Genomic DNA, 44,943 nt, shown 5'->3' on the forward strand with positions numbered 1-44,943 from the left:
CCCCCGGTAGGGGGAAGGAGAAGCGACACGAAGTGCGCGGAGCCTGGGGGCGAGCCTGCTTACGGCAGGAAGTCGAGGGTCACGTAGTCCTCAGGCTTGCCGCGCGTCGACGGATCCATGCCGCCGTACTGCACCAGCAGGTCGAGCGAGTCGTTCACGTTCTTCATCGCGACGCGGAATGGGCGCTGGTTGGCCGTTTCCTTCGTGTGATAGAGCGCCACGCTCTGCTTCATGCCCACGATCAGCGTGTCGCGCACGCCTGCTTTAGGGTTGGCCTTGAGCATCGCATCGACAGCGGCTTCGGGGCTCTTCTCGGCGGCTTCGGCGGCCTTGGTCGAGGCGCGCATGAAGCGCTTCACGAGGTCGGGGTTCTCGGTCAGAAGGTTCTTGTTGGCGATGATTCCGGAGCTGATCTGGTTCACGCCGGAGTCGGCAAAGCGGATCGGCGTCACGGGCTTGCCGGTGGCGTCCTGCAGCTTGATCGCCTGGTCCATCACGTAGCCCAGCAGCAGGTCGGCCTGGCCGTTGGTCACCGCATTGAGCTTGGTCTGGGCGTCCCCCGAGACGATCTTCACCTGGTCCGGCGAGATGTTGTTGACCTTGAGGAACAGCGGCCACATCTGGGACATCGAATCGCCGGGCGTGACGGCCACGGTCTTGCCGACGATGTCCTTCGGCACCCTGATGTTCTTCTCGGTGAAGCCCATGACCGACATCGGGCTCACCTGGAACAGCACGCCGGTCGACTTCAGCGGCGCGCCCTTGGCGGCGGCCTTGATCATGGTCGTGACGTCGATGTAGCCGAAGGTGGCCGACTTGGCGGCCACCGCCTGCGCGGTGACGGCGGAGCCGCGGCCCTCCTGGATCTCGAGGTCGATGCCTTCGTCGGCGTAGAAGCCCTTTTCCCTGCCGAGGAAGAAGGGCGCGTGCTCGCTGTAGAGGTACCAGTTGAGCATCAGCGTGACCTTGTCCTTGGGCTTGTCGGCCTGCGCGTGGGCGGGAGCGATAGCGAAGGTGACGAGCGCTGCGGCGGCGAGCAGCGAGGGAAGCAGCTTCTTCATGGTCTTGTCTCCGGGAGTTGTTGGCTTGGCGAAGGAACTCATTGGGCGTGGCGCTGCGAGGCGTGCCACGGAATCATCACGCGCTCGATGAGGTCGACGGCGACGAAAAGAATCACGCCGATGCTCGACAGCACGACCAGCGCGGCGAACATCAGCGGCAGGTCGAAGTTGCCGTTGGCCACCTGCAGCACGTAGCCGATGCCCGAGTTGGAGCCGACGAACTCGCCGACCACCGCACCCACCACGGCCAGCGTGACCGACACCTTCAGGCCGCTGAAGATCGCGGGCATGGCTTGCGGCAGGCTGATCTTGAAGAAGGTCTGCAGGCGGCTCGCGCCCATCGAGCGGGCCAGGTCGAGCATGTCGGGCTCGACCGACTTGAAGCCCATCACCGTGGACACCACCACCGGGAAGAAGCCCAGCAGGAAGGCGCTGATCACCTTCGGGAAGATGCCGAAGCCGAACCACACCACGAACAGCGGCGCGATCGCCACCTTGGGGATGCTCTGCGAGAACACCAGCAGCGGGTACACGTACGACTCGACGACGCGCGAGTAGGCGATGACCATCGCGATCGGAATGCCGATCAGGATCGTCAGGCCGAAGCCGCCGAGCGTGGCGAGTGTGGTCTTCCAGCTCTCGCCGAGCAGGCGCGGCCATTCGGCGACGAGCTGCTTCACGACCTCCCACGGCGGCGGGATCAGGTAGGCCGGAATCCTGAAGAGGCGGATCGCCAGGTCCCACAGCACCAGCAGCAACAGAATCAGGATGAAAGGACGCAGGGCCGGGGAGAGCAGGAGCTTGCGGAACATGGCGGGCATCGAGGCGTGCGTGCGTGTCTACTGCTGCACCGACAGGCCGGCAGCCTTCACGAGCTGCGCGTTGCTGGCGATTTCTTCCTTGATGTAGGCGTCGAACTGCTCGGGTTTGAGCGTCCATGCATCGGCGCCGAGCTTGGCGAAGCGCTCCTTCACCTCGGGCGAGGCCAGCGCCTTCGCCACTTCGGCGTTCAGCCGCTCGACGATGTCGCGCGGGGTCCTGGCGGGCGCCATCATTCCGATCCAGAAGTTGAATTCGGAGCCGGGCACGCCGGCTTCGGTGGTCGTGGGCACGTCGGGCAGGGCGGCGGCGCGCTTGGGCGAACCGACGGCCAGCGCCAGCAGCTGGCCTTCCTTGATCTGGCCGATGACCGGTGCGATGGGCGAGAAGTAATAGTCGACGCGGCCCGAGAGCACCTCGGTGACGGCCTCGCCCGATCCCTTGAAGGGGATGTTGGTGGCGTCAATCTTCGCGGCCATCTTGAATTTCTCGGCGTTCAGGTGCGTGGCGCTGCTTTGGCCGGCAGAGGCGAAGTTCATGCTGCCGGGCTTGGCGCGCGCGACGGCAAGCAGCTGCGGCAGCGTCTTGATGTTCTTCGTGGGCGAGATGACCAGCGCGTTGGGCAGCGACGAGATGGGCGTGACGCCTGCGAAGTCGTGCAGCGTGTCGAAGGGCAGCTTGGCGAAGGTCGAGGGGCTCACCGTATGCGACGACGAGTGGATCATCACTGTGTAGCCGTCGGGCGCGGCCGTGGCCACCGCCTGCTGGCCGATGGTGCCGCTCGCGCCGCCTCGGTTGTCAATGACCAGCGCCTGGCCCATGCTGAGGCTCATCTTGTCGGCGATGGCACGCGCAATGATGTCGGTGGTGCTGCCGGCCGCGAAGGGCACGACCACACGGATCGGCTTGCTGGGGTAGGCGCCCTGCGCGGAGGCCACGCACGGCAGCAGGGCAAGGACGCAGGTCAGCGAGGCAAGGAACTTCATGGAATGTCTCCGCGCGGTCGGGCCGTCTTCTCGAATCGATCAATTCACCATTGAGTGAATTATTCATTGTAGAAACGGCTGCGCCGCAGCGTCAACGGCTGCTGCCTAGTGAATACCCGGGGTGTGCGAAGGTGCGCTGAGGCTCAGTGCAGGACGTAGCCCAGCACGAGGTCGGTCATGTGCGAGAGGCGTTGCGCCATCGCCTTGGGTGCGCGCAAGTCGCGCCCGAAGATGGCCGACAGCGTGTGGTTGTTCGAGAGATAGAAGTAGCAGAGCGACGCGATGGAGATGTACAGCTGCACCGGGTCCACGCCGGCGCGGAACAGCTTGTCGCGGCGGCCGCGCTCGAGCACCGTGTCGAGCAGCTGCACCAGTGGCGAGTTCATTTCCTGGATGCGTTCGGAGCGTTTCAGGTGTGCCGCGCAGTGCAGGTTCTCGCTGTTGAGCAGCGTGATGAACTCGGGGTGCTCGAGGTAGTAGTGCCAGGTGAACGACACCAGCTGGCGGATGGCCTCGACCGGCTCGATCTCGTCGAGGTGCAGGCGCTGCTCGGCCGCGCGGATGTCGGCGTAGACGCGCTCCAGCACCGCGAGGAACAGATCGTCCTTGCTGCCGAAGTAGTAGTAGATGAGGCGCTTGTTGAGGCCTGCGCGCTCGGCGATGCTGTCCATGCGCGCACCGGCAAGGCCGCGCTCCGCGAACTCGTCACGTGCGGACGCGAGGATGGCGAGCTGCGAACGGTCTGCGTCGCGCGAGCGGGGCTCGAGCGCTTCGGGCGTGGGTTCCTTGGGGGCCTTCATGGCGAGAATTTAACCAATTGGTGAATTAACGCAAGGCGCCTGGAGTGGGCACAGAGAATTGCCGAAGACATTGCAGCTGAGGTTCTACTTCTCATGAGTACATCACAACCCGCGGGCCACCTGATCGTCGAGTGCCGGGTCGGATCCCGCGCTCGGCGAAGCAGCGGCACTCGCAGGGTCGAATGCGGCGCTGCAGGCGAAAAAAAAGCCCGCAGAGCGGGCTTTTTGATTCAGGAGCGCGAAGCCCCCGAGCGCTTACTTGACGTGCTTGCCGATCAGCGCGGCCAGCTCGAACATCGACACTTGCGGCTTGCCGAAGATTTCCTTCAGCTTGGCGTCGGCGTTGATGTTGCGCTTGTTGGCCTTGTCTTGCAGGTTGTTCTTCTTGATGTAGTCCCACAGCTTGCTCACCACAGCGGTGCGCGGCAGAGGCGTCGAACCGACCACAGCGGCCAGGGCCGGGCTGGGGGTCAGGGCCTTCATGAACGCAGCGTTGGGGGTGCGCTTCTTGGCGGGAGCGGCCTTCTTTGCAGGAGCCTTCTTCGCCGGAGCAGCCTTCTTTGCAGGAGCAGCCTTCTTGGCGGGTGCCGCTGCCTTCTTGGCCGGAGCGGCCTTCTTTGCAGGAGCCGCTGCCTTCTTCGCGGGAGCGGCCTTCTTTGCCGGAGCTTTCTTGGCCGGAGCCTTCTTTGCAGTTGCCATGGTTGATTTCCTTTTTTGGTTGAACGTTCACCAATGAAAAACTTGCGTCTCCAGTGGCAATGCGGATGCTAAATGAGAAGAAACGCGTTTCCAAGGGAAAAAGCGCTTTTTTCATTGGGAGCTGTTGTTTTTTCAGAGGGGAGAAGCGCGCTTTTTCACGTTCGGCGACCGGGCCACGTTGCAAGCACCACGCCCACGAGCGCGATCACGAACGCAACCAGCTGTGGCGAAGAGAGGCTTTCACCCAGTACGAGCACGCCCACGAGGGCCGCGCTCACGGGCAGCATCACGGCGAAAACGCCCGCCTGTGCGGCTGGTACGTGGCGAAGTCCGGTCATCCAGAGCCACACCGTCCAGATGCTCGCGGCAAGCGCGTAGGCCACGAGCAGCGCCCAGGTGCCGAAGCGCACCGAGGTGAAGTCGAACTGCAGCGCGAACCAGATACCGAAGGGCATCGAGAGCACGAAGCCCCAGAGATTGATGAGCGAGGCGATGCGCTTGGGCCCCAGCCGCCCCGTGAGCGACTTGCCGATCACCGCATACGCCGTCTCGCACAGCACCGCGCAGAACACCAGCAGGTTGCCGAGCCAGGGCATGGACGATTGCGTGGAGGCGGGCGATGCCTGCGCGTGCGCTGGCGACAACGCGAGCAGGCCGATGCCGAGCGCGGCGCAGCCGATGGCCAGGCCGATGCGCACGGTGATGCGTTCGCGCAGGAAGAGCCAGCTCGCGACGGCCACGCATGCGGGGATCGACGCCATGATCACGCCCGCGGACACAGCACTCGTCAGGCTTACGCCGAACAGCATGCAGATCGAGAACATGAAGTTGCCGAGGAAGGACTCGAGGAACACCAGCCAGCGCGTGCGCGCCGCCATCGGTGGCTCGTCGGTCGCGCGCTTGAGCCAATGCGGCATGGCCAGCGCGGCGATGCCGAAGCGCAGCCAAGCAAGCAGCAGCACCGGAAAGGCCGCAACAAGAGGTTTGGAAAGGGCGACGTAGCCGCCGACGAGCGACATGCTCAAGGCCAGGCAGCCGTAGGCCACGAGGCGGCCTGATGCAGGGGTAGCGGAGTTCAATAGACTGAAGCCATGTAATTGCGGAGAAAGCGATTTCGATGATGCCCCACGTTTTTGTCTACGGCACGCTGCGCCGCGGCGGGCGCAACGACATCGCGCGCTACCGGCCCGCGCCGGCGTGGATCGGCGAGGCGGGCATCGCCGGCACGCTGTACGACCTGGGCGCCTATCCGGGCGTCGTGCTGGGTGGGACGCGGCGTGTGAGGGGCGAGGTCTACGTCATCGAGCCCGCCGTCGAGGCGGCGCTCGATGTGCTCGAAGAGGTGGCTGCCGATGGCTCGGGTGAGTACATCAAACGACAGGTGCGGGTGGAGGTTGGCAGCCATTGGTTCGACTGCCTGGTCTACGAGATCCATCCAGCGCGCATCGCGGGCCGTCGTGTGATCGAAAGCGGCGACTGGATCGCACATGCGGCGCGCGGCGATGCCTGGTTTTCACAACCGAAAGACTGATTGCGCATAGCGAAATCCACGACTGTTGCGCTGCAATATTTTTTCTCAATATGAGAAAAATAATTTTGCATTGAGAAATATCTCCATAAGTTGTTGATTTTGTTTGATGAAAAATATGTCTTATATAAGACATAAGAGTCTGCGATTCGATTAAAGTAACTCCACGGCCGCAGCGCCAAACTTCAATCAACCTCACGGAGTGACCATGCCCCAGACCCTCACAGAACAACTGAGCCGCGAACAGCAGATCGCCGCCCTCGAAAAAGAATGGGCCACCGACCCCCGCTGGAAGGGTGTCAAGCGCGGCTACAGCGCGGCAGACGTCGTGCGCCTGCGCGGTTCCTTCCCCATCGAGCACACGCTGGCCAAGCGCGGTGCCGAGAAACTCTGGGACAAGATCAACGGCGGCGCCAAGAAGGGCTACGTGAACGCGTTCGGCGCTATCTCCGCCGGCCAGGCGATGCAGCAGGCCAAGGCCGGCCTGGAGGCCGTGTACCTGTCGGGCTGGCAGGTCGCCGCCGACGGCAACACGTCGGAGACGATGTACCCCGACCAGTCGCTCTATGCGTACGACTCGGTGCCGACGATGGTCCGTCGCATCAACAACACCTTCCGCCGCGCGGACGAAATCCAGTGGGGCCGCGGCATCAACCCCGGCGACAAGGAATTCATCGACTACTTCCTGCCCATCGTTGCCGACGCGGAAGCCGGTTTCGGCGGTGTGCTCAACGCCTTCGAACTCATGAAGAACATGATTGCCTCGGGCGCGGCCGGCGTGCACTTCGAAGACCAGCTGGCCGCCGTGAAGAAGTGCGGCCACATGGGTGGCAAGGTGCTCGTGCCGACACAGGAAGCCTGCGAGAAGCTGATCTCGGCACGCTTTGCCGCCGACGTCATGGGCGTGCCCACCATCGTGCTGGCCCGCACCGACGCGGAAGCCGCGAACCTGATCACCTCCGACCACGACGCCAACGACAAGCCCTTCCTGACGGGCGAGCGCACGCAGGAAGGCTTCTACCGCGTGAAGAACGGCCTGGAGCAAGCCATCAGCCGCGGCGTGGCCTACGCGCCCTACGCCGACCTGGTGTGGTGCGAAACCGGCGTGCCGGACATCGGCTTCGCCCGCGAATTCGCACAGGCGGTGCACGCTGCCTGCCCCGGCAAGCTGCTGTCGTACAACTGCTCGCCTTCCTTCAACTGGAAGAAGAACCTCGACGACAAGCAAATCGCCTCGTTCCAGGAAGACCTGTCGGAGCTGGGCTACAAGTACCAGTTCATCACGCTGGCCGGCATCCACGTCAACTGGTTCAACACCTTCCAGTTCGCCCACGCCTATGCCCGCGGCGAAGGCATGAAGCACTACGTCAACATGGTGCAGGAACCCGAGTTCGCCGCGCGCGACAAGGGCTACACCTTCGTGTCGCACCAGCAGGAAGTGGGCGCGGGTTACTTCGACGACGTGACCACCGTGATCCAGGGCGGCTCGTCCAGCGTGAAGGCGCTGTCGGGTTCGACCGAGGAAGAGCAGTTCCACTGATCCGCGGACGCGGTTTTCGCTGTCACTCTCGAGCCCGGCCACGCGCCGGGCTTTTTTATGGGCAACCCGACGAGGCGCCGGGGCTCCACGGCGCCGCGGCCGCAGCTTGAACGGGCAGAAGTTAGAATCCGCGCCTCTGCACTCAACAAGAGCGAGAAAGGCATCTTGGTTATGACACCGCGAACTACTCCGCAAGGATTCAGCGGCTTTTTCTTCTTCGAAGGAAAAGGCCGGTAGCCCCGCGCTCGCTGGTTTCCGCCAGCTCTTCAACCAGGCAAAGCGCGGCATCCACCGCGCTTTTTGTTTTTCTCCCGAGGTTTCCACATGATCCAGATCACGCTCCCCGACAACTCGCGCCGCGAGTTCCCCGGCCCGGTTTCGGTGGCCGAAGTCGCCCAGTCCATCGGCGCCGGGCTCGCCAAGATGACGGTGGCCGGCAAGATCGACGGCCGGCTGGTCGATGCCAGCGACGTCATCGACCACGACGCCAGGCTGCAGATCATCACGCCCAAGGACGACGAGGGCCTGGAGATCATCCGCCACTCGACGGCCCACCTGGTCGGCCACGCGGTGAAGCAGCTCTATCCGACGGCCAAGATGGTGATCGGGCCCGTGATCGACGAGGGCTTCTACTACGACATCTCCTACGAGCGCCCCTTCACGCCCGAGGACATGGCCGCCATCGAGGCGCGCATGCGCGAGCTGATCGCGCAGGACTACGACGTGATCAAGAAGATGACGCCCCGCGCCGAAGTCATCGAGGTCTTCAAGTCGCGCGGCGAAGACTACAAGCTGCGCCTCGTCGAGGACATGCCCGACGAGCAGGCCATGGGCCTGTACTACCACCAGGAATACGTCGACATGTGCCGCGGCCCGCACGTGCCGAACACGCGCTTCCTGAAGGTCTTCAAGCTCACGAAGCTGGCCGGCGCCTACTGGCGCGGTGACGCCAAAAACGAGCAGCTGCAGCGCATCTACGGCACGGCCTGGGCCGACAAGAAGCAGCTCGACCAGTACATCCAGCGCATCGAGGAAGCCGAGAAGCGCGACCACCGCAAGCTTGGCAAGGAACTCGACCTGTTCCACATCGACGAAGTAGCGCCGGGCGTGGTGTTCTGGCACCCCAAGGGCTGGGCCGTGTGGCAGCAGGTCGAGCAGTACATGCGCGGCATCTACCGCGACACGGGCTACTGGGAAGTGAAGGGTCCGCAGATCCTCGACAAGAGCCTGTGGGAGAAAACGGGCCACTGGCAGAACTACCGCGACAACATGTTCACGACGGAGTCGGAAAAGCGCGAATACGCGCTCAAGCCGATGAACTGCCCGGGCCACGTGCTGATCTTCAAGAGCGACCTGCGCAGCTACCGCGACCTGCCGCTGCGCTACGGCGAGTTTGGCCAGTGCCACCGTAACGAGCCCAGCGGCGCGCTGCACGGCATCATGCGCGTGCGCGGCTTCACGCAGGACGACGGCCACATCTTCTGCACGGAAGACCAGATCCTCGACGAGTGCATCGCGTACACGGAGCAGCTGCAGAAGGTCTATGCCGACTTCGGCTTCACGGACATCCTCTACAAGGTGGCCACGCGGCCCGACAACCGCGTGGGCTCCGACGAGCTGTGGGACAAGGCCGAGCATGCAGTGATGGAGGCGCTGCGCCGTTCGGGCGTCGACTTCATCATCTCGCCGGGCGATGGTGCCTTCTACGGCCCGAAGATCGAATACACGTTGAAGGACGCGCTGGGTCGCCAGTGGCAGTGCGGCACGATGCAGGTCGACTTCAACACGGCCGAGCGCCTGGGCGGCGAGTACGTGACGGAATCGAGCGGCCGCGCGCACCCCGTGATGCTGCATCGCGCCATCGTCGGCAGCCTTGAGCGCTTCATCGGCATGCTGATCGAACACCATGCCGGCGCACTGCCCGCATGGCTCGCTCCGGTGCAGGTGGCGGTGCTCAACATCAGCGAAGGGCAGGCCGACTACGCTGCTTCAGTGGCGAAAACGCTGCAGAATCAAGGGCTTAGGGTCCAGCTGGATCTGCACAACGAGAAGATTACGTATAAAATACGGAAGCATTCGTTGCAAAAGCTCCCTTACATCCTCGTCGTGGGCGACAAGGAAAAGGAAGCAGGTGCCGTCGCAGTGCGCGCCCGGGGCAATCAAGACCTCGGAGCAATGTCCCTCGAATCGTTCGTGCAACGGCTCGTCCAGGACGTTGCCGACAAGCGTTGATTTGCCTCTGAAACACCCCATATGTTTCCTAGCCAGATCGTCCCGCTTGTCCGCGAGGACTGACCGGCGTTCGCTACAGATTTTGTAGCAATTTTTGAAGGATTCTGACCATCGCTACTGCATTTCGCGACCGCCGCCACCGCGAGGAACGCCAACACCGCCTGAACCGGGAAATCATGGCCCCGGAAGTCCGCCTTGTAGGCCCGGAAAACGAGCCATTGGGTGTTATGAGCCTCTCGGAGGCCTTGCGCCTCGCCGGCGAGGCCGATGTGGATCTGGTGGAGGTCGTCGCGGCGGCCAACCCGCCGGTATGTCGCCTGATCGAGTACGGCAAGTTCAAGTACCACGAGCAGAAGAAGGCGGCCGAGGCGAAGTCGAAGCAGAAGGTCATCGAGGTCAAGGAAATCAAGTTCCGGCCCGGTACCGACGATGGCGACTACAACATCAAGATGCGCAACATCAAGCGCTTTCTTGAGGACGGCGACAAATGCAAGATCACGCTGCGCTTCCGCGGCCGCGAGATCACGCACCAGGAGCTGGGTCTGGCATTGCTGCAGCGCATTCGCGACGAACTGGGCGACCTGATCATGGTCGAGCAGTTCCCGAAGCTCGAAGGCCGGCAGATGATCATGATGATCGCGCCGGGCCGCAAGAAGGCCGGCGGCGGGGTTTCCAAGCCGGCAGCAGACGCTGCGCCGGCAACGGCGCCGGCTGCAACTGCCTGAGGCGTTTGCAGCAGTCAGGGTTTTGAAGGGATTTCGCCGTTGCCGGCACTTTGAAAGAAGAGCGGGCAGGGGCGAGATAAAGAAGTGTCTCGGGGCCAACAAGTCCGTGGAGCATCCATGGCGCCTCACGAGCACAAACTAAAGGAGCATTCACATGCCCAAAATGAAGACCAAGAGCAGCGCGAAAAAACGTTTCCGCGTTCGTCCCGGTGGCACCGTCAAGCGCGGTCAAGCCTTCAAGCGTCACATCTTGACGAAGAAGACCACCAAGAACAAGCGTCACCTCCGTGGTGCAGTCGCAGTGCATGAGACCAACATGGTTTCTGTCGCCGCCATGCTGCCCGGCCGTGGCATTTAACTCAGACGAACAAGGAGTACACACATGCCTCGCGTCAAACGTGGTGTAACGGCTCGCGCCCGCCACAAGAAAGTTCTCGCACTCGCCAAGGGTTTCCGCGGTCGCCGCGGCAATGTCTTCCGCGTCGCCAAACAGGCGGTGATGAAGGCAGGCCAATACGCCTACCGTGACCGTCGTACCAAGAAGCGCGTGTTCCGTCAGCTGTGGATCGCGCGTATCAACGCCGCCTCGCGTGAACTGGGCCTGACCTACAGCCAGTTCGCCAACGGCATCCGCAAGGCCGGTATCGAGATCGACCGCAAGATGCTTGCGGACATCGCCGTGCACGACAAGGCCGCTTTTGCCGGCATCGTGGAGCAGGTCAAGGCCAAGCTGGCTGCTTGATTTTGCACAGCAGGTTGCCGTCTCCGGACGGCTTCTTGCGCCCACGGCTCAAGGGCTGGCGCTTGAAAAGGCTCCAGCTCTTTTTTATTTCCCCTCGAAGATTTTTGTTGCTATGAACGAGTTGGACTCCCTGGTAGCCACCGCAGGCGCCGCCTTTGCCCAGGCGAAGACACCTGCAGAGCTCGAAAACGCCAAGGCGCAGTTCCTCGGCAAGTCGGGCCGCATCACCGAGCTGATGAAGGGCATGGCCGCGCTGAGTGTCGAAGAGAAGAAGTCCCGCGGCGCCGCGATCAACGTGGGCAAGCAGTCCATCGAGGCCGCGCTGACCGAGCGCCGCCAGCAATTGGCCGACGAAGAACTCTCGCTGCAACTGCGCGCCGAAGCGCTCGACGTGAGCCTGCCCGGCCGTCGCCGCATTTCCGGCGGACTGCATCCCGTGAGCCGCACCCTGGAGCGCATCGAGGAGATCTTCTCGAGCATGGGCTTCGACGTGGCCGACGGCCCCGAAATCGAGAGCGACTGGCACAGCTTCACTTCGCTCAACAACCCGCCGAATCATCCTGCACGTTCGATGCAGGACACCTTCTACGTCGACCTGAATGGCGACGACGGCATTCCCTACAACCTGCGTCCGCACACCAGCCCGATGCAGGTTCGCTACGCGCATCAGCACATCAAGAAGTACGCGGCCGAATTCGCCGCTGCTGCAGCCGACACCACCGGCACCGTGAAGGCGCCCGAGATCCGCGTGATCGCGCCGGGCCGCACCTATCGCGTCGACAGCGATGCCACCCACTCGCCCATGTTCCACCAGTGCGAAGGCCTGTGGCTCGGCGAGAACGTGAGCTTCAAGGACCTGAAGGTCGTCTTCACCGACTTCTGCCGCACCTTCTTCGAGCGCGATGACCTCGTGCTGCGCTTCCGCCCGAGCTTCTTCCCGTTCACCGAACCGAGCGCCGAGATCGACATCCAGTTCGCGAGCGGCCCGCTGGCCGGCCGCTGGCTCGAGGTGGCGGGCTCGGGCCAGGTGCATCCGAACGTGGTGCGCAACATGGGGCTCGACCCCGAGCGATACATCGGCTTCGCCTTCGGCATGGGCCCCGACCGGCTCACCATGCTGCGCTACGGCGTGAACGACCTGCGCCTGTTCTTCGACGGCGACCTGCGTTTCCTCTCGCAGTTCCAGTGAGCCCCTCCACAGATAGAAAAACCAGATCGAGATCGAAGAGATGCAATTCCCGGAATCCTGGCTGCGCGAGTTCTGCAACCCGCCCATCGACAGTGCCGCACTGGCCGAAACGCTCACCATGGGCGGCTTCGAGGTCGAGGAGCGCCGACCGGTGGCGCCGCCTTTCACGCGCATCGTGGTCGGCGAGATCAAGGAAGCGGTGCAGCACCCCAACGCCGATCGCCTGCGCGTGTGCCAGGTCGACGCGGGGCAGGGCGCCTTGCTCAACATCGTGTGCGGCGCGCCGAATGCGCGCGTCGGCATCAAGGTGCCGTGCGCGCTGGTCGGTGCCGAACTGCCGCCGGGCGAAGACGGCAAGCCATTTCTCATCAAGCTGGGCAAGCTGCGCGGCGTCGAGAGCCAGGGCATGCTGTGCTCGGCGCGCGAACTGAAGCTGAGCGAAGACCACGGCGGTCTGCTTGAACTCGCTGCCGATGCGCCCATCGGCGCCGACGTGCGCGACGTACTCAAGCTGGACGACGCGTTGCTCACCCTGAAGCTCACGCCGAACCTGGCGCACGGCCTCAGCGTGTACGGCGTGGCGCGCGAACTCGCCGCACTCACCGGCGCACCGCTGAAGACGCCGGCCATCGCGGCCGTGGCCACGTCGTTCTCTGATGTGCTGCCCGTCAAGGTCGAGGCGCCCGACCTGTGCGGCCGCTTCTCGGGCCGCATCGTGCGCGGCGTGAACACCAAGGTCGCCACGCCGGCATGGATGGTCGAGCGCCTCGCGCGCTGCGGCCAACGCAGTGTGACGCCGCTGGTCGACATCTCGAACTACGTGATGTTCGAGTACGGCCAGCCCAGCCACATCTTCGACCTCGACAAGATCCACGGCGGCCTCACGGTGCGCTGGGGCAAGGCGGGCGAACAGCTCAAGCTGCTCAATGGCAACACCATCACCGTCGACGACAAGGTCGGTGTGATCGCCGACGACCGTGAAGTCGAATCGCTCGCCGGCATCATGGGCGGGGACGCCACTTCGGTCTCCGACGACACGCGCAACATCTACGTCGAAGCCGCGTTCTGGTGGCCGGAGGCGGTGCAGGGCCGCTCGCGCCGCTTCAACTTCTCGACCGACGCGGGTCACCGCTACGAGCGCGGTGTCGATCCGAGCCGCACGGTGCAGATCATCGAGCGCATCACGCAGCTGATCATTGAAATCTGCGGCGGCGAGGCTGGCAGGATGGACGACCAGACGCTGCGCGTGCCCGAGGCCGTGCCCGTCACGCTGCGCGTGGCGCGCGCCTCGCGCGTGATCGGCATGCCGCTGACGCAAGCGCAATGCGCCGACGCGCTGAATCGCCTCGGCTTCGCGATCACCGAAGGCGAGGGCACGTTGACTGTGACCCCGCCGCCGCACCGCTTCGACCTGCTGATCGAAGAAGACCTGATCGAAGAGGTCGCGCGCCTGATCGGCTTCAACAACCTGCCGACCATCGCACCGCTCGCGCCCATCACCGCCCGCGTGCGGCCCGAGGCGCAGCGCAGCCGCTTCGCGGTGCGCCGCAGCGTTGCAGCGCTGGGTTACCAGGAAACCATCAACTTCAGCTTTGTCGAAGCGCACTGGGAGCAGGACCTGGCGGGCAACGCCAACCCGATCAAGCTGCTGAACCCCATCGCCAGCCAGATGAGCGTGATGCGCTCGTCGCTGCTCGGCTCGCTGCTGCAGGTGCTCAAGTTCAACCTCGATCGCAAGGCGCCGCGCGTGCGCGTGTTCGAGCTGGGCCGCGTGTTCATGCGCGACGACAGCGTCGTCACCACCGACAGCACCGTGCGCGGCGTGAATCAGCCGATGCGCGTGGCGGGCCTCGCCTGGGGCGATGCCGACGAGGCGCGCTGGGACGGCAAGCCGAACCGCGTCGACTTCTACGACGTCAAGGGCGACGTCGAGGCACTGCTTGCACCGCTCGTGCCGGTCTTCGAAGTGGCTGAGCATCCTGCGCTGCACCCGGGCCGTTCGGCACGTGTGCTGGTCGATGGCAAGGCCATCGGCTTCGTTGGTGAACTGCATCCGCGCTGGCGCCAGAAGTGGGACTTCGCCCAGGCGCCAGTGCTGTTCGAACTCGACCTCGACGCCGTCACTGCGCGCCCCGTGCCGGTTGCGCAGCCCGTGCCGAAGCACCAGGCCGTGGAGCGCGACCTCGCCGTCGTCGTGGCCGAAGCCGTCACGCACGATGCACTGGTACAGGCCATTCGCACGGCAACAGCCGCACAGGGTCTGCTGCGCGACGTGACGCTGTTCGACATCTATCGTCCGCAGCCATTGCGCGATGGTGCCGTGGCTGCGCCCGGTGCACTGGCCCAAGGAGAGAAGAGCATGGCGGTTCGCCTGACCTTCCAGAACGACGGCGCCACCTTGACGGACGAGCAGGTCGAACCTGCGGTCCGCGCAATCGTCGAACAATTGGGCGCCACGCTCGGCGGCCGCTTGAGGGGATGACGGGAATGAACGCTGCCGAATTCACGCTCGAGGCTCTCGAAACGCCCGCGCTCACCAAGGCGCATCTGGCCGACCTGCTGTTCGAGCAGATCGGCCTGAACAAGCGTGAGTCCAAGGACATGGTCGAGGCGTTCTTCGAACTCGTGGCCAACAGCCTCATCGAGGGCACGGACGTGAAGATCTCGGGCTTCGGCAACTTCCAGATCCGCGTGAAGGCGCCTCGGCCGGGCCGCAATCCGCGCACCGGCGAGGCGATTCCGATCGGCGAGCGCCGCGTGGCCACGTTCCACGCGAGCGCCAAGCTCAAGGAACAGATTCACGGAAGCATCGACCAGAACGGCGCAGCCGAAGTCGAGTGGAGCTTGGGCGCGGAATAGTGCTTGGTGCTGTGCGCCCGGGTGGAGTAATCTCTAAGGTTTCCCGCGCACAGTCTTGATTTCAATGGAGAAAACGCTCCCACCGATTCCCGTCAAACGCTACTTCACCATCGGTGAGGTCGGCGAGTTGTGTGGCGTCAAGCCGCACGTGCTGCGCTATTGGGAGCAGGAGTTCACGCAGCTGCGGCCGATGAAGCGGCGCGGCAACCGCCGCTACTACCAGCACCACGAGGTGCTGATGATCCGCCGCATCCGCGATCTGCTCTACGACCAGGGCTTCACGATCAGCGGAGCGCGCAACAAGCTGCAGGAACTCGTGCAGGGCGAGCGCGACCGTCGCAAGGCAGGAGAGGTGCCGCTTGAAGGCGTGGAGGCCATCGAGATCGATCAGGAAGAATTCGACGCCGCGGTGGTGCAGGAGTCCGCTGCACCCGCTGCTGCGCAGACGGTCGATCTGTCGCAGTTGTTGCACCTGCGGCGCGAACTCTTTGAAATTCGTGAGCTGTTGACCATCGGACGCTGAATTTCAACCGCTATAATCGAGAGCTTCGGTGTGTGGCGCAGCCTGGTAGCGCACTTGCATGGGGTGCAAGGGGTCGAAGGTTCGAATCCTTTCACACCGACCAATGAAATCAAGGGTTAGCAGCGTAGTGGCTGCTAACCCTTTTGCGTTTCTGGGCCTTGATGGGTACACCAGTGGGTACGGGGGTGCGGACGAAAACTTGGACTACCTGGAGATAGTTCATGTATTCATACGAAGACCGTATCCGAGCGGTCACGCTCTACATCAAGCTGGGCAAGCGCACCGGGGCGACTATCCGCCAGTTGGGCTATCCGACGAAGAACTCTTTGAGGAGCTGGCATGAGGAGTACGAGCGGCGCCTGGACCTGTCGTCCGGCTACGTGCGCTCGAAGCCGAAGTATTCTCAAATTCAGAAGGAGCAGGCTGTCAAACACTACGCCGAGCACGGGCGCTGCATTGCCTCCGCGGTCAAGGCGTTGGGCTATCCGTGCCGCGATTTGCTGCGTGCCTGGATTCATGAACTGGACCCCGGCTCCTGCCAGCGCGTTGTCGGCAGGGCCGTCAGTGCACCTCGGCCGCCGCAACTGAAGAAGCTGGCGGTCCTCGAACTGTGCACTCGTGAGGGAAGTGCGCAAGTGGTTGCTCAGAAGCTTGGCGTGAGCAGGCCGACGTTGTACAACTGGAAGAACCAGCTTCTGGGACGTGAGGCACCCGCATCCATGAAACACACCAATCAGTCCCCGCGGGCTCAAGAGCGCGACGAGCTCGAGCGCGAGGTTGATGCGTTGCGCCGCGAAGTCAGGCAACTGCGCCTTGAGCAGGACCTCTTGAATAAGGCCAATGAACTGTTAAAAAAAGGCCTGGGCGTCGATCTGCAGCTCCTGTCCAACCGGGAGAAGACACTGCTGATTGACGCCCTCAAGGAGCATTACGGCTTGCCAGAACTCCTTGCACAGTTGGGCCTGGCACGTAGCTCGTACTTCTACCATCGGGCCCGCGCAGTGGTGGGCGACAAGTACCTCCAAGTGCGGCAGTCCATCACCGAGATCTTTGAGTCGAACCACCGTTGCTACGGCTACCGCAGGCTGCAGGCCTCGCTGACCAGGCAAGACGTCACCATCTCCGAGAAGGTGGTGCAGCGCCTGATGAAGCAAGAGAGCCTGATCGTGGCCAAGCCCAAGCGGCGCCGGTATGCGTCCTACCTTGGCGAGATCAGCCCCGCGCCCGAGAACATCATCAACCGAGACTTCCAGGCAGGGGCACCGAACGAGAAGTGGCTCACGGACATCACGGAGTTCCAGATCCCGGCTGGCAAGGTGTACTTGTCGCCGATCATCGACTGCTTCGACGGGATGGTAGTGAGCTGGACCATTGGCACGAGCCCGGATGCTGAGTTGGTCAACACCATGCTGGATGCAGCCATCGAGACGGTGATGGACACCGCCGACCGGCCTGTGGTCCACTCCGACCGCGGCGGACACTACCGCTGGCCAGGCTGGCTATCGAGAATGAGCGATGCCAACCTCATCCGCTCGATGTCCCGCAAGGCCTGTTCTCCGGACAATGCGGCTTGCGAAGGCTTCTTCGGTCGCCTCAAGAACGAACTGTTCTATCCTCGGGATTGGATGGGCACGACCATCGAGCAGTTCATTGAAGTGGTCGGCTCGTACATCCGCTGGTACAACGAGAAGCGGATCAAGATCTCCCTGGGGGCCCTCAGCCCAATCGAATACAGGGTGAGCCTTGGACTTGCGGCATAAAACCAGTCCAAGTTTTTATCCGCACCCCCAGCTGGTCAAGATTGCACTGGCACTAACACCATACGCCCACGCTGTCGTCCGTGTTCACGCCAACTGCTTGCGTGGCATGGTCCAGGTCCCGTACCGACTGCATCTTCGAGTCGGCGCGCACCAGTGCACTCTGCTGCACGAGCATGTAGGTCTGGGAGTAAAGCACCGTGCCCTTTCGCTGCGGGTTCGGGGCGACGAATCCGATGTCGGCCGATCCGTTTCGCACGGCTTCCAGCACATCAGCTGCTGTCGCCAGAGGCGCAATGGCCGTCGGCACGCCCGCCCTGCGACCCAGTTCACGGGTGAGATCGGCCACCACGCCCGAGACGGCGCCGGTGGCGGAGTCGCGGCGCCCCTGTGCCAGGTTGGCAACGATGTAGGCAGCGCGCAGCTGCCCCGTGGGTGCCAGGGTCGGCTCAGCGGCCATGACGCCTCCAGCGAGCAGCGACAACAACAATGGGAAGGAAGTAGCCAGCCTGGTCATGCAACATCGCGCGTTCAGCGTCTCCATATTTCTTGCACGTATCTTTGCGCGCATGAACGCACGCGTCCAATTTAGAATTCGCCGGTATCGTCATCATTGCGGTGAATAACGTGCGGCTGGATCTCAATCTGGTTTCCATCCTGGAGGCCGTCATGCTCGAACGCAACGTGACGCGCGCGGCGGCCAGTCTCGCGATGACCCAGCCCGCCGTCAGCAATGCGCTTCGCCGCGCCCGGCAGCTGACCAACGACGATCTGTTCATCAAGGTAGCCAACGGTGTTCGGCCGACGGCGCGGATGATGGCGATGTGGCCCGATATTCATCGCTCGCTCGCCGTGCTGCGTGCTTCGATCGCGCCGCAGCACTTCGATCCGCGCGCGGACGCCACCACCTTTCGCATCGCAGTGACCGACAGCCTTGCATCCCAGGCGGTCTCCGGCATCACGCTGAAGCTGGGCGAAGCCTCTCCTTTCGGACGCGTCGCGTTCTCCCACCACACGAACGCCAGCTCGCTCGAAGCGATCGAACGCGGTACGCTGGACTGCGCGGTCGGGATGTTCCCGACGCTGCCTCACAGCGTCCATGTGCACAGTCTGCGCGCGGACCGCTACGTGTGCGTCATGAGGCGGGGGCATGAACTCAGCCGGGCGATGTCGCTGGATGCGTTTGCCGAAGCGCGGCACGTGCTTGTGTCGCCGTCGGGCCAGGACATGGGCATCGTCGACAGCTGGCTCAGCCTACATGGCCTCAGTCGCAGCGTGGTCGCGGTCGTCAACCGCTTTGCCGACGCACTTCGGATCGTGGCCGACAGCAATCTGCTGGTCTGCGTTCCCGGCGACCTTCTGCATGGGCCATCGCACAAGCTCATGGCCAAGAACAAGCTGGTGGCACGCGAGTTGCCGTTCGAGGTGGAGAAGCTGCTGTACAAGCTGATCTGGCACGAGCGGCTGAATGCGCATCCCGCTCATCAGTGGTTCCGCTCGCTCGTCGCGGAGGTCTGCGGCGCAACGCTGCGCCACTCTTGATCCCACCCTGGCCGGCACGCGTGCGTCACCAATGAGCGCACCCAATGAATTCATTGGCTTTCCTCGTTGGACGCAGCGCACATGAAGACCTCTAATTCGTGGACACCACGAATACAACGGAGACTCTTCATGCTTCACATCTATGGAAAGATCGCGGCCGCGGCCTGCGCCCTCTTGGTCGGATGCGGGAGCATCGGGACCTCCGCAACTGCAACCGCGTCCTCGATCGGCGGGCCGCTGAGCCTGGCGGACGAAGGCATGTTTTTCGTCAACGCAACGCCCGCCGCTTCCAAGTACCCGGGCGTGTCGCCGGCCGGTCCCGGGCGGCCGGGGACGGTGGCGGTCAACCAGATGTACGTGCACTACCGCATTCCCTCCAAGCGGACCGGCGCCATTCCCGTCGTGCTGGTGCACGGCGGCGGATTGAGTGGAATGAGCTACGAGACCACGCCTGACGGCCGCGAGGGCTGGGCAACCTACTTCGCGCGCCAGGGACATGCCGTCTACGTCGTGGACACACCCGGGCGTGGGCGCTCCGGCTTCAACGCCACGGCCATCAACGAAGCCAAGGCCGAAGGGAATGTCTCCGCGCTGCCGGCCAGTGTGCTGATGGTCACGGCCGAGCTGGCATGGCCGCTCTTCCGCTTCGGTCCGTCGCACGGGACGGCGTACCCGGACACCCAGTTTCCCGTCGAGGCCTTCGCCAGCTTCGCTTCGCAGGGCGTGCCCTTCGGGGAGGCCCTGCTCGAGGGCGGCGGCATGGGGACGGCTCCGCAGGCACTCGCGGCGCTGCTCGACAAGACCGGGCCGGCGATCGTCGTGGTGCATTCGCTGGCCGGTCCCTTTGCCGATGCACTGGTCGGGCTGCGCCCCGGCCTCGTCAAGGCGGTCGTCAACATCGAGGGTGCGCAGTCGGTCGTTCCCACCGACGCGCAGATCGCGGCCTACCGGGGCGTTCCGGTGCTGGAGCTGTTCGGCGACCATCTCGATGCGCCCGTGTTCACCGGCCGGCCGCGCTACGAGGCGCGCAAGGCCGTGGTCGAGCGGATCAACCGCCTCGAAGGCGGCAGGGCAAGCCTGGTGCGGCTTCCGGACGTGGGCCTCAAGGGCAACTCGCACATGATGATGCAGGACAGGAACAACCTGCAGGTGGCCGACTTCATCCTGGGCTGGATCGCGGACAAGGTGCGCTGAGCCGCTCTGCTTCGCCTGACTCAGGGTCACCGCGATGACGAAGCAGGACGCCCTCATGGCCGGCCTGGAGGCTCACCGTCCGCTAGCCGCCCGGCGCGCTGCCGCGGTTCTCCGCAACCACGTTGTTGCGCAGGATGCCGATGCCCTCGATCTCGATTTCAATGGTGTCGCCCACCTGGATCGGGCCGACGCCCGCGGGAGTGCCGGTCATGATCATGTCGCCCGGCAGCAGGGTCATGTAGCGGCTCAGGTACGCAATGAGCTCCGGCACCGAAAAGAGCAAGTCCGCGGTCGTCCCGTTCTGCCGCACGGCGCCGTTGACGCGCGTGATGATGCCCAGCCTCGAAGGATCCAGCCCGGTGGCGATCACCGGCCCCATCGGCGCGAAGGTGTCGTAGCCCTTGCCCGCGAGCAGGCAGCCGAACTCGCTTTCGCGGCGCTGCAGCACCCGGTCGCTCACGTCGTTGCCGCAGGTGTAGCCGAGCACATGGTCCAACGCATTGGCCGCGGAAACGTGGCGCGCCTTCTTGCCGATCACGACCGTGAGTTCGCCTTCGAAGTGGATGTTCTGCCCATCGTCGGGATAGACGATCGACTCGTCCGGACCGATCACGCTCGTGCTCGGCTTCATGAACAGCACGGGGATTTGGGGCACCGACTTGCCGACCTCCTTCGAATGCGCAACGTAGTTGTAGCCGAGGCCGAACACGCGCGGCTGTTCGACGGGCGCGAGCAGGCGCACGGCGGAGGGCGCATCGATCGCGCCGCTGCGCTTGAGGCCGACGAGCGGCGAGCTCTCCAGCCGAGCGATCGAGCCTTCGTTTTCAATGATTCCGTAGTGGACGCATTCGTCCAGCGCGTATCTCGCGATGTGCATGGTGGTTCCGATTTCTTCTGTTGTTGCCGATCTCTGATGCTAACGTTAGCTTTCAGAAGGATGGTTGTCAAGGAGGGCATCCCAAGTGGTTTTTTCTGAAATCCGTTGACAAGCAAGATGCGCGTTTGCCAGAATATGCGCAAACGTTAGCACAAACAAGGAGACAAACTTCATGATCGAATCCGCACCGCTTGCGCGGCCTGGCACAAGGAGTTCGCCATGAGCGCGACCTTGCTCGCCCAATCGGCCATCGGAGGCTTGCTGCTCGGCGGCATCTACGGGCTGCTCGCACTCGGTCTCAGCGTGAGCTGGGGTTTGCTGCGCCTGGTGAACCTGAGCCACTTCGCCCTGGCCTTCCTTGGCGCCTATCTCACCTATCAGCTCGGAACGCAGTTCGGCATCGCGCCGTGGCTGTCGGCGCTGGTCGTGGTGCCTGCGTTCTTCGTCGCCGGCATTGCCTTGCACGCGCTGTTCGTGCGCTTCCAGGTCAGCGAGTTCGCGTCGATGCTGGTCACCTTCGGCATCACCATCCTGATCGAGTCGCTGATCCAGTGGCTCTGGTCCGCGGACTACCGCAAGTTCGAGTCCGGCTATGCGCAAGCGTCGCTGCGGATCGGGCCGCTGTTCGTGCCGGTGCTGGAACTCGCCGCCTTCGCTTGCGCGGCGCTCCTCGCGGTCGCGGCGTGGGCCGGGCTGAACCGGACCCTGCTGGGCAAGGCGCTGCGCGCAGCTGCGCACGATGGCCCGATCGCAGCGGCCTTCGGCATCCATGCCAAGCGTCTTTCGTACTTGCTGGCCGGCCTGTGCGCCGCCTCGGCCGGCGTCGCGGGTGTGTTCATCGCGCTGACCTCGACGCTCGCGCCTTCGCAGATCGAAGCGTGGATCGGCGTCGTGTTTGCGGTGGTGATCATCGGCGGGCTCGCGCGCCCGCTCGGTGCGCTGGCGGCCGGCTGCCTGATCGGCGTTTCCGAGTCGGTGACCATGGCGGCGGTCAACCCCGCCTGGGCGCCGCTGGTGGCCTTCTCGATCCTGATCGTCCTGCTGCTGTGGAGGCCCAGATGGCTCTGATCCCACGACACGCACGCGCAGCGGCGGCGTCGGCCGTGGCCGTCCTGATCGCGCTGCCCTTTGCAGGCGTTGCCGACTTCTACCTCTCGTACCTCTACGTCATCTTCTTCTGGATTGCGCTGGCCACCAGCTGGGGCATCCTGAGCGGCTACTCGGGCTACTGGAGTTTCGGCCACGCGGCGTTCTTCGGTGCCGGCGCCTACACCACGGCCACGCTCGCCGGCAAATGGGGCGTGCCCTTCCTGCTGACCATTCCGGCTGCAGCGGGGATCGCAGCGGCGCTCGCACTCGGCATCGGGTGGGTGGTGTTTCGCATCAACACGCTGCGCGCCGAGTTCTTCGCACTGCTCACGCTCTCCGTGACCTACGTGCTGGCGGCCGTGATCTCCAATACGCCGATCGACGGCGGTGGCGGGGTCTACCTGAGCAACGTCTCGATTCCCCGGCTCGGCACCACGGTGCCGGGGGCGATCTACCTGCTGGGGCTCGTGCTGGCCCTGGCCGCCCTGGCGGTCTCGCGCAAGATCCTCCGCTCGCGCCTGGGCGCCGGCTTGCTGGCCATCCATGACGACGAGGACGTGGCAGAAGTCAAAGGCGTGCCGACCCTGCACTACAAGCTCGTCGCCTTCGCCATCTCTTCGGCGATTGCCGGTGCGGCCGGTGCGATCCAGGCGGCCTACGTGGGCTATGTCACCGTGGGCGAGACCTTCTCGATCACGGTGCCGCTGTACGTCGTGCTCATGAGCATCCTGGGTGGCGCACGCCACTGGGCAGGACCGGCCATCGGCGCGGCAATGATCACGGCGGCGCTGAGCCTCTTCGTCGGCGGCGGGCACGCCGAGCTCGGCCGTGCCGGTGTGGCGCTCGCACTCGTGGTCGTGATCCTGGTCCTGCCCGAGGGCATCGCGCCCAGCCTGTTCGGCAGCTTCGCCCGGCGCAAGAGCGCTGGCGCCGCACCCGCACCTGTCAACGCGAGCGAGCCGGGCAATGTCGTCGTGATGAAGCCGCCGGCCGTCCATGCCGCCGCCGTGCGGCCCTTGCTGACATGCCGCGCGGTCGCGAAGTCCTTCGGCGGCATTCGCGCGCTGCAGGGCGTCGACCTGCAGGTCGAGGAAGGCGAGATCCTCGCGCTCGTCGGACCGAACGGCTCCGGCAAGTCGACCCTGATCAACATGATCAGCGGGCACTTTCCGCTCAGCTCCGGCAGCATCGAGCTGCGGGGCGCTTCCATCGACGGCCTGGCGCCGCACGAGGTGGCACGCCGCGGCATCGCGCGCACCTACCAGATCCCGCGCCTCTTCGATCACCTCACGGTGCTGGAGAACGTGCGTCTGTGCGCCTTCTTCGGCGGCGCGCAGGACGCGGCCGGCGAGAGCCCTGATGCGCTGGCACTTCGCTGGCTCGCGTTCACCGGCCTCGAAGCGAAGGCGGACGTGCTGCCGCCGGCACTCAACCTGCATGAGCGCAAGTTCGTCGAACTCGCGCGCGCCCTGGCAGCGCGGCCGCGCCTCCTGTTGCTGGACGAGGTGCTGTGCGGATTGACGCCGACCGAAGTCGACCACGCCATCGCGATGATCCGCAAGATCAGGGCGGGCGGCACCACCATCGTCTTCGTCGAGCACCTGATGCGGGCGGTGGTCGCGCTTGCCGATCGCATCGCGGTGCTCGACCAGGGCACCTTGCTCGCCCTCGGGCTTCCGCGCGAAACGATGCAGGACCCGCGCGTCGTGGGCGCCTACCTGGGGACCGCCCATGCTGCTTGAAGTACGAAACCTCCACGTCTCCCATGGCGACGCGCCCGCGCTCTGGGAAGTATCGCTCGACGTTGCCGCCGGCCAGATCGTGGCCGTGGTCGGGCCCAATGGTGCGGGCAAGAGCACGCTGATCAACACCATCGCGGGCATCCTGCGTGCGCGCGAGGGCCAGATACGCATCGACGGCACGGACATCGCGAAGGTCCCGAGCCATCGCGTGTGCGAGCACGGCATCGCCATCGTTCCGGAAGGGCGGCGCCTGTTCACGCACATGACCGTGCTCGACAACCTCCAGCTCGGCAGCTGGCGCGCCGATGCGCGCGGCTCGGGCGAAGGCTCGCTCGAAAGGGTGTTCTCGCTTTTTCCGATTTTGAGCGAACGCCGCCACCAGATCGCGGGCTCGATGTCCGGCGGCCAGCAGCAGATGGTGGCCATCGGCCGCGCGCTGATGTCACGTCCTCGGCTGCTGCTGATGGACGAGCCTTCGCTCGGCCTTTCGCCGGCCGTGGTCGAGGACATGTTCCGGATCATCCGGACGATCAACGAGCGCGGCGTGGCCGTGCTGCTGGTCGAGCAGAACATCCACAAGGCCCTCGAGATGGCGCTTCACGCCTATGTCATCGAGCAAGGCCGGATCGTGGCTTCGGGAAAACCGGACACGCTGCTGGGCAACCCTCGCATCCGGGAGGCTTATCTTGGCGTCTGATTTCTCATCGGGCGAGGGCGCACCGCTCGCCATCCGCCGCGTCGTCACCGGCCACGACAGGACGGGCGCGTCCGAAGTGGCGCTCGACACCCGCGTGCCGCGTTCCCACGCCTTCCAGCACATTCCGGGCATGGTGTCGCGCCTGGTGTGGGCGAGCGCGCCGGTGCCCGCTCTGCCTTTCGATGGCATGGATCCGACGCCGGTCGTTGCCGGCTTCGTTCCTGCAGCGGGTGCGACGCGCTTCCTGATCGTCACGTTTCCGCCCGACTGCGTGTTCGCGGCGCGGGACTTCGATCCCGTGGCCGCGGCCGCGGAAAACCTGGCCGTCAGCCCAGGGTTGGCCGAGTGCTTCGAGCCCGATGGCATGCACGCGACCCCGACCGTGGACTACGCCATCGTGCTCGACGGCGAGATCTGGATCGAGCTCGACGAGGGGCGCTCGACGCATCTGCAGCGCCATGACGTGGTGGTGCAGCACGGCACCCGCCACGCATGGCGCAACAAGAGCGAGCGTCCGGCGACGCTCGCCTTCGTGCTGATCGGCGCTTCGGCCGCGGCACGCAACGACACGCCATTTGACACAGGAAGCACACATGACTGACACAAGGATCACGCAACTGCACGGGCGGCGCGTGTGGGATTCACGCGGACGGCCGACGGTGGAGGCCGAGGTCACCCTGGCCTGCGGCACCGTGGCGCGCGCCATTGCGCCCGCCGGTGCCTCCACAGGCAGCGGCGAGGCGCTCGAGTTGCGCGACGGCGGCCCCCGCTTCGGCGGACTGGATGTGGCGAGGGCGCTCGGAGCGATGCGCGAGATCGCGGCTTCGATCGAAGGTCTCGATGCGCGCGACCAGGCCGCCATTGACGCACGCATGGTGGCGCTCGACGGCACGCCGAATCGCAGCCGCCTGGGCGGCAACGCGATCGTGGCCACCTCGATGGCGGTGCTGCACGCCGCGGCCGCGGCCACGGGGCAGCCTCTGTGGCGCCATCTCGCCGGCGAGCGCCCGGTGCGCATGCCGCTGCCCGAAGTGCAGATCTTCGGCGGCGGGGCGCATGCCGCGCGGCGCGTCGACGTGCAGGACTTCATGGTGATGTGCCCGGCGGCCAGCAGCTTCAGCGAAGCGCTCGAATGGACGGCGGAGATCTACCTTGCCGCCGGCGCGTTGATGAAGAAGCAAGGCAAGCTTCAAGGCGTCGCCGACGAGGGCGGCCACTGGCCGGCCTTCGATTCGAACGAACAGGCACTCGACATGCTGATGCAGGCCATCGCCGATGCGGGCCTGCGCGCGGGCGAGCAGGTCGGCATCTCGCTCGACATCGCGGCCTCCGAATTCGGCCGGGGCGGCCGCTACACGCTCGCGCTGGAAGACCGCAGCCTCGACACCGGCGAGATGATCGCGATGCTCGGCCGTTGGATCGACGCCTACCCGATCCTGTCGATCGAAGATCCGCTGGCCGAAGACGATGCGGCAGGCTTTCGCCAGTTCACCGCAGCCTACGGCGGCCGCTGCCAGGTCATCGGCGACGATTTTCTGGTGACGAACGCGGCGCGCGTGGAGGCTTCCGCCGCCGATGGCTGCACAACCGCGGTGCTCATCAAGCCCAACCAGGCCGGCACCGTCAGCGAGACGCATGCGGCGCTGGTGGCCGGCAAGCAGGCGGGCTTTGGAACCATCGTTTCGGCGCGCTCGGGCGAGACCGAGGACGTGACCATCGCGCATCTGGCCGTCGGCTGGGACGCGGGCCAGCTCAAGGTGGGTTCGTTCTCCCGCTCGGAGCGCATGGCGAAGTGGAACGAGGTCCTTCGCATCGAAGAGTCGCTCGGCCGCGACGCCCTGTTCAGCGGGTGGTCAGCGTTGCCGTTTCGAAATCGCGCGCAATGACACCGCGCGCCACATCCCACAAAGGAAGCCATCTCCAATGAACACGATCAGGCTGGCAGGCATTTCCGGAAGCCTGCGAAAAGCATCCAGCAACACGGCCATTCTCCGCACGCTCCAGGCATCGCTGCCTGCGGGCGTGGAGATGGCGCTGCTGCCGCTCGACGGCATTCCCTCGTACAACCAGGACCTCGACGGCCCGGATCTTCCCGATGCCGTGCGGGCGTTCAAGGCGACCATCGATTCGAGCGACGGCGTCGTGCTGTGCTCGCCCGAATACAACTTTGGCATGCCCGGCGTCCTGAAGAACGCACTCGACTGGGCATCGCGGCCGGCGTTCGCTTCCCCGCTGAAGGGCAAGCCGGTGCTGTTGATGACCAGCTCGCCGGCATTCACCGGTGGCGTGCGCGCGCAAGCCCAGTTGCGCGACACGCTCGGCGGCACCTTGTCGCGCGTGATCTCCAGGCCCCAGGTCGTCATCGCGGGTGTCAACGCAAAGATTGAAGACGGGCGCCTGGCAGACGCCACGAGCCTGGCCTTCGCGCTCGAAGCCATCAATGACCTGATCGCCGAGATCGGCTTGCTTCGCGCGGCCCGAACTTCGGTGGCGCAGCCAGCCTAGAGCTGAGCGGCAAGTCTTTTCCCTCTCAATTCAACCCTCCGCGAGGTTCCTCATGCTGCCCGCCGTCAATCTTCGTCCGCCGTTCAACATCACGCGTGCCAGCCACGTCGTGCTCCATGTCGCCGATCTCGCAAGGAGCCGCGACTTCTACGTCAACATCGTCGGGCTCGTCATCTCGGAGGAAGGCGAAGGCGTCTGCTACCTGCGCGGCCTGGCCGAGGCCTGCCATCACAGCCTGGTGCTGGTTCAGTCGCAGGGCGGCGAACAGACCTGCAAGCGGATCGGCTTTCGCGTTTTCTTCGAGGAAGACCTCGACAGCGCCTACGCGTTCTTCAAGTCCGAAGGGCTCGCGGCCGAATGGGTCGATGTTCCGCATCAAGGGCGCACGCTCCACGTGGAGGACCCGATCGGCACAAAGATCGAACTCTGCGCGCAGATGGAGACGCTGCCGCGCATGTACCTGAAGTTCGAGAGCTTCACCGGCGCCCATGCGCAGCGCCTCGACCACTACCAGCTGCTGGCACCGGACACCTACGCACTGTGCGAGTTCTACAGCCGGCTGGGCTTTCGCAACTCCGAGTACATCGCCCATGGCGACAAGCTGCTGGGTGCGTTCATGTACCGCAAGGGCACCTGCCTGGACCTGGCGATCGTGCAGGGCCAGGGCCCCCGCCTGCACCACTTCGCCTACACCGTCTCGGAGTCGCACAACATCTTCACCGCTTGCGACCTGGCGGGCAACCATGGCTACGCCGCATCGGTGGAGCGCGGCCCCGGCCGCCACGGGCCGGGCGGGATGCTGTTCGTCTATCTGCGCGACCCCGATGGTCATCGCGTGGAGCTGTTCAACAGCCACTACCAGACGATCGACATCGAGATCGAACCCGTCCGGTGGGAGGCGGCCTCGCTGAGCACCAATGTGCGCTGGGGGATTCCCGCCCCCGCGCGCTGGTACTTCGAGGCCACCGCCTTCGCCGGGGCCGCGCTCATCGAGCCGGCCGAGAAACCCAATCCCCAAACGCTGGAGAGCTACGCGCTGGCGCTCTCCATGCAGAAATAAAGACGAGAAAGGTCACTGCCATGGCACGAGTCAGATATCTCCAACGTTCGGACACCGACGCCGACCCAGCCCTGTTCGACAGGCTGGAACGCGAACGCAAGGTGCCCACCGCCAACATCTTCCGGGCGCTGGCGAACGCGCCGGGGGCGCTGGACGGTTTCATTTCCTACGCCAACACATTGCGCGGCTCCCAGCTGAGCCCCAAGCTTCGCGAACTGGCGATCCTCACCGTGGGCCATTGCACCGGGTCGGCGTACGAGATCGCGCATCACCAGTCGCATGGGCTCAAGGCGGGCGTCAGCGCGGAGCAGCTCAAGGCCGTGCCCGACTTCGAAGGCTCTGCGCTCTTCGACGACGAGGAGCGCGCCGTTATGGCGCTGGCGCGCGAGTCGACGCTGAAGGTCGACGTGAGCGAACCCACGTGGCGCAAGGCCGCCGCCTTCCTGTCGGAGCGCGAGCTGGTCGAACTGGTGCTCACGATCGGTTGGTACAACTCCGGCGTTCGCATCATGGGTGCTCTGGCCATCGAGCTCGAGGACGGATACCGCTGACAACAGCCGCCGCACGCCCGGCCGGCGCCGTCCAGCCGGTCATCTGAAATTCCAGGAGACAACGATGAGCATCACCAGATTTCAACGACAGCGCCGAACCCTTCTTGCCGCGGCCGGCACGCTGATGCTGGCCTACGGGCTGCCTGCGCGCGCGCAGGGTGGAGGCGGCGCAGAGCCGATTCGGGTGGGCGGCACGCTGCCGCTCACCGGACCCCTGGCGCCGGTGGGCGCCATCCACAAGGTTGCGGCCGAGGTCTTCGTCGATGCGCTGAACAAGCGCGGTGGACTGCTGGGCCGCAAGGTGGAGCTCACGCTGCTGGACGACCAGTCGCAGCCGGGCAACGCGCGCACCTTGTACGAACGCCTCATCACGCGGGAAAAGCTCGACCTGCTGATGGGACCGTATGGCACCAGCTCGATCATCGCGGCGATGGGCGTGGCGCAGCGCTTCAACAAGCTGTTCATCCAGAGCAGCCTCGGCGACCCGAGCCTGGCGCCCTACGAGATGCAGTTTCCGGCACTCCCGCTGGGGCCGGAGCCGCGTCTGGCCGATACCGAGGTGCTGCTCGATGCCTACGCGAGCACCGCCACGCCGCCGAAGACCATCGCCTTCGTCACCAGCAAGTTTCCCTCGGCGCTCGACCTGGCCAAGGGCGGGCAGGAGATCGCGGCCAAGCGGGGCCTGAAGACCGTGCTGTCGCTCGAGTACGAATTTGGTACGCGCGACTTCGGCGGCATTGCCGCGCGCATCAAGGATGCCGCGCCGGACCTGCTGTGGTCCGGCGCGGTCGGCCTGGAGGCGGCGCAGCTGCTCGATGCCATGAAGCGCATCGACTACCAGCCCGCGCGCCAGTTCCATCTGTTTCCCGCGCCGGGGCCGACCGTGTCGAACCCGCAGGCAAGCGGCCTGACCACGCTCACGTGGTTCGAAGACCATGCGCCCTTCACGCAGAACGCCGGCGCGGCCGAGTTCGTTGCCGCCTACAACGAGCGCGTGAAGGCCGCGGGCCTCTCGTGGCCGCACGTCGACTACCAGGCCGCGGCGGAATTCGCGGCCTGGCAGATCCTGGAAGCCGCGGCTAAGGGCGTCGGCCGCCTCGACGACAAGGCCATGGCCGCATGGCTGCGCGCCAATCCGGTCGACACCGTGCTGGGGACGCGCCGCTTCGACGGCAAGTTCAACAGCGGCGCCGCCGACACCAAGATCAAGCAGGCCCAGAACGGCAAGTGGGTCACCGTGTGGCCGCCGAAGTTTCGTCCGTCGGGTGGGGCATTCGTCGCCCCTTAAGTTTTTCAAGAAGAGGTTTTCATGAGCAGAACAATGACCGCAGCCCGGCTGCACGCGCTCGGCACGCCGATGTCGCTCGACACGATCCCGGTTCCCAAGCCACGCCCCAGCGACCTGCTGGTGAAGGTGATGGCATGCGGCATCGTGCCCAACATGGCCAACGTCATCAACAACTGGCCGACCTGGTTTCCGCACCAGCCCTTGCCGCGTTTTCCGGCCATCTTCGGGCTGGATGCCGTGGGCGTCGTCGAGGAGGTCGGCGAGGCCGTGATCAATGCCAAGCCGGGCGACCGCGTCTATGTGAGCCCGCTGCGTTCCTGCGGCTCCTGCAGGGCGTGCCGCGCGGGCCAGCGCAGCCATTGCCGCTACTTCACGCTCAACGGCTACTTCAGCACGAGCCGCGATGGCCAGCGCATCTTCGACCTGTATCCGTACGGCGGCTTCAGCCAATACATGACGGCGCCGGAGTACGCGATCGTCAACCTGCCGGACAACCTGAGCTTCGAGCAGGCGGGGCGTTTCGGCTATCTGGGCACGTCCTATGGCGCCCTGAAGAATGCCGGCGCCGGCCCCGGCCAGGTCGCGCTCATCGACGGCATCACGGGCACGCTGGGTGTCGCGGCCACGATGCTCGGCCTAGCCATGGGCCTGTCGCAGATCCTGGGTACCGGGCGCGACGAACGGCTGCTCGCCAGGATCAAGGCGCTGGCGCCCGACCGCATCCAGGTGATGCGGCTTGGCGAGGGCTCCACCGGCGAATGGGCCAAGTCGCTCACGGCCGGGGAGGGCGCCGACTTCGCCATCAGCGCACTGGGCGCGAAGGCGCCCGCGGCCACCATGCTCGACTCGATGAGGGGCGTGCGCCGCGGCGGCAAGGTGGTCAACGTGGGCGGCGTGGCGGAAGACCTGCCGATCGACGTGAAGTGGCTGATGGACGAGCAGATCCAGCTGATCGGATCGAACTGGTTCACGACGGCGCAGGGCCAGGAGATGGCGGAGATGGTTCGCACCGGCACGCTCGACCTGTCGTACCTGGAACATCGCGCCTTCCCGCTTTCGCGCGTGAACGAGGCGATCTCCGGCCTGAAGGACCGCGACGGCGGCTTCAGCAACTACGTCGTGCTGCCCCAGGCCGTGGACGCGGCGTGAACGGCACGGAATCCATGCTCGGCGCTTTCCTGGTGTCGCAGGGATTGGCCAGTGCGCAGGAGCCGGCACATTGGCATCCGCTCGCGGGGGGCGTGTCCTCCGATATCTGGCGCGTCGATCTCCCGGGCCGGTCGATGTGCATCAAGCGTGCGCTGGCCAGGCTCAAGGTGTCCGCGGATTGGCAAGCTCCGGTGTCGCGCAACGCCTATGAGTGGGCATGGCTGCAGTTCGCGGCATGCCACGCGCCCGACCATGCGCCGCGCCCGCTCGCCCATGATCCCGAGGCAGGGCTCTTCGCCATGTCCTTCCTCGCGCCCGAGGAGCATCCGGTGTGGAAAGAGCGGCTGATGGCCGGCGAGGTCTCGGCGCACACGGCGCAAGCGGTCGGTCGCGTCCTCGGCGAGTTGCACGCGGCCAGCGTGGGAAGGGCCGAACTCGCCGCCGCATTCGACACCACGGACAACTTCCGGGCGCTGCGTCTCGAACCCTACTTCGCCGCCACGGCGCAGCGCCATCCGGTGTTGGGCGCTGCGTTGATGGACCTGGTGGAGCGCACAGCCGGGCTGCAGATCGCACTGGTGCACGGCGACGTGAGTCCGAAGAACATCCTGATCGGGCCCCGCGGGCCCGTGCTGCTCGACGCGGAGTGCGCGTGGTATGGAGATCCGGCCTTCGACCTGGCTTTTTGCCTGAACCATCTCCTGCTGAAGTGCCTCGCACGTCCGGACCGGCGCGAAACCCTGCTCGCGGCTTTCGCGGCGCTGGCCGATGCCTACTTCGCGCAGGCGAACTGGGAGCCGCGGGCGGAGCTGGAAGAACGCGCCGCCCGATTGCTGCCCGCGCTGCTGCTGGCCCGCATCGACGGCAAGTCGCCGGTCGAGTACGTGAATGAAGAGGCCCAACGCGATGCAGTACGCGCATTCGCCATTCCGCTGGTGCTGCGTCCCGCCGGCCAGCTCTCGTCCATCGCACGCGACTGGGGCAAGGCAGCGGTTCGCTGAACCCGGCCTGCGCCGGGCCGCAAGCCTATCGTTGCGGTCCGGCGTTGCGTGGCTGCTGTGGTGCAACGCCCTGCAGCACCCGCACCACTTCCTCGGCCGCGCGTCGGCGCAGCTCGACCAGCGACGCATCCGACGAGAACGCCACATGGGGCGTGAGCATCGCGCCGGGATGGTTCCTGAGCTCAGCGGGAACCTCGGGTTCCGACTCGAGAACGTCGAGCGCGGCACCGGACAACCGGCCGCTGCCGAGGGCCTCGATCACGGCATCCGTATCGACGACGCCGCCGCGGCTCACGTTGATGAGAAGGCCGCCGTGCGGCATCCGCGCGAGCCGCTCGCGGTTGACCAGGTGCCGCGTTGTTGCTGTCAGCGGCGCATGCACGATCACGATGTCGCTTTCAGAGAAGAGAGCGTCGAGCGCCATGCTCCGGACACCTTCGGCCTCGCCGGAAAAGTGCGGATCGTGGGCCAGCACCTGGCAGCCGAAGGCGCCAAGCTTGCGCGCCGTCGCGCGGCCGATGCGCCCGAAACCGACGATGCCGCAGGTGAGCTCGGCAAGGCGGCGCAGTCTGGCCGTGGCGGGATCCCAGCGGCCGGCGCGCACTTCGCGGTCGAAGCGGACCAGGCCGCGCGTCCATGCGAGTGCGAAGCCGACCGCGTGGTCGGACACCTCTTCCACGCAATAGTCCGGCACGTTGGTGACCCAGATGCCCCGTGCGCTTGCGGCATCGACCGCGATGTTGTCGAGCCCCACGCCAAGGCGGGCGACGATCTGGAGTCCGGGTGCGGCGGCGATGGCGGCCGCCGACACGGGTGCCCAGCAGGTCAGGATGGCCGACGGCTGGTGCTCGCGCGCCAGCGCCTCGATGCCGTCCGCGGCCAATGGCGTGGCCGGGCCGCTCACAAGGCGCATGCCGGCGGCTTCGATGGTGTTTCGCTCGATGCTGTCGTCGGGCCAGGCGTAGTCGGTGAGCAGGACGGTGTGGTTCATTGTGAGGTGAGGGTGAAGTGCCTAGTCGCCGAGCAGACGGGCCTGGCCGCGCTTGGCGCTGGCCGTTTCCAGCGCGCGGGTGCTGCCCCGCACCACGAGCGTGGGCGGCGAGACGGCGCTGTAGGGGGTCGCGCTTTCAGGTTTTTGCTTCAGCTGGTGGATGAACCAGAGTCCGCAGGCAGTGGCCAGCTCGGAGACCGGCAGGCTCACGGTCGTGAGTCCGGGGCCCCACCAGCGGAAGCCCAGTTCGTCGCCGAAGCCGACGACGGACAGCTGCTCGGGCACGCGCACGCCGCTGGCCAGCAGCTCCTCCAGCACGCCCTGGGTGTTCTGGACCGAACCCAGGACCACCGCCGTGGGCGGGGTGCGCAGCGCGAGCAGGCGGCGGATCGCATCGCGGCCGAAGTCCGTGGACGCGGGTGCGCCGAGTTCCTCGCGCGCATGCGTGGCCGCCTTGCTGCCGGCGAGGGCGTTGTGAAAGCCTTGCAACCGCGCGGCGCCGGTGGGCAGGTCGGTGGTGCCGCCGATGTAGGCAATGCGCTGATGGCCGAGTTCGACCAAGTGGCGGGTGGCCTGGAGCAGTGCCTGCGCGTCATCGATGCCGAACCAGTGCTCGCCCAGCGCCGCATGCCGGCGCAGCAGCTGGATGCGCGGCGTCATCTTGAGCAGCCGCACCGACTCCGGATGCGGCCGAGCGGTCGGCACGATGATGATGCCGGCCACGTTGACGCTGGTGAGCTCGCGGATATGGCGCAGCTCGACCAGGCGGTCGTCGTCCGTCTCGGACAGCGTGAGTTGCAGGTCCGCGCTCTCCAGGCATTTGGACAGCGCATGCGCGATGGTCGAGTAGAAGCTGTTGCGGATGTCCGGAACGACCAGGCCCACGAGGTTGCTGGAGGCTCCGCGCATCATTCGCGCCGCGCGGTTGGCCACATAGCCGAGCTCGTTCGCGACTTCGGCCACCTTTTGCTTCATGGCGGTGCTGATGCGCGGGTCGTCGGAGAGGGCCCGGCCCACGGTGGAAGCGGAGACCTCGAGGCGCCGGGCAATGTCTTTGATCGTGACCATGTGCGAACTATATGCGCGAGCAGTGCGCGAATTGCACTAACGATAGCACTTAAAGACCAAGAAATCAATCATATAGGCGTTGACTCTCAGGCTGAATGCTCTCTAGAATTTATGCTAACGATAGCATAACAGAGACACGATGCATTTCAGCGCCGGATCGGACTGATCCACCTTCCGGTTACCTCGCCTGGATCGCACCAAAAAACTGGAGACAACGTGAACCCCAACCCCCATGTACGCCATCGCGGCGAATTGAAAAGCGCCTTGCTCGGCCTGCTCGCCCTTGGCTCGGCCGGCGCCGCATGCGCCCAGTCGTCCGTGACCATCTTCGGCGTCGTCGACGCGTCGATCAGCCACTACGCGACCAAGTCGGAGGACCGGAATTCCGCGACACCGGCATCGCCGTTCTACGTCAACCAGGGCTCCCGCACCGTGAGCCGGACCGCGCTCGCGAACTCGGCCTACAACAACAGCCGCCTGGGCTTCCGGGGCACCGAGGACCTTGGCGGCGGGCTCGCAGCGGGCTTCTGGCTCGAAAGCCCCATCACCAACGACGACGGCGCAACCGGGCTTGCGAACTTCAGCCGGCGTGCCACGGTGAGCCTCATGGGTGGCTTCGGCGAGATCCGCCTCGGGCGCGACTTCACGCCCACCTTCTGGAACGACACCGTGTTCGATCCCTTTGCCGCAGTGGGCGTCGGGGCGAACCTGATCTCCGCGGCCAGCCTTTTCAATCCCACGGGCGGTGCCGGCGGTTTTGGCGGCAATGCCAACTACCTGCGCGCCAGCAACTCGATCGGCTACTTCCTGCCTCCCAATCTGGGCGGGTTCTATGGCCAGTTCATGTACGCGCTGCATGAGAACAACAGCTACGACCCGGGAACCGCCACGCCGCCGGGCGTGAATCCGCTCACCGGCCAGGTGAACGCTGGCGCGGTCGCAAGCAGCCGCGCCGGCCGCTACGTGGGAGGCCGCGTCGGCTATCTCAACGGCCCCTTGGACATCGCGCTCGCCTATGGCAGCAGCACGGCGGGCGACGACTATTTCGCGGGCACGACCGACAACGTGAAGACGGTCAACCTGGGCGCTTCGTACGACTTCGGCGTCGTCAAGTTGTTCGGCGAACTGTCCCGCGTGAGCAAGACGCGCGACTACGCCGCCGCGCCGTTATTGCCTTTGCCCGATACCAACCTCAAGGGCTACCTGATCGGCGCGACCGCCCCCGTGGGCCCAGGCCTCATTCGCGCCGCCTATTCACGCGTCAGCTACGACACGGATGCGGCGCCCACGGCCTTGGTGCCGGTGCCTGACCCCAAAGCCGGCAAGCTCAGCCTCAGCTACGTGCACAACCTGTCCAAGCGCACCGCGCTGTATGCCACGGTCGCGCGCATCAGCAACAAGAATGGCGCGGCATTGACGGTGGGCGGTCCGGCGTTCATCGCCACGGGTGTGTTTGCACCGCGAACATCGACCGGATACGACCTGGGTATCCGCCACGCGTTCTAGGTCAGCTTGCGCCGGCGCGGCCTGGCCGGCGCGAGTTGCTGTGCTCCGGGCGCCGCAACGATGAAGTCGACGAAGCCTTGCGCCGCGTGGGAGAGCGAAACGCCAGCGCGCCGCACGAGCGAAACCTCGCGATCGATCGAAGGGTTCTCCAAGCGGCGCCAGCCGATCCGCGCGGGGTCGGCCAGCTTCACGGCATAGCCGGGAAGAACCGCGACGCCCAGCCCGGCGTCCACCATGCCGATGAGCGAGCCCGCATAGTTGGCCTCCCGTGCGGGCTTCAGCATCAACCCGGCGGCTGCGAAGCCCGCTTCGGTGAGGTCGCGGAACACGCTGCCGCGGCTCAATGCAAGCACCGGCTCCTGCGCAAGGTCCGCCCAGCTCAGTTTCTTCAATCGGCTGAACGCATGCGCGGCCGGGAACGCGGCTGCCATGGCTTCGGAGAAGAGCAGGGTGCGCTGGATGTCGGCTTCATCCGATGCGAAAGTGCCAATGCCGACGTCGGCCGCACCGCTGCGCACCAGCGGCAGCACCTGGTTGGGCAGCGTGTCCTGGAGCACGACCTCGATGCCGGGGTATTGCGCGCCGAAGGCGGCCAGGATCGGCGGAAGGTAGGTGCTGGACAGCACCAGCGGCGCCGCCACCACGACGCGCCCGCGTTCCCGCGCCACGAGTTTGTCGACGCCCGCAATGGCCGATTCGAGCTCGGCCAGGATGCGTTCCGCGCGCGGGAAGAAGTCGCTGCCCGCCGCGGTCAGAGCCACGGTACGCGTGGTGCGGTCGAACAGGCGGGTCTCGATCGCGCTTTCAAGTTCGCGCACCAGCAGGCTCAGGGCCGACTGCGTGAGGTGCATGGCCTGGGCGGCACGGGTGAAGTTGCCGAGCCGCGCGACCAGCACGAAAGCCCGGAGCTGGCGGAGAGTCACATTCATGAGCGGAGCCAATCATTCGATTGGAAAGTCTCGATTGAATCATAGCCACGCGCGTCTTCTAATCACTCCAACACAGAAAGAACCGAGACATGAAACGCCGTGAACTCCTCCTTGCCTCCGTGCCGGCGCTCGCTGACGCCGCCTTGCCCTCATGGAGCGTTGCGCAGCCTGCCTACCCGAGCGCACCCATCAAGGTGCTGGTGGGCTTTCCGCCCGGCACGGCAACCGACGTGGCGGTGCGCGCCGTCGCGGATCAGATGGGCAAGCGCATGGGCCAGCCCTTCATCGTGGACAACCGGCCTGGCGCCGGCAGCAACATCGCCGCCAAGGCCGTGGCCACGGCGCCGCCCGATGGCTACACCGTGTTCGCGATCACGATCGCCAACGTCATCAACGCCGCGTTCCCCGTCGCCAATGCGGTGGATCCGCTGAAGGACTTCAAGCCCATCACGCTGATCGGGAACGTGCCCAATGTGCTGGTGGTGCATCCCTCGCTCAAGGTGTCGAGCGTGGCCGAACTCATCGCGCTCGCCAAGGCCAGGCCCGGCGCGTTGTCCTTTGCCTCGTCGGGCGTCGGCACTTCGCCGCACCTGTCGGGCGAACTGTTCGCACGCATGGCCGGCATCACGATGGTTCATGTGCCCTACAAGGGAAGCACGCCCGCGGTGACCGACCTGCTCGGCGGCCAGGTGCAGCTCATGTTCGCGCCAGCCTCCACGGTGCTGCCGCACGTGCGCGCGAACAAGCTGGTGGCGCTGGCCGTCACCAGCCCGCGCCGGACCTCGATTGCGCCGGAACTGCACACGCTCGACGAGCTGGGCTTGAAGGGCTTCGACACCTCGGTGTGGATGGGCTTGATGGCACCGGCACGCACGCCCGCCGACGTGATCGCCGCGCTGCGCACCGCGGCCCATGCGGCGCTCGATTCGAGCGAGATCCAGGCGATTTACAAGGCCCAGGCCATCGACGTCCTGAAGACCAGCGACGGGGAACTGTCCCGCTTTCTGCAGGCCGAGGGCGCGCGATGGTCGAAGTTCATCCAGCAGACGGGCATCAAGCCCGAGTGAAAACAGAATTTTTCAAAGGAATAGCCACATGTCCAAACTGCATGCCAGCGAGTGCCGCGACTTCATCGCCGCGGTGACCGAGAAAGCCGCGGAAATGGGAGTGCCCATCTCCGTCGCCATCGTCGGGCCCGAGGGCCACCTGATCGCGCTCGAGCGCATGGACGACGCGGGCTTCATCACCCCCGACACGGCCCGCGCCAAGGCGTTCACCGTGGCCGCCTTCCGCTCGATGAGCCCGCGTTTCAGCGACGGCCTGGTCATTCAGCAGTGGTTCAAGGAGCGCAACCCGCAGATGCTGGTCAACGCCTCGGTCTTCACCAACGGCCAGGTGGTCGCCTCGGGCGGCTGCGCGCCCGTGTTCAAGGGCAACGAGATGGTCGGCGCCTACGGCATCAGCGGTGCGACGGGCGACCAGGACGAGGAGATCGGCCAGCATGCCCGCGCGAAGGTGGGCTGGGCCCACATGCCGGTCGATGACACGACACCCGAGAGCGTGAAGAAGCACGTGAACGAGATCTACAGCAAGGTCGGCCTGAAGGATCGCGCCCTCTGAGCAGCGTGCGGGGCTGCCGAGCCTGCCCGCGCAGTTTTTTCACCAGATATCTAACGGCCCGCCGCGTGCGGGCAACGGAGAACCCATGCCTTCCCAATCCGCGGTGCTGGCCGAAGCGGCCGACGCGCTCTGGCGCGCCGCCCAGACCGGGCACTTCATTCCACCCTTGAGAGCCACCTATGCCGGCCTCGATGCGGCCGACGCCTACGCCATCCAGCGGATGAACACCGAGCGCAAACTGGTTGAAGGCCGCCGCGTGGTCGGCTGCAAGATCGGCCTCACGGCACGCGCCGTCCAGGCGCAGCTTGGCGTCGACCAGCCCGATTTCGGCGTGCTGTTCGATGACATGAGCTTCGGCGACGCAGAGCCGATTCCCATGCAGCGGCTTCATCAGCCGAAGGTCGAGGCGGAAATTGCTTTCGTGCTCGGCCGGGACCTCGACATGGCCAACCCCGGGCACGCCGACGTGATCAAGGCCGTGGACCATGTCCTTCCGGCCATCGAGATCGTGGGCAGCCGCATCGCGGGCTGGGACATTCGGTTCGTCGACACGGTCGCCGACAACGCATCCTCCGGCGCCTTCGTCCTGGGCGGATCTCCGCGGCTTCTGAGAGAGATCGATCTCCGGCTGTGCGGCATGGTCATGACCCGGCGCGGCGAGCCGGTGTCGGTGGGTGCAGGTGCGGCATGCCTGGGCCATCCGATCAATGCGGTGGCCTGGCTGGCCCGCACCATGGCCGCGCTCGGCCAGCCGCTGCGCGCCGGCGACCTAGTGCTGTCGGGCGCGCTCGGCCCGATGGTGGCGGCCGTACCCGGTGACGTGTTCGAAACCCGCATCAACGGCCTCGGAAGCCTCAAGGCCGTGTTCGAAGTCGCTGCCACCGCGAAGGAATCCCAATGAGCCAGGTACACGAATTCGCGCATCTGCTGGACGACGCGGCCCGCCATGGCAGGGCCGTGCCGCAGATCGATCCGAAGGGCGAGCTCTCGCTGGCCGAAGCTTATGCGATCCAGTCGGCATCCATGGAGCTTCGCGTGGCACGGGGCGAGCGCCGCGTCGGCGTGAAGATGGGTTTCACGAGCCGCGCCAAGATGGTCCAGATGGGCATCAACGACGTGATCTGGGGGCGCCTGTCGAGTGGCATGCAGGTGGAGGAGGGCACGCCGGTGAAGTTCGCGCGCTTCGTGCATCCGCGTGTCGAACCGGAGCTGGCCTTCGTGCTGAAGAAGCCGCTGGCCGGCGAGGTCACCGCGGCCGAGGCGCTCGCCGCGGTCGAAGCCGTGGCGCCGGCGCTCGAGATCATCGACTCGCGCTACCAGGACTTCAAGTTCAGCCCGCCCGACGTGATTGCGGACAACGCCTCGTCGAGCGGCTACGTGATCGGCGCCTGGAGCGACCCGCACCAGGATTTCAGCAACCTGGGCCTGACGATGAGCGTCGACGGGCGCGTGGTGCAGGTCGGTTCCACCGCCGCCATCCTGGGCCACCCGCTGCGCTCGCTGGTCGCCGCGGCACGCCTCTCGGCGGCAGCCGGCGAGCCGCTGCAGGCCGGCTGGGTGGTGATGGCGGGCGGCGCCACGCCCGCCGAATGGGTGAAGCCGGGCCAGTACATCTCGATCGAGATGGAGCGCCTCGGAAGCGCCGGCTTCCACGTCGGGGAGTGAACCGTGCCCATTGCCTTGATCAAGATCATCGAGGGGCGCAGCCCCGAGAAGAAGCGCCGGCTGATAGAGAGCGTTTCGCGGGCCATGGCGGAGAGCCTCGAGATGCCGATCGACGCGGTACGGGTTCTTCTGCACGAGTACCCATCGGGCCACTGGGGACGCGGGGGGCGCCTCGTGTCCGACATCCAGGCGGAAGCCGCCTCCGAATCACCCAATGTACAGGTCGCCGACGCGACGGCCAAGCTGCTCGCCAACTGAAAGAAGCCACGTGATGAACAAACTGAAGGTCGCCATCATCGGGCCGGGCAACATCGGCACCGACCTGATGATCAAGGTCATGCGCAACAGCAAGCACCTCGAGATGGGTGCGATGGTCGGGGTCGACCCGAAGTCCGATGGCCTGGCCCGCGCCGAGCGCCTAGGCATTGCCACCACGGCGGAGGGCATCGAAGGGCTGGTTCGGCTCGGCGTGTTCCGCGACATCGACATCGTGTTCGACGCCACTTCGGCCGGTGCCCACGCGCATCACAACGAGGTGCTGCAGGCCCATGGCGTGCAGGTCATCGACCTGACACCTGCTGCCATCGGCCCCTACGTGATCCCCGCGATCAACCTCGACGCCGAGAACGCCAGCAACATGAACATGGTGACCTGCGGCGGGCAGGCGACCATTCCGATGGTGGCCGCCGTATCGCGCGTGGCCAGGGTGCACTATGCCGAGATCGTGGCATCGATATCGAGCAAGAGCGCCGGCCCCGGCACGCGCGCCAACATCGACGAGTTCACCGAAACCACCCGGGCCGCGATCGAGAAGCTCGGCGGCGCGGAGCGCGGCAAGGCGATCATCGTGCTGAACCCGGCGGAGCCGCCGCTGATCATGCGCGACACGGTGTTCGTGCTGTCCGAAGCGGCCGACCAGGCGGCGGTGGAAGCCAGCATCGCGCAGATGGTGGCGAGTGTGCAGGCCTACGTGCCTGGCTACCGCCTGAAGCAGCGCGTGCAGTTCGACATGATCCCAGCCGACCGGCCGCTCAACGTGCCCAGGCTCGGGTTGCGCCACGGGCTCAAGACCTCGGTGTACCTCGAGGTCGAAGGCGCCGCGCACTACCTGCCGGCCTACGCCGGAAACCTCGACATCATGACCTCGGCCGCGCTCGCGTGTGCGGACCTGATGGCACAACGACGCATCGCCAGCGGCATTGCCCGCGGCCTGAAGGAGTTCGCATGACCGCCGGAAAGAAGCTCTACATCAGCGACGTCACCCTGCGCGACGGCAGCCACGCCGTGCGCCACCAGTACAGCATCGCCAACGTCAAGGCCATCTCCGCGGCACTGGACGCCGCTGGCGTCGACAGCATCGAAGTCGCGCACGGCGACGGGCTGGAAGGCTCCAGTTTCAACTACGGCTTCGGTGCGCATACGGATGTCGAATGGATCGCAGCCGTGGCCGAAACGGTGAAGACCGCCAAGGTCGCCACCCTGCTGTTGCCCGGCATCGGCACCACGCACGACCTACGCAATGCCTACGATGCGGGCGCGCGCATCGTGCGCGTCGCAACTCACTGCACCGAGGCCGACGTGTCGCGCCAGCATCTGGAATACGCCCGCGAGCTCGGCATGGACCCGGTCGGCTTCCTGATGATGAGCCACATGACCACGCCGAGGAAGCTGGCCGAACAGGCGCTCGTGATGGAAAGCTACGGCGCTAGCTGCGTTTACGTGGTCGACTCCGGCGGCGCGCTGGGCATGGACGACGTGCGGGACCGGTTCCGCGCGTTCAAGGAGGTGCTGAGACCCGATACGCAGACCGGCATCCATGCACACCACAACCTGAGCCTTGGCGTGGCAAACTCCATCGTTGCAGTGGAAGAAGGCTGCGACCGCATCGACGCCAGCCTGGCCGGCATGGGCGCCGGTGCCGGCAACGCGCCGCTCGAGGTGTTCATCGCGGCGGCCGAGCGCCAGGGCTGGCGCCACGGCACCGATCTCTACAAGCTGATGGACGCGGCCGACGACCTGGTGCGCCCGCTGCAGGACCGCCCGGTGCGTGTGGACCGCGAGACGCTGGCGTTGGGCTATGCGGGCGTGTATTCAAGCTTCCTGCGCCATGCCGAAGCGGCCGCGAAGAAGTACGGCCTCAAGACCGTCGACATCCTGGTCGAACTGGGCGCGCGCAAGATGGTAGGCGGCCAGGAGGACATGATCGTGGATGTGGCGCTCGACCTGCTTCGGCGGTTCGGACACGAGCGTGTGCATGCAGTGGAGGAGGATTGCAGGGAGCAGTCCACCAAGAGCGGCGCGCTCCCATCTCAGCCTCACGAGACCAAGGATGACTTCGTCGGGCGGATACCTCGAACTTTCGCCGCGATGGGGTCATCCGGACACTAGCAATTTTGCGTACTGAAAGGCAACTCTGGGAGGGCTGCTGACCTTGCCGCAGTGCCCAGAAACGGTGGTCGGTCGAATGCCTGTTGTTGGATATTGCCAACAAGTTCGACCGAACGCCGTAAGCACGCGGTGAGCCTTGCCTTGTATCGGTAGTTCTCACATCGGCGCATTCGTTGATTGTGTAGACGTTTCTGTCGGAATTGCTTCGAGCCGAAGAAGGAATCAATTCCGATGAGCACGATGCTCGCACGATGGCTTGAGACGGGGAGGCAAGGCGAGCGCCCCAACGATTTCGCGTGCGGCAGCCGGTGGCTAAAGAACAGAGGTATCGATTACCACTTGCCCTGGCGGCATTGCGCGCTCGGCGGCTTCAAGGTCGGCCCGTAACTCTCGCAGGAGGGTTAGAGATTGGAGCTTCCCGAACTCTGCCCGGCTTGTCGCCATGATGCGCTTTTCCAGCTCCGCGAAAGGAGTACGCAGCTGAACAAATATGGTGCTGCCGCCGACGGCCTTTACAACATCTGTGACCCGATTGTGAAAACCCGCGGCGACCGTAGGTTCTGGTGCAAAAGTGAAGCTCAAGGAGCGTTGGGCCGCGGCTGCCTCACGCATCACGTCAAGCCACATTTGCTCCCGCAGCCTGACGAATTGATCCGTGCCGAAAGGAAACACCGAGGCTACGGCATCGACAATCAGGTGATTGTGGAAAACTGGCAAACCGGTGATTCGGCTAAGCTCTTTCGCAATCGTCAGCTTGCCAGAGGCGGGGGGCCATAGATGAAAACAAGCTTCATGGCATCTCATGTGTCAAACGTGGAGCCTTTCCTTTGGGTTCTGCTGGGGGCGATGAAACGTTTGCAGCAATACTTGAAGGTCAGCCTGTAGCCGGATTTTACCGGGCGGGACGAAGGACCGGTCTTGGCCAATGCGTGTCATCGTACCTGGCAGAGCGGCGGCGCTGCAATGAAACGGCACAATGTGCCTATGCCAAATATCGCCTCGATACTCAAAGCCGAGATCTCCCGCGTTGCTCGCAAAGAAGTGCGAACCGAGATCGAAACGCTCAAGAAAGCATCTGTCGCGTATCGCTCATCGATTGCCGAACTGCGTCGCCAATTGAATGCGCTCGAGAAGGAGCTGCGTCGTCTTGCGAAGGTAGCAGCACGCACCGCAGCAGCGCCTGCTTCGGACAATGAAGCGACAGCAGGCACGAAGCGCCGATTCAGCGCAGCCAGGTTAGCGGCACATCGCGCAAGGCTTGGACTTTCTGCGGCGAGCTATGGGCAGCTGGTGGGCGTTTCGGGGCAGACGATCTATCACTGGGAACAGGGCAAGGCTCGGCCGCGGGCCGCACAACTCGAAAGTCTTGCGGCGGTGCGGGACTTCGGCGCACGCGAAATTGCGGAGCGCCTTACCACGCGATAGCGCTGCAGCAAGAATAGGGCGGCAGGATTTGAACCGGCGCGACCCAATAGCCCATCAGCAGATTTGCATTCAGTGGCCGTAGATCTGGGCCCACTCGCATTTATCGACCTTGCTTACATCGGGTCACCCGTCCGCGCGCTCTTGTCCGCCTCGGGCGATGAGTTCAGAAAAGACGCTGGCAGAGGTCAACCAGGTCTTCATGACGACCCCACCGGAAACCCAAAGGGCTCTGAATGGGGAAACACGCATGCAGTTAAGCTCCGACTCATGCCTGAAATCACCAAAAGCGATATCGACTTCATTGCCGACGTACTTGTCGAAACTGGTAAGAGCGAGATCATGCCAAGATTCAGACGGCTATCCTCTGTTGACACTCGTCGCAAATCCTCCGCATTTGACGTGGTGACAGAAGCCGACGAAGCCGCTGAAGACGCGATCATCGCTTGTCTAAGTCAACGGTTCGGAGGCGCTGCATTCGTAGGCGAGGAGTCTGTTGAGAAGGAGCCGGGATTGTTTGGCGCGCTGGGCTCCGCCCCTCTAGCTTTCGTCATCGATCCACTGGATGGAACGCGCAATTTTTCCGCCGGCGTCCCACTTTTCGGACTGATGATTGCGGCCGTGTCAAACGGCAAAGTCATTGCCGGCGTGATCCATGATCCAGTAGGAGGAGTTACCGCCCATGCGGTGCTTGGGAATGGGGCAACACTCGTCGACCCCGGGGGGAGCCTCAGAGCGCTGCAGGTCGCCGGATCGGTCCCACTCTCGGAAATGGAGGGCATTGCCGGCACGAACTTCTTGCCAGAGCCACTGCGGTCGCGTGTGAACTCGAACCTCTCCAAAGTCGGTACGACCAATTGGTTTCGCTGTGCTGCGCATGAATACGTGCTCGCCGCATCTGGTCATTGTCATTTCCTCTTTTACAACAAGCTCATGCCGTGGGATCACGCAGCTGGTTGGCTTCTGCACCAGGAGGCCGGAGGGTATAGCGCCCATTTTGACGGGGAACCGTATCGAGCGAATCGGATGACCGGTGGCCTGTTGTGTGCCCCGGACCATCAGACATGGTTGTCCCTTCGCGAAGCGCTATTGTCGGAGTGACGATCACCGGACAAATCACTGCGATTCCCGGTTCAACCACCTCGCCTTCGTTAACTGCGAGCGCTCCGAGGCCGCTAGCTGTGAAGCGTCAAGAGGTT

General features: G+C 65.1%; 46 protein-coding genes and 1 tRNA gene. 35 read left to right on the forward strand and 12 right to left on the reverse strand.

The window, feature by feature from the left end; translation table 11 throughout:
* Positions 1-59 precede the first annotated feature (59 nt).
* From PMI12_RS11905 to PMI12_RS11930, 6 genes are all read right to left on the reverse strand, one after another.
* Positions 60-1,061 (reverse strand): ABC transporter substrate-binding protein, encoded by a 1,002-nt coding sequence (locus PMI12_RS11905; protein WP_007832482.1) that lies wholly within the window; start codon positions 1,059-1,061, stop codon positions 60-62.
* A 38-nt stretch (positions 1,062-1,099) separates the two neighbouring features.
* Complete coding sequence (locus PMI12_RS11910) at positions 1,100-1,873, reverse strand: ABC transporter permease (RefSeq protein ID WP_042673261.1); 774 nt, start codon at positions 1,871-1,873, stop codon at positions 1,100-1,102.
* A gap of 27 nt (positions 1,874-1,900) precedes the next feature.
* Positions 1,901-2,866: a tripartite tricarboxylate transporter substrate binding protein gene (locus PMI12_RS11915; RefSeq protein WP_007832484.1), complete on the reverse strand. Its 966-nt coding sequence runs from the start codon at positions 2,864-2,866 to the stop codon at positions 1,901-1,903.
* Positions 2,867-3,009: 143 nt separating this feature from the next.
* Positions 3,010-3,666, reverse strand: a complete 657-nt coding sequence (locus PMI12_RS11920; protein ID WP_007832485.1) for a TetR/AcrR family transcriptional regulator — start codon at positions 3,664-3,666, stop codon at positions 3,010-3,012.
* 255 nt (positions 3,667-3,921) lie between these two features.
* Positions 3,922-4,365, reverse strand: a complete 444-nt coding sequence (locus PMI12_RS11925) for an SWIB/MDM2 domain-containing protein (protein WP_007832487.1) — start codon at positions 4,363-4,365, stop codon at positions 3,922-3,924.
* 155 nt (positions 4,366-4,520) lie between these two features.
* On the reverse strand, positions 4,521-5,444 hold the full coding sequence (locus PMI12_RS11930; protein ID WP_042673253.1) for a DMT family transporter: 924 nt from the start codon (positions 5,442-5,444) through the stop codon (positions 4,521-4,523).
* Between the two features lie 38 nt (positions 5,445-5,482).
* Here PMI12_RS11930 and PMI12_RS11935 point away from each other — a divergent pair, with 38 nt between their 5' ends.
* From PMI12_RS11935 to PMI12_RS11990, 12 genes are all read left to right on the forward strand, one after another.
* Positions 5,483-5,896 carry a gamma-glutamylcyclotransferase family protein gene (locus PMI12_RS11935; RefSeq protein ID WP_007832490.1) on the forward strand — a complete coding sequence of 138 codons (414 nt, stop codon included), beginning with the start codon at positions 5,483-5,485 and terminating at the stop codon, positions 5,894-5,896.
* A gap of 205 nt (positions 5,897-6,101) precedes the next feature.
* Positions 6,102-7,433 carry an isocitrate lyase gene (aceA, locus tag PMI12_RS11940; protein WP_007832492.1) on the forward strand — a complete coding sequence of 444 codons (1,332 nt, stop codon included), beginning with the start codon at positions 6,102-6,104 and terminating at the stop codon, positions 7,431-7,433.
* A 324-nt stretch (positions 7,434-7,757) separates the two neighbouring features.
* Positions 7,758-9,665: a threonine--tRNA ligase gene (gene thrS / locus PMI12_RS11945; protein ID WP_007832494.1), complete on the forward strand. Its 1,908-nt coding sequence runs from the start codon at positions 7,758-7,760 to the stop codon at positions 9,663-9,665.
* A 101-nt stretch (positions 9,666-9,766) separates the two neighbouring features.
* Positions 9,767-10,390 (forward strand): translation initiation factor IF-3, encoded by a 624-nt coding sequence (gene infC / locus PMI12_RS11950; RefSeq protein WP_081502643.1) that lies wholly within the window; start codon positions 9,767-9,769, stop codon positions 10,388-10,390.
* 154 nt (positions 10,391-10,544) lie between these two features.
* Entirely contained in the window at positions 10,545-10,748 is a 204-nt protein-coding gene (gene rpmI, locus PMI12_RS11955) for a 50S ribosomal protein L35 (RefSeq protein ID WP_007832497.1), read from the forward strand.
* Between the two features lie 24 nt (positions 10,749-10,772).
* Complete coding sequence (rplT, locus tag PMI12_RS11960; protein ID WP_007832499.1) at positions 10,773-11,132, forward strand: 50S ribosomal protein L20; 360 nt, start codon at positions 10,773-10,775, stop codon at positions 11,130-11,132.
* A 112-nt stretch (positions 11,133-11,244) separates the two neighbouring features.
* Positions 11,245-12,321, forward strand: coding sequence for a phenylalanine--tRNA ligase subunit alpha (gene pheS, locus PMI12_RS11965; protein ID WP_007832500.1), 1,077 nt, complete (start codon positions 11,245-11,247; stop codon positions 12,319-12,321).
* 40 nt (positions 12,322-12,361) lie between these two features.
* Positions 12,362-14,803, forward strand: coding sequence for a phenylalanine--tRNA ligase subunit beta (pheT, locus tag PMI12_RS11970; protein WP_007832501.1), 2,442 nt, complete (start codon positions 12,362-12,364; stop codon positions 14,801-14,803).
* A 5-nt stretch (positions 14,804-14,808) separates the two neighbouring features.
* Positions 14,809-15,180, forward strand: a complete 372-nt coding sequence (locus PMI12_RS11975; RefSeq protein WP_042673257.1) for an integration host factor subunit alpha — start codon at positions 14,809-14,811, stop codon at positions 15,178-15,180.
* Between the two features lie 64 nt (positions 15,181-15,244).
* Positions 15,245-15,703 carry a MerR family transcriptional regulator gene (locus tag PMI12_RS11980; protein WP_007832504.1) on the forward strand — a complete coding sequence of 153 codons (459 nt, stop codon included), beginning with the start codon at positions 15,245-15,247 and terminating at the stop codon, positions 15,701-15,703.
* A gap of 26 nt (positions 15,704-15,729) precedes the next feature.
* Positions 15,730-15,806 (forward strand) — tRNA-Pro (locus PMI12_RS11985).
* Positions 15,807-15,924: 118 nt separating this feature from the next.
* Positions 15,925-17,463: an IS3 family transposase gene (locus PMI12_RS11990; RefSeq protein ID WP_007832506.1), complete on the forward strand. Its 1,539-nt coding sequence runs from the start codon at positions 15,925-15,927 to the stop codon at positions 17,461-17,463.
* A 52-nt stretch (positions 17,464-17,515) separates the two neighbouring features.
* Here the strand turns inward: PMI12_RS11990 and PMI12_RS11995 are convergent, their stop codons facing one another.
* Positions 17,516-17,920, reverse strand: a complete 405-nt coding sequence (locus PMI12_RS11995) for a transporter substrate-binding domain-containing protein (RefSeq protein ID WP_007832509.1) — start codon at positions 17,918-17,920, stop codon at positions 17,516-17,518.
* A gap of 167 nt (positions 17,921-18,087) precedes the next feature.
* On the opposite strand from PMI12_RS11995, the gene PMI12_RS12000 reads away from it, so the two are divergent.
* Both PMI12_RS12000 and PMI12_RS12005 read left to right on the forward strand, forming a co-directional pair.
* Positions 18,088-19,002, forward strand: coding sequence for a LysR family transcriptional regulator (locus PMI12_RS12000; protein WP_081502645.1), 915 nt, complete (start codon positions 18,088-18,090; stop codon positions 19,000-19,002).
* A gap of 258 nt (positions 19,003-19,260) precedes the next feature.
* On the forward strand, positions 19,261-20,196 hold the full coding sequence (locus PMI12_RS12005; protein ID WP_157632183.1) for an alpha/beta fold hydrolase: 936 nt from the start codon (positions 19,261-19,263) through the stop codon (positions 20,194-20,196).
* Between the two features lie 82 nt (positions 20,197-20,278).
* Here PMI12_RS12005 and PMI12_RS12010 read toward each other — a convergent pair whose 3' ends face one another.
* Positions 20,279-21,073: a fumarylacetoacetate hydrolase family protein gene (locus PMI12_RS12010; protein WP_007832514.1), complete on the reverse strand. Its 795-nt coding sequence runs from the start codon at positions 21,071-21,073 to the stop codon at positions 20,279-20,281.
* Positions 21,074-21,292: 219 nt separating this feature from the next.
* Between PMI12_RS12010 and PMI12_RS12015 the strand changes: the two genes are divergently transcribed.
* The 11 genes from PMI12_RS12015 (at position 21,293) to PMI12_RS12065 (ending at position 32,155) form a co-directional block, all read left to right on the forward strand.
* Complete coding sequence (locus PMI12_RS12015) at positions 21,293-22,141, forward strand: branched-chain amino acid ABC transporter permease (RefSeq protein ID WP_007832516.1); 849 nt, start codon at positions 21,293-21,295, stop codon at positions 22,139-22,141.
* Positions 22,132-23,904 (forward strand): branched-chain amino acid ABC transporter ATP-binding protein/permease, encoded by a 1,773-nt coding sequence (locus PMI12_RS12020; protein WP_007832520.1) that lies wholly within the window; start codon positions 22,132-22,134, stop codon positions 23,902-23,904. The genes PMI12_RS12015 and PMI12_RS12020 overlap by 10 nt, the downstream gene beginning before the upstream one ends.
* Positions 23,894-24,601 (forward strand): ABC transporter ATP-binding protein, encoded by a 708-nt coding sequence (locus PMI12_RS12025; protein ID WP_007832531.1) that lies wholly within the window; start codon positions 23,894-23,896, stop codon positions 24,599-24,601. Before PMI12_RS12020 ends, PMI12_RS12025 begins: the two co-directional genes overlap by 11 nt.
* On the forward strand, positions 24,591-25,202 hold the full coding sequence (locus tag PMI12_RS12030) for a cupin domain-containing protein (RefSeq protein ID WP_007832532.1): 612 nt from the start codon (positions 24,591-24,593) through the stop codon (positions 25,200-25,202). Before PMI12_RS12025 ends, PMI12_RS12030 begins: the two co-directional genes overlap by 11 nt.
* A complete protein-coding gene (gene eno / locus PMI12_RS12035; protein ID WP_007832533.1) occupies positions 25,195-26,487 on the forward strand; it encodes a phosphopyruvate hydratase in 1,293 nt (430 codons plus the stop codon). The genes PMI12_RS12030 and eno overlap by 8 nt, the downstream gene beginning before the upstream one ends.
* A 37-nt stretch (positions 26,488-26,524) precedes the next feature.
* On the forward strand, positions 26,525-27,106 hold the full coding sequence (locus PMI12_RS12040; RefSeq protein WP_007832535.1) for an NADPH-dependent FMN reductase: 582 nt from the start codon (positions 26,525-26,527) through the stop codon (positions 27,104-27,106).
* Positions 27,107-27,158: 52 nt separating this feature from the next.
* Positions 27,159-28,166, forward strand: a complete 1,008-nt coding sequence (locus PMI12_RS12045; protein ID WP_007832536.1) for a VOC family protein — start codon at positions 27,159-27,161, stop codon at positions 28,164-28,166.
* 20 nt (positions 28,167-28,186) lie between these two features.
* On the forward strand, positions 28,187-28,717 hold the full coding sequence (locus PMI12_RS12050; RefSeq protein WP_007832537.1) for a carboxymuconolactone decarboxylase family protein: 531 nt from the start codon (positions 28,187-28,189) through the stop codon (positions 28,715-28,717).
* Between the two features lie 64 nt (positions 28,718-28,781).
* The gene (locus PMI12_RS12055) at positions 28,782-30,005 is read left to right on the forward strand and encodes an amino acid ABC transporter substrate-binding protein (RefSeq protein ID WP_007832538.1); all 1,224 of its coding nucleotides are present in this window, start codon (positions 28,782-28,784) and stop codon (positions 30,003-30,005) included.
* A 21-nt stretch (positions 30,006-30,026) separates the two neighbouring features.
* Complete coding sequence (locus tag PMI12_RS12060) at positions 30,027-31,154, forward strand: alcohol dehydrogenase catalytic domain-containing protein (RefSeq protein ID WP_007832539.1); 1,128 nt, start codon at positions 30,027-30,029, stop codon at positions 31,152-31,154.
* Positions 31,155-31,168: 14 nt separating this feature from the next.
* Positions 31,169-32,155 (forward strand): phosphotransferase family protein, encoded by a 987-nt coding sequence (locus tag PMI12_RS12065; RefSeq protein WP_042673268.1) that lies wholly within the window; start codon positions 31,169-31,171, stop codon positions 32,153-32,155.
* 25 nt (positions 32,156-32,180) lie between these two features.
* Here PMI12_RS12065 and PMI12_RS12070 read toward each other — a convergent pair whose 3' ends face one another.
* Positions 32,181-33,146: a C-terminal binding protein gene (locus PMI12_RS12070; RefSeq protein ID WP_007832541.1), complete on the reverse strand. Its 966-nt coding sequence runs from the start codon at positions 33,144-33,146 to the stop codon at positions 32,181-32,183.
* Positions 33,147-33,167: 21 nt separating this feature from the next.
* Positions 33,168-34,214: a LacI family DNA-binding transcriptional regulator gene (locus PMI12_RS12075; RefSeq protein ID WP_007832542.1), complete on the reverse strand. Its 1,047-nt coding sequence runs from the start codon at positions 34,212-34,214 to the stop codon at positions 33,168-33,170.
* 252 nt (positions 34,215-34,466) lie between these two features.
* On the opposite strand from PMI12_RS12075, the gene PMI12_RS12080 reads away from it, so the two are divergent.
* Positions 34,467-35,720: a porin gene (locus tag PMI12_RS12080; protein ID WP_042673259.1), complete on the forward strand. Its 1,254-nt coding sequence runs from the start codon at positions 34,467-34,469 to the stop codon at positions 35,718-35,720.
* Here PMI12_RS12080 and PMI12_RS12085 read toward each other — a convergent pair.
* On the reverse strand, positions 35,717-36,649 hold the full coding sequence (locus tag PMI12_RS12085) for a LysR family transcriptional regulator (protein ID WP_007832545.1): 933 nt from the start codon (positions 36,647-36,649) through the stop codon (positions 35,717-35,719). The genes PMI12_RS12080 and PMI12_RS12085 overlap by 4 nt on opposite strands.
* Positions 36,650-36,738: 89 nt before the next feature.
* Here PMI12_RS12085 and PMI12_RS12090 point away from each other — a divergent pair, with 89 nt between their 5' ends.
* From PMI12_RS12090 to dmpG, 7 genes are all read left to right on the forward strand, one after another.
* Positions 36,739-37,716, forward strand: a complete 978-nt coding sequence (locus PMI12_RS12090; protein WP_007832547.1) for a tripartite tricarboxylate transporter substrate binding protein — start codon at positions 36,739-36,741, stop codon at positions 37,714-37,716.
* A gap of 28 nt (positions 37,717-37,744) precedes the next feature.
* Positions 37,745-38,269 carry a GlcG/HbpS family heme-binding protein gene (locus PMI12_RS12095; protein WP_007832549.1) on the forward strand — a complete coding sequence of 175 codons (525 nt, stop codon included), beginning with the start codon at positions 37,745-37,747 and terminating at the stop codon, positions 38,267-38,269.
* A gap of 85 nt (positions 38,270-38,354) precedes the next feature.
* Positions 38,355-39,170 (forward strand): 2-keto-4-pentenoate hydratase, encoded by an 816-nt coding sequence (gene mhpD / locus PMI12_RS12100; RefSeq protein WP_007832551.1) that lies wholly within the window; start codon positions 38,355-38,357, stop codon positions 39,168-39,170.
* On the forward strand, positions 39,167-39,934 hold the full coding sequence (locus PMI12_RS12105; protein ID WP_007832553.1) for a 2-keto-4-pentenoate hydratase: 768 nt from the start codon (positions 39,167-39,169) through the stop codon (positions 39,932-39,934). The genes mhpD and PMI12_RS12105 overlap by 4 nt, the downstream gene beginning before the upstream one ends.
* 3 nt (positions 39,935-39,937) lie before the next feature.
* Positions 39,938-40,192 carry a 2-hydroxymuconate tautomerase family protein gene (locus PMI12_RS12110; protein ID WP_007832555.1) on the forward strand — a complete coding sequence of 85 codons (255 nt, stop codon included), beginning with the start codon at positions 39,938-39,940 and terminating at the stop codon, positions 40,190-40,192.
* A 13-nt stretch (positions 40,193-40,205) separates the two neighbouring features.
* Positions 40,206-41,162 carry an acetaldehyde dehydrogenase (acetylating) gene (locus PMI12_RS12115; RefSeq protein WP_007832557.1) on the forward strand — a complete coding sequence of 319 codons (957 nt, stop codon included), beginning with the start codon at positions 40,206-40,208 and terminating at the stop codon, positions 41,160-41,162.
* Positions 41,159-42,322: a 4-hydroxy-2-oxovalerate aldolase gene (dmpG, locus tag PMI12_RS12120; protein ID WP_007832559.1), complete on the forward strand. Its 1,164-nt coding sequence runs from the start codon at positions 41,159-41,161 to the stop codon at positions 42,320-42,322. Before PMI12_RS12115 ends, dmpG begins: the two co-directional genes overlap by 4 nt.
* A gap of 312 nt (positions 42,323-42,634) precedes the next feature.
* Here the strand turns inward: dmpG and PMI12_RS12125 are convergent, their stop codons facing one another.
* Positions 42,635-43,126 (reverse strand): shikimate kinase, encoded by a 492-nt coding sequence (locus PMI12_RS12125; protein ID WP_202801677.1) that lies wholly within the window; start codon positions 43,124-43,126, stop codon positions 42,635-42,637.
* 180 nt (positions 43,127-43,306) lie between these two features.
* Here PMI12_RS12125 and PMI12_RS28160 point away from each other — a divergent pair, with 180 nt between their 5' ends.
* Positions 43,307-43,747, forward strand: a complete 441-nt coding sequence (locus PMI12_RS28160) for a helix-turn-helix domain-containing protein (protein WP_081502646.1) — start codon at positions 43,307-43,309, stop codon at positions 43,745-43,747.
* Between the two features lie 267 nt (positions 43,748-44,014).
* On the forward strand, positions 44,015-44,845 hold the full coding sequence (locus PMI12_RS28165; RefSeq protein WP_157632184.1) for an inositol monophosphatase family protein: 831 nt from the start codon (positions 44,015-44,017) through the stop codon (positions 44,843-44,845).
* The last annotated feature ends 98 nt before the right edge of the window (positions 44,846-44,943 follow it).

This window comes from Variovorax sp. CF313, from assembly GCF_000282635.1.
Lineage (GTDB): Bacteria > Pseudomonadota > Gammaproteobacteria > Burkholderiales > Burkholderiaceae_C > Variovorax.

What these genes read in the sequence shown, in the direction of transcription:
- PMI12_RS11905 (WP_007832482.1), bottom strand. Translation starts at nt 1,061, where the DNA reads ATGAAGAAGCTGCTTCCCTCGCTGCTCGCCGCCGCAGCGCTCGTCACC.
- PMI12_RS11910 (WP_042673261.1), bottom strand. Translation starts at nt 1,873, where the DNA reads ATGTTCCGCAAGCTCCTGCTCTCCCCGGCCCTGCGTCCTTTCATCCTG.
- PMI12_RS11915 (WP_007832484.1), bottom strand. Translation starts at nt 2,866, where the DNA reads ATGAAGTTCCTTGCCTCGCTGACCTGCGTCCTTGCCCTGCTGCCGTGC.
- PMI12_RS11920 (WP_007832485.1), bottom strand. Translation starts at nt 3,666, where the DNA reads ATGAAGGCCCCCAAGGAACCCACGCCCGAAGCGCTCGAGCCCCGCTCG.
- PMI12_RS11925 (WP_007832487.1), bottom strand. Translation starts at nt 4,365, where the DNA reads ATGGCAACTGCAAAGAAGGCTCCGGCCAAGAAAGCTCCGGCAAAGAAG.
- PMI12_RS11935 (WP_007832490.1), top strand. Translation starts at nt 5,483, where the DNA reads ATGATGCCCCACGTTTTTGTCTACGGCACGCTGCGCCGCGGCGGGCGC.
- aceA (WP_007832492.1), top strand. Translation starts at nt 6,102, where the DNA reads ATGCCCCAGACCCTCACAGAACAACTGAGCCGCGAACAGCAGATCGCC.
- thrS (WP_007832494.1), top strand. Translation starts at nt 7,758, where the DNA reads ATGATCCAGATCACGCTCCCCGACAACTCGCGCCGCGAGTTCCCCGGC.
- rpmI (WP_007832497.1), top strand. Translation starts at nt 10,545, where the DNA reads ATGCCCAAAATGAAGACCAAGAGCAGCGCGAAAAAACGTTTCCGCGTT.
- rplT (WP_007832499.1), top strand. Translation starts at nt 10,773, where the DNA reads ATGCCTCGCGTCAAACGTGGTGTAACGGCTCGCGCCCGCCACAAGAAA.
- pheS (WP_007832500.1), top strand. Translation starts at nt 11,245, where the DNA reads ATGAACGAGTTGGACTCCCTGGTAGCCACCGCAGGCGCCGCCTTTGCC.
- pheT (WP_007832501.1), top strand. Translation starts at nt 12,362, where the DNA reads ATGCAATTCCCGGAATCCTGGCTGCGCGAGTTCTGCAACCCGCCCATC.
- PMI12_RS11975 (WP_042673257.1), top strand. Translation starts at nt 14,809, where the DNA reads ATGAACGCTGCCGAATTCACGCTCGAGGCTCTCGAAACGCCCGCGCTC.
- PMI12_RS11980 (WP_007832504.1), top strand. Translation starts at nt 15,245, where the DNA reads ATGGAGAAAACGCTCCCACCGATTCCCGTCAAACGCTACTTCACCATC.
- PMI12_RS11990 (WP_007832506.1), top strand. Translation starts at nt 15,925, where the DNA reads ATGTATTCATACGAAGACCGTATCCGAGCGGTCACGCTCTACATCAAG.
- PMI12_RS11995 (WP_007832509.1), bottom strand. Translation starts at nt 17,920, where the DNA reads ATGGCCGCTGAGCCGACCCTGGCACCCACGGGGCAGCTGCGCGCTGCC.
- PMI12_RS12005 (WP_157632183.1), top strand. Translation starts at nt 19,261, where the DNA reads ATGTTTTTCGTCAACGCAACGCCCGCCGCTTCCAAGTACCCGGGCGTG.
- PMI12_RS12010 (WP_007832514.1), bottom strand. Translation starts at nt 21,073, where the DNA reads ATGCACATCGCGAGATACGCGCTGGACGAATGCGTCCACTACGGAATC.
- PMI12_RS12015 (WP_007832516.1), top strand. Translation starts at nt 21,293, where the DNA reads ATGAGCGCGACCTTGCTCGCCCAATCGGCCATCGGAGGCTTGCTGCTC.
- PMI12_RS12020 (WP_007832520.1), top strand. Translation starts at nt 22,132, where the DNA reads ATGGCTCTGATCCCACGACACGCACGCGCAGCGGCGGCGTCGGCCGTG.
- PMI12_RS12025 (WP_007832531.1), top strand. Translation starts at nt 23,894, where the DNA reads ATGCTGCTTGAAGTACGAAACCTCCACGTCTCCCATGGCGACGCGCCC.
- eno (WP_007832533.1), top strand. Translation starts at nt 25,195, where the DNA reads ATGACTGACACAAGGATCACGCAACTGCACGGGCGGCGCGTGTGGGAT.
- PMI12_RS12040 (WP_007832535.1), top strand. Translation starts at nt 26,525, where the DNA reads ATGAACACGATCAGGCTGGCAGGCATTTCCGGAAGCCTGCGAAAAGCA.
- PMI12_RS12045 (WP_007832536.1), top strand. Translation starts at nt 27,159, where the DNA reads ATGCTGCCCGCCGTCAATCTTCGTCCGCCGTTCAACATCACGCGTGCC.
- PMI12_RS12050 (WP_007832537.1), top strand. Translation starts at nt 28,187, where the DNA reads ATGGCACGAGTCAGATATCTCCAACGTTCGGACACCGACGCCGACCCA.
- PMI12_RS12055 (WP_007832538.1), top strand. Translation starts at nt 28,782, where the DNA reads ATGAGCATCACCAGATTTCAACGACAGCGCCGAACCCTTCTTGCCGCG.
- PMI12_RS12060 (WP_007832539.1), top strand. Translation starts at nt 30,027, where the DNA reads ATGAGCAGAACAATGACCGCAGCCCGGCTGCACGCGCTCGGCACGCCG.
- PMI12_RS12065 (WP_042673268.1), top strand. Translation starts at nt 31,169, where the DNA reads ATGCTCGGCGCTTTCCTGGTGTCGCAGGGATTGGCCAGTGCGCAGGAG.
- PMI12_RS12070 (WP_007832541.1), bottom strand. Translation starts at nt 33,146, where the DNA reads ATGAACCACACCGTCCTGCTCACCGACTACGCCTGGCCCGACGACAGC.
- PMI12_RS12075 (WP_007832542.1), bottom strand. Translation starts at nt 34,214, where the DNA reads ATGGTCACGATCAAAGACATTGCCCGGCGCCTCGAGGTCTCCGCTTCC.
- PMI12_RS12085 (WP_007832545.1), bottom strand. Translation starts at nt 36,649, where the DNA reads ATGAATGTGACTCTCCGCCAGCTCCGGGCTTTCGTGCTGGTCGCGCGG.
- PMI12_RS12090 (WP_007832547.1), top strand. Translation starts at nt 36,739, where the DNA reads ATGAAACGCCGTGAACTCCTCCTTGCCTCCGTGCCGGCGCTCGCTGAC.
- PMI12_RS12095 (WP_007832549.1), top strand. Translation starts at nt 37,745, where the DNA reads ATGTCCAAACTGCATGCCAGCGAGTGCCGCGACTTCATCGCCGCGGTG.
- mhpD (WP_007832551.1), top strand. Translation starts at nt 38,355, where the DNA reads ATGCCTTCCCAATCCGCGGTGCTGGCCGAAGCGGCCGACGCGCTCTGG.
- PMI12_RS12105 (WP_007832553.1), top strand. Translation starts at nt 39,167, where the DNA reads ATGAGCCAGGTACACGAATTCGCGCATCTGCTGGACGACGCGGCCCGC.
- PMI12_RS12115 (WP_007832557.1), top strand. Translation starts at nt 40,206, where the DNA reads ATGAACAAACTGAAGGTCGCCATCATCGGGCCGGGCAACATCGGCACC.
- dmpG (WP_007832559.1), top strand. Translation starts at nt 41,159, where the DNA reads ATGACCGCCGGAAAGAAGCTCTACATCAGCGACGTCACCCTGCGCGAC.
- PMI12_RS12125 (WP_202801677.1), bottom strand. Translation starts at nt 43,126, where the DNA reads ATGAGATGCCATGAAGCTTGTTTTCATCTATGGCCCCCCGCCTCTGGC.
- PMI12_RS28160 (WP_081502646.1), top strand. Translation starts at nt 43,307, where the DNA reads ATGCCAAATATCGCCTCGATACTCAAAGCCGAGATCTCCCGCGTTGCT.
- PMI12_RS28165 (WP_157632184.1), top strand. Translation starts at nt 44,015, where the DNA reads ATGCCTGAAATCACCAAAAGCGATATCGACTTCATTGCCGACGTACTT.